General features: G+C 66.1%; 56 protein-coding genes (1 of these 56 cut by a window edge). 25 read left to right on the forward strand and 31 right to left on the reverse strand.

Annotated features, from left to right (window positions below; genetic code table 11):
• Window positions 1-1,193 (reverse strand): acyl-CoA dehydrogenase family protein (locus ACN0T5_RS04820; RefSeq protein ID WP_417767486.1); only part of this gene is annotated, 1,193 nt, incomplete at its 3' end.
• A gap of 218 nt (window positions 1,194-1,411) precedes the next feature.
• Here ACN0T5_RS04820 and ACN0T5_RS04825 point away from each other — a divergent pair.
• From ACN0T5_RS04825 to ACN0T5_RS04835, 3 genes are all read left to right on the forward strand, one after another.
• A complete protein-coding gene (locus tag ACN0T5_RS04825; RefSeq protein WP_417767487.1) occupies window positions 1,412-2,404 on the forward strand; it encodes an L-threonylcarbamoyladenylate synthase in 993 nt (330 codons plus the stop codon).
• A 432-nt stretch (window positions 2,405-2,836) separates the two neighbouring features.
• Window positions 2,837-3,766 carry a histone deacetylase family protein gene (locus ACN0T5_RS04830; protein ID WP_417767488.1) on the forward strand — a complete coding sequence of 310 codons (930 nt, stop codon included), beginning with the start codon at window positions 2,837-2,839 and terminating at the stop codon, window positions 3,764-3,766.
• Window positions 3,767-3,913: 147 nt separating this feature from the next.
• On the forward strand, window positions 3,914-4,168 hold the full coding sequence (locus ACN0T5_RS04835) for an exodeoxyribonuclease VII small subunit (protein ID WP_417767489.1): 255 nt from the start codon (window positions 3,914-3,916) through the stop codon (window positions 4,166-4,168).
• A 21-nt stretch (window positions 4,169-4,189) separates the two neighbouring features.
• Here ACN0T5_RS04835 and ACN0T5_RS04840 read toward each other — a convergent pair whose 3' ends face one another.
• The 13 genes from ACN0T5_RS04840 to ACN0T5_RS04900 form a co-directional block, all read right to left on the reverse strand.
• A complete protein-coding gene (locus tag ACN0T5_RS04840) occupies window positions 4,190-5,308 on the reverse strand; it encodes a class I SAM-dependent methyltransferase (protein WP_417767490.1) in 1,119 nt (372 codons plus the stop codon).
• A 39-nt stretch (window positions 5,309-5,347) separates the two neighbouring features.
• Entirely contained in the window at window positions 5,348-6,607 is a 1,260-nt protein-coding gene (locus tag ACN0T5_RS04845; RefSeq protein ID WP_417767491.1) for a class I SAM-dependent RNA methyltransferase, read from the reverse strand.
• Between the two features lie 51 nt (window positions 6,608-6,658).
• Window positions 6,659-7,402 (reverse strand): TlyA family RNA methyltransferase, encoded by a 744-nt coding sequence (locus tag ACN0T5_RS04850; RefSeq protein WP_417767492.1) that lies wholly within the window; start codon window positions 7,400-7,402, stop codon window positions 6,659-6,661.
• A 12-nt stretch (window positions 7,403-7,414) separates the two neighbouring features.
• Window positions 7,415-7,549, reverse strand: coding sequence for a hypothetical protein (locus ACN0T5_RS04855; protein WP_306027183.1), 135 nt, complete (start codon window positions 7,547-7,549; stop codon window positions 7,415-7,417).
• A 28-nt stretch (window positions 7,550-7,577) separates the two neighbouring features.
• A complete protein-coding gene (locus ACN0T5_RS04860; protein WP_417767493.1) occupies window positions 7,578-8,195 on the reverse strand; it encodes an SCO family protein in 618 nt (205 codons plus the stop codon).
• Window positions 8,196-8,202: 7 nt separating this feature from the next.
• Window positions 8,203-8,781, reverse strand: coding sequence for a copper chaperone PCu(A)C (locus ACN0T5_RS04865; RefSeq protein ID WP_417767494.1), 579 nt, complete (start codon window positions 8,779-8,781; stop codon window positions 8,203-8,205).
• A 49-nt stretch (window positions 8,782-8,830) separates the two neighbouring features.
• Window positions 8,831-9,223 carry a hypothetical protein gene (locus tag ACN0T5_RS04870; protein WP_417767495.1) on the reverse strand — a complete coding sequence of 131 codons (393 nt, stop codon included), beginning with the start codon at window positions 9,221-9,223 and terminating at the stop codon, window positions 8,831-8,833.
• A gap of 104 nt (window positions 9,224-9,327) precedes the next feature.
• Window positions 9,328-10,737, reverse strand: a complete 1,410-nt coding sequence (locus ACN0T5_RS04875) for an MFS transporter (RefSeq protein ID WP_417767496.1) — start codon at window positions 10,735-10,737, stop codon at window positions 9,328-9,330.
• Window positions 10,738-10,926: 189 nt separating this feature from the next.
• The gene (dxs, locus tag ACN0T5_RS04880; RefSeq protein WP_417767497.1) at window positions 10,927-12,846 is read right to left on the reverse strand and encodes a 1-deoxy-D-xylulose-5-phosphate synthase; all 1,920 of its coding nucleotides are present in this window, start codon (window positions 12,844-12,846) and stop codon (window positions 10,927-10,929) included.
• Between the two features lie 444 nt (window positions 12,847-13,290).
• The gene (ribB, locus tag ACN0T5_RS04885; protein ID WP_417767498.1) at window positions 13,291-14,610 is read right to left on the reverse strand and encodes a 3,4-dihydroxy-2-butanone-4-phosphate synthase; all 1,320 of its coding nucleotides are present in this window, start codon (window positions 14,608-14,610) and stop codon (window positions 13,291-13,293) included.
• Between the two features lie 68 nt (window positions 14,611-14,678).
• Window positions 14,679-15,764: a chorismate synthase gene (aroC, locus tag ACN0T5_RS04890; protein WP_417767499.1), complete on the reverse strand. Its 1,086-nt coding sequence runs from the start codon at window positions 15,762-15,764 to the stop codon at window positions 14,679-14,681.
• Window positions 15,765-15,860: 96 nt separating this feature from the next.
• Window positions 15,861-17,081, reverse strand: a complete 1,221-nt coding sequence (locus ACN0T5_RS04895; protein ID WP_417767500.1) for a DUF3095 family protein — start codon at window positions 17,079-17,081, stop codon at window positions 15,861-15,863.
• Between the two features lie 175 nt (window positions 17,082-17,256).
• On the reverse strand, window positions 17,257-17,706 hold the full coding sequence (locus ACN0T5_RS04900) for a MarR family winged helix-turn-helix transcriptional regulator (RefSeq protein WP_417767501.1): 450 nt from the start codon (window positions 17,704-17,706) through the stop codon (window positions 17,257-17,259).
• Between the two features lie 307 nt (window positions 17,707-18,013).
• Here ACN0T5_RS04900 and ACN0T5_RS04905 point away from each other — a divergent pair, with 307 nt between their 5' ends.
• Together ACN0T5_RS04905 and ACN0T5_RS04910 are read left to right on the forward strand one after the other, a co-directional pair.
• Window positions 18,014-18,838: an alpha/beta fold hydrolase gene (locus ACN0T5_RS04905; RefSeq protein ID WP_417767502.1), complete on the forward strand. Its 825-nt coding sequence runs from the start codon at window positions 18,014-18,016 to the stop codon at window positions 18,836-18,838.
• Between the two features lie 351 nt (window positions 18,839-19,189).
• On the forward strand, window positions 19,190-19,462 hold the full coding sequence (locus ACN0T5_RS04910) for a DUF1344 domain-containing protein (RefSeq protein WP_417767503.1): 273 nt from the start codon (window positions 19,190-19,192) through the stop codon (window positions 19,460-19,462).
• A 64-nt stretch (window positions 19,463-19,526) separates the two neighbouring features.
• Here the strand turns inward: ACN0T5_RS04910 and ACN0T5_RS04915 are convergent, their stop codons facing one another.
• Together ACN0T5_RS04915 and fabI are read right to left on the reverse strand one after the other, a co-directional pair.
• Window positions 19,527-20,153 (reverse strand): histidine phosphatase family protein, encoded by a 627-nt coding sequence (locus ACN0T5_RS04915; RefSeq protein WP_417767504.1) that lies wholly within the window; start codon window positions 20,151-20,153, stop codon window positions 19,527-19,529.
• Window positions 20,154-20,241: 88 nt separating this feature from the next.
• On the reverse strand, window positions 20,242-21,063 hold the full coding sequence (fabI, locus tag ACN0T5_RS04920) for an enoyl-ACP reductase FabI (RefSeq protein WP_417767505.1): 822 nt from the start codon (window positions 21,061-21,063) through the stop codon (window positions 20,242-20,244).
• A gap of 226 nt (window positions 21,064-21,289) precedes the next feature.
• On the opposite strand from fabI, the gene ACN0T5_RS04925 reads away from it, so the two are divergent.
• Window positions 21,290-22,714: an FAD-binding oxidoreductase gene (locus ACN0T5_RS04925; RefSeq protein ID WP_417767506.1), complete on the forward strand. Its 1,425-nt coding sequence runs from the start codon at window positions 21,290-21,292 to the stop codon at window positions 22,712-22,714.
• Window positions 22,715-22,725: 11 nt separating this feature from the next.
• On the opposite strand, the gene ACN0T5_RS04930 is transcribed toward ACN0T5_RS04925, so the two are convergent.
• The gene (locus tag ACN0T5_RS04930) at window positions 22,726-23,511 is read right to left on the reverse strand and encodes an SOS response-associated peptidase (protein ID WP_417767507.1); all 786 of its coding nucleotides are present in this window, start codon (window positions 23,509-23,511) and stop codon (window positions 22,726-22,728) included.
• 118 nt (window positions 23,512-23,629) lie between these two features.
• Between ACN0T5_RS04930 and ACN0T5_RS04935 the strand changes: the two genes are divergently transcribed.
• The 4 genes from ACN0T5_RS04935 (at window position 23,630) to ACN0T5_RS04950 (ending at window position 25,600) form a co-directional block, all read left to right on the forward strand.
• On the forward strand, window positions 23,630-24,136 hold the full coding sequence (locus ACN0T5_RS04935; RefSeq protein ID WP_417767583.1) for a hypothetical protein: 507 nt from the start codon (window positions 23,630-23,632) through the stop codon (window positions 24,134-24,136).
• Window positions 24,137-24,169: 33 nt separating this feature from the next.
• Window positions 24,170-24,667: an NUDIX hydrolase gene (locus ACN0T5_RS04940; protein WP_417767508.1), complete on the forward strand. Its 498-nt coding sequence runs from the start codon at window positions 24,170-24,172 to the stop codon at window positions 24,665-24,667.
• Window positions 24,668-24,815: 148 nt separating this feature from the next.
• Window positions 24,816-25,181 (forward strand): TIGR02301 family protein, encoded by a 366-nt coding sequence (locus ACN0T5_RS04945; RefSeq protein WP_417767509.1) that lies wholly within the window; start codon window positions 24,816-24,818, stop codon window positions 25,179-25,181.
• Between the two features lie 146 nt (window positions 25,182-25,327).
• On the forward strand, window positions 25,328-25,600 hold the full coding sequence (locus tag ACN0T5_RS04950) for a hypothetical protein (RefSeq protein WP_417767510.1): 273 nt from the start codon (window positions 25,328-25,330) through the stop codon (window positions 25,598-25,600).
• Window positions 25,601-25,728: 128 nt separating this feature from the next.
• Here the strand turns inward: ACN0T5_RS04950 and ACN0T5_RS04955 are convergent, their stop codons facing one another.
• On the reverse strand, window positions 25,729-26,358 hold the full coding sequence (locus ACN0T5_RS04955; protein ID WP_417767511.1) for a LysE family translocator: 630 nt from the start codon (window positions 26,356-26,358) through the stop codon (window positions 25,729-25,731).
• A gap of 210 nt (window positions 26,359-26,568) precedes the next feature.
• On the opposite strand from ACN0T5_RS04955, the gene ACN0T5_RS04960 reads away from it, so the two are divergent.
• Window positions 26,569-27,255: a hypothetical protein gene (locus tag ACN0T5_RS04960; RefSeq protein WP_417767512.1), complete on the forward strand. Its 687-nt coding sequence runs from the start codon at window positions 26,569-26,571 to the stop codon at window positions 27,253-27,255.
• 15 nt (window positions 27,256-27,270) lie between these two features.
• Window positions 27,271-27,645: a DUF427 domain-containing protein gene (locus tag ACN0T5_RS04965; RefSeq protein ID WP_417767513.1), complete on the forward strand. Its 375-nt coding sequence runs from the start codon at window positions 27,271-27,273 to the stop codon at window positions 27,643-27,645.
• Between the two features lie 198 nt (window positions 27,646-27,843).
• Here ACN0T5_RS04965 and ACN0T5_RS04970 read toward each other — a convergent pair whose 3' ends face one another.
• Window positions 27,844-29,112 carry a L,D-transpeptidase family protein gene (locus ACN0T5_RS04970; RefSeq protein ID WP_417767514.1) on the reverse strand — a complete coding sequence of 423 codons (1,269 nt, stop codon included), beginning with the start codon at window positions 29,110-29,112 and terminating at the stop codon, window positions 27,844-27,846.
• Window positions 29,113-29,449: 337 nt separating this feature from the next.
• Between ACN0T5_RS04970 and ACN0T5_RS04975 the strand changes: the two genes are divergently transcribed.
• Window positions 29,450-30,208, forward strand: coding sequence for a hypothetical protein (locus ACN0T5_RS04975; RefSeq protein ID WP_417767515.1), 759 nt, complete (start codon window positions 29,450-29,452; stop codon window positions 30,206-30,208).
• A 6-nt stretch (window positions 30,209-30,214) separates the two neighbouring features.
• On the opposite strand, the gene ACN0T5_RS04980 is transcribed toward ACN0T5_RS04975, so the two are convergent.
• Window positions 30,215-31,039, reverse strand: a complete 825-nt coding sequence (locus tag ACN0T5_RS04980; protein ID WP_417767584.1) for a class II glutamine amidotransferase — start codon at window positions 31,037-31,039, stop codon at window positions 30,215-30,217.
• A 333-nt stretch (window positions 31,040-31,372) separates the two neighbouring features.
• Between ACN0T5_RS04980 and ACN0T5_RS04985 the strand changes: the two genes are divergently transcribed.
• The 4 genes from ACN0T5_RS04985 (at window position 31,373) to ACN0T5_RS05000 (ending at window position 34,540) form a co-directional block, all read left to right on the forward strand.
• Window positions 31,373-32,296 (forward strand): YgfZ/GcvT domain-containing protein, encoded by a 924-nt coding sequence (locus ACN0T5_RS04985; RefSeq protein ID WP_417767516.1) that lies wholly within the window; start codon window positions 31,373-31,375, stop codon window positions 32,294-32,296.
• 13 nt (window positions 32,297-32,309) lie between these two features.
• The gene (locus tag ACN0T5_RS04990) at window positions 32,310-32,960 is read left to right on the forward strand and encodes a YfbR-like 5'-deoxynucleotidase (protein ID WP_417767517.1); all 651 of its coding nucleotides are present in this window, start codon (window positions 32,310-32,312) and stop codon (window positions 32,958-32,960) included.
• A gap of 96 nt (window positions 32,961-33,056) precedes the next feature.
• Complete coding sequence (locus ACN0T5_RS04995) at window positions 33,057-33,578, forward strand: tyrosine phosphatase family protein (RefSeq protein ID WP_417767518.1); 522 nt, start codon at window positions 33,057-33,059, stop codon at window positions 33,576-33,578.
• Complete coding sequence (locus tag ACN0T5_RS05000) at window positions 33,575-34,540, forward strand: NUDIX hydrolase (RefSeq protein ID WP_417767519.1); 966 nt, start codon at window positions 33,575-33,577, stop codon at window positions 34,538-34,540. The genes ACN0T5_RS04995 and ACN0T5_RS05000 overlap by 4 nt, the downstream gene beginning before the upstream one ends.
• Here the strand turns inward: ACN0T5_RS05000 and ACN0T5_RS05005 are convergent.
• Complete coding sequence (locus ACN0T5_RS05005; protein WP_417767520.1) at window positions 34,521-35,063, reverse strand: MarR family winged helix-turn-helix transcriptional regulator; 543 nt, start codon at window positions 35,061-35,063, stop codon at window positions 34,521-34,523. The genes ACN0T5_RS05000 and ACN0T5_RS05005 overlap by 20 nt on opposite strands.
• 129 nt (window positions 35,064-35,192) lie before the next feature.
• Here ACN0T5_RS05005 and ACN0T5_RS05010 point away from each other — a divergent pair, with 129 nt between their 5' ends.
• From ACN0T5_RS05010 to ACN0T5_RS05025, 4 genes are all read left to right on the forward strand, one after another.
• Window positions 35,193-35,681, forward strand: coding sequence for a PaaI family thioesterase (locus ACN0T5_RS05010; RefSeq protein WP_417767521.1), 489 nt, complete (start codon window positions 35,193-35,195; stop codon window positions 35,679-35,681).
• A gap of 71 nt (window positions 35,682-35,752) precedes the next feature.
• Window positions 35,753-36,439, forward strand: coding sequence for an RluA family pseudouridine synthase (locus tag ACN0T5_RS05015; RefSeq protein ID WP_417767522.1), 687 nt, complete (start codon window positions 35,753-35,755; stop codon window positions 36,437-36,439).
• Between the two features lie 218 nt (window positions 36,440-36,657).
• Entirely contained in the window at window positions 36,658-37,929 is a 1,272-nt protein-coding gene (locus ACN0T5_RS05020; RefSeq protein WP_417767523.1) for a cell wall hydrolase, read from the forward strand.
• A 327-nt stretch (window positions 37,930-38,256) separates the two neighbouring features.
• Window positions 38,257-40,119, forward strand: a complete 1,863-nt coding sequence (locus tag ACN0T5_RS05025) for a GGDEF domain-containing protein (protein ID WP_417767524.1) — start codon at window positions 38,257-38,259, stop codon at window positions 40,117-40,119.
• A gap of 73 nt (window positions 40,120-40,192) precedes the next feature.
• On the opposite strand, the gene nadC is transcribed toward ACN0T5_RS05025, so the two are convergent.
• The 4 genes from nadC to ACN0T5_RS05045 form a co-directional block, all read right to left on the reverse strand.
• Complete coding sequence (gene nadC, locus ACN0T5_RS05030; RefSeq protein WP_417767525.1) at window positions 40,193-41,059, reverse strand: carboxylating nicotinate-nucleotide diphosphorylase; 867 nt, start codon at window positions 41,057-41,059, stop codon at window positions 40,193-40,195.
• Window positions 41,056-42,690, reverse strand: a complete 1,635-nt coding sequence (locus tag ACN0T5_RS05035; RefSeq protein WP_417767526.1) for an L-aspartate oxidase — start codon at window positions 42,688-42,690, stop codon at window positions 41,056-41,058. The genes nadC and ACN0T5_RS05035 overlap by 4 nt, the downstream gene beginning before the upstream one ends.
• A 242-nt stretch (window positions 42,691-42,932) precedes the next feature.
• Window positions 42,933-44,015, reverse strand: a complete 1,083-nt coding sequence (gene nadA, locus ACN0T5_RS05040; protein WP_417767527.1) for a quinolinate synthase NadA — start codon at window positions 44,013-44,015, stop codon at window positions 42,933-42,935.
• 256 nt (window positions 44,016-44,271) lie between these two features.
• Window positions 44,272-45,162, reverse strand: coding sequence for a LysR family transcriptional regulator (locus tag ACN0T5_RS05045; RefSeq protein ID WP_417767528.1), 891 nt, complete (start codon window positions 45,160-45,162; stop codon window positions 44,272-44,274).
• 170 nt (window positions 45,163-45,332) lie between these two features.
• On the opposite strand from ACN0T5_RS05045, the gene ACN0T5_RS05050 reads away from it, so the two are divergent.
• Both ACN0T5_RS05050 and ACN0T5_RS05055 read left to right on the forward strand, forming a co-directional pair.
• The gene (locus ACN0T5_RS05050; protein WP_417767529.1) at window positions 45,333-46,574 is read left to right on the forward strand and encodes an MFS transporter; all 1,242 of its coding nucleotides are present in this window, start codon (window positions 45,333-45,335) and stop codon (window positions 46,572-46,574) included.
• A 79-nt stretch (window positions 46,575-46,653) separates the two neighbouring features.
• Window positions 46,654-46,917 carry a hypothetical protein gene (locus ACN0T5_RS05055; RefSeq protein ID WP_417767530.1) on the forward strand — a complete coding sequence of 88 codons (264 nt, stop codon included), beginning with the start codon at window positions 46,654-46,656 and terminating at the stop codon, window positions 46,915-46,917.
• A gap of 19 nt (window positions 46,918-46,936) precedes the next feature.
• On the opposite strand, the gene glyS is transcribed toward ACN0T5_RS05055, so the two are convergent.
• From glyS to ACN0T5_RS05075, 4 genes are all read right to left on the reverse strand, one after another.
• Window positions 46,937-49,012, reverse strand: a complete 2,076-nt coding sequence (gene glyS, locus ACN0T5_RS05060; protein ID WP_417767531.1) for a glycine--tRNA ligase subunit beta — start codon at window positions 49,010-49,012, stop codon at window positions 46,937-46,939.
• A 126-nt stretch (window positions 49,013-49,138) separates the two neighbouring features.
• Window positions 49,139-51,082 carry a DUF2207 domain-containing protein gene (locus ACN0T5_RS05065; RefSeq protein ID WP_417767532.1) on the reverse strand — a complete coding sequence of 648 codons (1,944 nt, stop codon included), beginning with the start codon at window positions 51,080-51,082 and terminating at the stop codon, window positions 49,139-49,141.
• An 11-nt stretch (window positions 51,083-51,093) separates the two neighbouring features.
• A complete protein-coding gene (locus ACN0T5_RS05070; protein WP_417767533.1) occupies window positions 51,094-51,651 on the reverse strand; it encodes a LemA family protein in 558 nt (185 codons plus the stop codon).
• A 113-nt stretch (window positions 51,652-51,764) separates the two neighbouring features.
• A complete protein-coding gene (locus tag ACN0T5_RS05075) occupies window positions 51,765-52,694 on the reverse strand; it encodes a glycine--tRNA ligase subunit alpha (RefSeq protein ID WP_417767585.1) in 930 nt (309 codons plus the stop codon).
• 334 nt (window positions 52,695-53,028) lie between these two features.
• Between ACN0T5_RS05075 and ACN0T5_RS05080 the strand changes: the two genes are divergently transcribed.
• Window positions 53,029-53,445 carry a hypothetical protein gene (locus ACN0T5_RS05080; RefSeq protein ID WP_417767534.1) on the forward strand — a complete coding sequence of 139 codons (417 nt, stop codon included), beginning with the start codon at window positions 53,029-53,031 and terminating at the stop codon, window positions 53,443-53,445.
• A 219-nt stretch (window positions 53,446-53,664) separates the two neighbouring features.
• A complete protein-coding gene (locus ACN0T5_RS05085; protein WP_417767535.1) occupies window positions 53,665-54,078 on the forward strand; it encodes a MerR family transcriptional regulator in 414 nt (137 codons plus the stop codon).
• A gap of 45 nt (window positions 54,079-54,123) precedes the next feature.
• On the opposite strand, the gene ACN0T5_RS05090 is transcribed toward ACN0T5_RS05085, so the two are convergent.
• Both ACN0T5_RS05090 and ACN0T5_RS05095 read right to left on the reverse strand, forming a co-directional pair.
• Window positions 54,124-54,309, reverse strand: coding sequence for a hypothetical protein (locus ACN0T5_RS05090; RefSeq protein WP_417767536.1), 186 nt, complete (start codon window positions 54,307-54,309; stop codon window positions 54,124-54,126).
• A gap of 27 nt (window positions 54,310-54,336) precedes the next feature.
• Window positions 54,337-55,027, reverse strand: partial view of a S49 family peptidase gene (locus ACN0T5_RS05095; RefSeq protein ID WP_417767537.1) — the 3' portion only. It continues 176 nt past the right edge of the window; only the last 691 of its 867 coding nucleotides appear in the window; its start codon lies off the right edge, out of view; it ends in the stop codon at window positions 54,337-54,339.

Here is a 55,027-nt window from a genome sequence, read left to right on the forward strand (position 1 = left end):
CGCAGCGCCCCGCCGATCGGCGCCAGCGCCGCCGCCCGCTCGCTCCAGCGGGTGCGGGCATCCGCATCGCCGGCGAGCCGCGCCATGTCGATGGCATGCGCGTTGGTGAAGCAGGCCGCACGGGCGACCTGCGTCCAGGCCTGCATGGCAAGCAGCGTGCGGCGAACGTCCGGATGACCGGCAATCGGGCTCATGCCCTCGCCGGTGTCGCCGGCAACGCGCCCCTGGCGACGCTCGTTCGCATAGGCAAGCGCCTGCTGGGTGGCACGCTCGGCAACGCCGAGGCCCTGGATGCCGACAGACAGGCGGGCGTTGTTCATCATCGTGAACATGCAGGCGAGGCCGCGGTTCTCCTCGCCGATCAGCCAGCCGACGGCACCGCCCTCATCGCCATAGACCATGGTGCAGGTGGGCGAGGCATGGATGCCGAGCTTGTGCTCGATGCCGGCGCAGCGCACGTCGTTGCGCGCACCCAGCGATCCGTCGGCTTCGACGAAGAACTTCGGAACGAGAAAGAGCGAGATGCCGCGCGTGCCGGCGGGTGCGTCCGGCAGGCGGGCGAGCACCAGATGGACGATGTTGTCGGTGAAGTCCTGCTCGCCGAAGGTGATGAAGATCTTCTGCCCGAAGATGCGGTAGGTGCCGTCTCCGACGGGCTCGGCGCGCGCGCGCAGCGCGTTGAGGTCGGAGCCGGCCTGCGGCTCCGTCAGGTTCATCGTCCCCATCCATTCGCCCGAAATGAGCTTCGGCAGGTAGGTCTCCTGCAATTCGCGGCTGGCGTGCTTTTCCAGCGCCTCGACCGCGCCCATGGTCAGCGTCGGGCCGATGGCGAAGGCCATGGAGCCGGAGTTCCACATCTCGAGCGCCGCCGCATGCAGCATCATCGGCAGGCCCTGGCCGCCGAATTCCGGTGAGCCGGTGAGCGAGTTCCAGCCTCCTTGCGCCCAGGCACGGTAGGCCTCGCGCCAGCCCGGCGGCATGGTGACCTCGCCGTTTTCCAGTTTGGCGCCAACACGGTCGCCGGGAGCATTGAGCGGTGCGATTTCCTCGGCCGCGAAACGCCCCGCCTCCTCAAGGATCGCGTCCACAAGATCGTCGGAAACCTCGGCGTGCTCCGCATGGGCAAGCACATCGGCAAGGCCCGCCACGTGCTTCAACGTGAAGGCGATCTCCGAAACTGGGGCACGATACATGTTTCACTCCCTGGCAGGCTCTGGCCGGCGGCTTGACGAAGAGCGGCGCAGGCCGCAGAACCGCCGGGGATTTGTGTTTGGGCGCGAGGATGGTCTGTGTTGACGTGCACGTCAATCGGTGACGTTGCGGCAATGCCTCCCGCTTTTGACGCAGGCCGGCACGGACGGCATCCGCCCGCGCCCAATGCACGACAACACGCTACGGAGTGAACGAGGCCATGCGCCGCTGGCAGATCGACCCCCGCGAGGAGAACTGGCTCGGCACGACCGCTTTCGAGGCGGCGGTGGCGGATCTCGTCGCCGGGCGGCTTGTCGCCATACCGACGGAAACGGTCTACGGGCTTGCCGCCGATGCGTCCAACGCACTTGCCTGCGCCGACATCTACGCGGCGAAGGGCCGGCCCAGTTTCAACCCGCTGATCGCCCATGTCGAATCGGTGGAAGCGGCGGAGCGTCACGCATTGTTCGACACCCGCGCGCGGGTGCTGGCCGATGCCTTCTGGCCGGGCCCGCTGACGATGGTGCTGCCGAAGCGCGCCGACAGCACGGTGTGCGACCTTGCGACGGCGGGTCTGCCAAGCCTGGCCCTGCGGGTGCCGGCAGCGGCGATCATGCGCGATCTGGCGCAGGCAAGCGGCCGGCCCATCGCGGCTCCCAGCGCCAACCGGTCGGGACGCATCAGCGGCACCACGGCGGAGGCCGTGGCCGGCGACCTGGGCGACCGGCTGGCACTGCTCATCGACGCCGGACCGACCCCGGTCGGAGTGGAATCCACCATCATCGCGCTGACCGACGAACGCCCGCGCCTGCTGCGTCCCGGCGGCATCGAGCGGCAGGCCATCGAGGCCGTGCTCGGCGAAAAGCTTGCCCCGCCCCTCGTCCGGCCCGATGACGCACCGGATGCGCCCGGCATGCTCTCCTCTCACTACGCCCCGCGCGCGGCCCTGCGGCTTGACGCCACCCATGTCGAGCCCGGCGAAGCGCTGCTCGCCTTCGGTCCCGAGCTGCCGCCTGGCGCGGACAAGGCCGGAACAATCGTGCAACTGAGCGTCCGGGGCGAATTGCGTGAGGCAGCCGCGCGGCTCTTCACCGCAATGCGGACGCTCGATGCGAGCGGCGCAGATCGCATCGCGGCAATGCCCGTGCCGGACACCGGCCTTGGCGAGGCCATCAACGACCGGCTGCGACGGGCAGCCGCGCCGCGCCCGTGACATCCGCCCCGTGGCAATTGCGCGGGCCCGCGGATCCTTGCAGATGAGCACGTCGAATACTGATATTTTTTACAGGTAATTACGCTTCACGCTGCGTAAGATAAATCACAACTCCAAGATGAAATTTCTCTTTTTTTGCAATATGCCTTCTGAAAAGCCGGCGAATCAATTAGTATTATAATTGCCTTCACAGGCGATGCAGCGGACCTCCCCTACGGGCCTTGTCATGCCCGCACCTTTCACCGGGGCCGGCAGTCGGATGCCGCCCCGGCTTTCTTTTGTCCGTCAGCTCCTCTTCCCCTGCCCCGGCCATCATGACCCGACACGGCGCTTGCCCGGCGGTTTGCGCTCGCTCATTGACAGTCGCACGGGCGGCCGGTCAGATGGGCCCGAAACGCCAGCAACGACAATGGCCCGCGCAAGGAAGCACTCTTGGGAACGCTCTACCTGCACCATTCCGCCTATCTCGACCATTTGACACCGGTCGGTCATCCCGAGCGGCCGGACCGGATCCGGGCAATTGACCGCATCCTCGAGCATGAGCGCTTCCAGACCCTGCAGCGGGACATGGCCCCGATGGGCCGGATCGCCGACATCGCCCGCGTCCACCCGTCCTCCTACATCGACATGCTGCACAACGCAGCGCCGACAGACGGGCTGGTGCGCATCGACGCGGACACAACCATGTCGCCGGGAAGCTGGGAGGCGGCGATGCGCGGCGTCGGTGCCGCCTGCCGTGCGGTCGACGAGGTGATGGAAGGCAAGGTCAGCAACGCGTTCTGCGCCTCGCGCCCGCCCGGACATCACGCCGAGACAGCCCGCGCGATGGGCTTCTGCTTCTTCAACAACGCCGCCATCGCCGCCCGGCACGCGCAGGAAACACACGGCGCGGAGCGGGTCGCGATCATCGATTTCGACGTGCATCACGGCAACGGCACCCAGGACATCTTCTGGAACGACCCGAGCGTGATGTATTGCTCGACGCACCAGATGCCGCTCTATCCGGGATCGGGCGCCGCCAGCGAACGCGGCGAAGCGGACACGATCGTCAACGCCCCGCTTGCCGCCGGCGACGGCGGCGAGGAGTTCCGCGAGGCAATGACGGTTGCGATCCTCCCCCGGCTGGAGATCTTCCGGCCGGATCTGGTGATCATCTCCGCCGGGTTCGACGCCCATCAACGCGATCCGCTCGGCGGGCTCAACCTGGTCGAGGCGGATTTCGCCTGGGCCACCTTGAGGCTGATGGACATCGCCGACCGGCACAGCGGCGGCAAGGTGGTCTCGCTGCTGGAAGGCGGGTACGACCTCGAGGGGCTCGCCCGCTCCGCCGCCGCCCATGTCATGACGCTGATGAAGGCCTGAGGCAGGCGCTTTGCCCGCCTTCCGGCGCAGGGCCTGTCCACAGGCTGTGCGCAGAAGGGCATGCGCCGCTGCTTGCCCGGGCCGGCCACCGCCTCTAGGATCGCACGCGCAACCGATGACACCAGCCACGGACCCCGGAGCCCCTGCGTGAGCCGAGACGAGATCGAACCGGAGATCGCCGCGCTTGCCTTCGAAGCAGCGCTCAAAGAGCTGGAGACCATTGTCGGCCGGCTGGAGCGTGGCGACGTGCCGCTTGAGGAAAGCATCCAGCTCTACTCGCGCGGCGATGCCCTGCGCCGTCATTGCGACACGCTGCTGAAGTCGGCCGAAGCCAAGGTGGAAAAGATCCAGCTTGCCGAGGATGGCAGCGCGTCCGGAACCGCCCCGCTCGACGTCGACTGACGGCGGCGCGGTTCGCCCCGTCTACACCTTCTCGTAAAGCGCGACGCGGGAAAGAAAGGCGGAGGACAGGTCCCGCCGGCGCAGCCTGCCCGCGGCGAAAAGCGCGTCGAGATCCTCCACCAGATAGCTGCGATAATAGGGCTCGTGGAACAGGTCGGGGAAGAGGTCCAGCAACCCGTCGTTTTCCGGCAGGTCGCCGCGCTGCAGACTGTCGATGAAGATCAGGCGCCCGCCCGGTTTCAGCACCCTGCCCAGTTCGGCGGCGACGGTGGCCCGAACCTTTGGCGGCAGTTCGTGGAAAAGATAGACGCAGCTCACCGCGTCGAGGCTGTCATCCGCAAAGGGAAGCGCCTCCGCGTTGGCATTGACAAAGCCGGCTCGGCGGCGGTGCGGCGCCGACAGCGCCTCGCGGGCATGCGCCAGATAGGGCTCCGACAGGTCGACACCGACGCCGCGCAGGCGCGGAAATGCGGCAAGCGCGGGGGCGAGCAGCCCGCCCGTGCCACAGGCAATGTCGGCATAGGCGACATGGCGCTGGTCCTTCAGCCGCAGGAGTTCCGACAGATGCACGAGCCCCTGCCGGCGCATGGCCGCCGTCGCTCCCTTGAACAGAACCTCGACCTGGAAATCGTAGATGCGGGCACTGTCGCGTGACAGCCAGCCATCCGTCTGGAAATGGAAGTTCTGCCGATAGTAGCGCGGCAGACCCCGGGCCGCCTCCCGGGTGGCGTCGAACACCTCCTGATGGGCGTCGCTGACGCGGCGCCTGGCGACCTTGGGCACATCGGCAAGAAAGCTGCGGCTGAGATCGAGAAACGCGCGCGGAGGACCGAACTCTCCTTCGGGAACCGGATAATGGCCGGCCTCGATATTGGCGAGGTCGCGGGCGAACAGCGCCGCGATCTGGGAGAAGAGCCGCCTGAGGTCGGGGGTCGACGTCTTTCGCGCCGGCTTCGGTGCCTGTGTGGAGACCGCCTCCCCGCCCCGCTCCAGGCGGGCCTTGCGGACCACCCGGCGGGAGATTGCCTGCGCCACTTCTCCGTGGGCCGCGAACCAGACGACACGCGAGCCCTGGCGCGCGACATAGCGCGCCCTGCGGGCCCAATCGAAGGCACGACCGGCAAGGCTTGCGTCACCCATCAGCTTTCCCGCCTCTTCGCTGCCGGGCGGTTGGTTTCCTCAACCGCGCGACAGAACCACCACAACCTCAATATGGGGCGAATGACGGAACTGATCCACCGGAAGGATGGAGCGCGGCCGATAGCCGCCATCGGCGAGAATGCGCAGATCGCGCGCCAGCGTCGCCGGATTGCAGGACACCGCCACGACGACGGGTACCTTCGAACGGGCGATCTCCCGGGCCTGCGCCTCGGCCCCGGCGCGCGGGGGATCGAAGACAACCGCCTCCATGCCCCTGCCGAAATCGTCGAGCTCGCCGGCGGTGAGCGGGTTGCGCATCAGGTCACGCCGTTCGGTATGAATCTGGCGCAGGGCGCCCGCGCCGCCGCGCATCGCCTTGTCGAGCGCCGCCAGGGCCGGTTTCTCGCCTTCCACCGCGCGGATGGTCGCCTTGCGGGCAAGGCGAAGCGCGAAGGTGCCCGACCCGCAGAAGAGATCGGCAACCTTGCGCGCCTTGCCGACACCGGCGACGACACGCTCGACCAGCGCCTGCTCACCGACCGATGTTGCCTGCACGAAGCTGCCCGGCGGCGGCACGACCGTCACACCGTCCATCAGAAGCTCCGGCGGGCGGGCCTCCACAAGCACCTCGCCGTTGAGCGACAGGCGGGCGATCCCGGCTGCCATCGCCTCTTCAATGAGGCCGGCCATGGCCCGCGGCTCGGTTCGCGCGGTCGAGGTCAATGCCAGGTCGGCGCCGTTCGGCGTGGCAAGCACCGTCAGCGTCACCTCGCCCTTGCGCGGCATGACGCGGGCAGAGAGCGATTTCAGCACCGGCAGCAGGCCGGACAGCTCCGGCACGAGTACCGGACAGGTTCCGATATCGACGAGACGGTGGCTAGCACGCTCGTGAAAGCCGAGGAGAATGCGGGATCCGGCGCGTGCAGCGGCGAAGACCGCGCGGCGGCGGCCCGCCCCGCCCGCGTCGACCGTCGGCTCGACCAGGGACGCCCAGTCTTCCAGCCCCCTGGAGGCAAGGGCGGCAACGACCTGCCCCCGCTTCCATTCCAGTTGCGCCGGAAGCGCCATGTGCTGGAGGGCGCAGCCCCCGCAGGTGCCGAAATGCGGACAGGCGGGCTCGACCCTGTCGGGGGATTGCGTCACCACCTCGACCATGCGGGCGCGTGTGCCCTCGCGGACCACGCGCACCGTCTCGCCAGGCAGCGCGAAGGGGACATGGACCGGGCCCTCGGATGTCTCCGCCCTGCCCTCGCCCTTGTGGGCAAGGGCGGTGATCTCAAGAAGATTGTCTTTGCTCATCGCGCCCGATTAGGCCTTTGAACCGGCAAGCGCAAGCGCGGTGAACGCGGCTCAGCCGGCCTTCGCCCCGGCAAGCAGCCATTCGGCGTTGCCGTCGCCGCCGGCAATCGGCGATGGCGCAAGGCCGACAGCGGACCAGCCGGGCTGTTCGCCGAGCCAGCCGGCCAGATCGCGGGCGACCGTCTCGCCGGTTTGCGGGTCGACCAGTCCGCCCTTGCCGACCGCCCTCCGGCCGGCCTCGAATTGCGGCTTGACCAGAAACAGCCCCAGCGCCCCGGGCGCGGCAAGCGCAAGCGCCGGCGGCAGGGCAAGGCGCAGCGAGATGAAGCTCATGTCGGAGACGACGATTTCCGGCGCATCGCCATCGAGATCGGCGGAGGTGAGCGCGCGCGCATTGATCCCGTCGCGGCGGCGCACCTGCGGCAGTGCCGCGATCCGCTCGTGAAGCTGGTCATGCCCGACATCGATGGCATGGACGCGAAGGGCACCCGCCTCGACCAGAACCTGGGTGAAACCGCCGGTCGAGGCGCCGAGGTCAAGCGCCACCTTCCCCGCCACGTCGATGGCGAAACGCTCCAGCCCCGCCTTCAGCTTGAGCGCTGAACGCGAGACATAGTTTCCGGCCGGATCGTCGACCGACAGCCCGGCATCGACGGCAACCTTCTGGCCAGGCTTTTCAACGGCAAGGCCGTCGACGCGGACATGGCCGCGCAGGATGGCGTCGCGGGCCCGCGCCCGGGTTTCGACCAGGCCGCGCGTCACCAGGAGCTGGTCAAGCCGATCCCTGTCCGCCATGAAAGCCGCCGTTCAGAAGCAGTTGGCGATGCCGGTGAGCAACCGGTCGACATAGATGCGCTCCCCGTAGACCCACCACAGCAACCCGCTGGCCGCAAAGGCGGCGGCGAAGAAAATGCCGGCAGGGAGCATCAGGTCGGAGCGCATCTCTCAGGGTCCGTGTCAGGTGCGACGGTCAGCCCGCATTATCGATCAGGCGGCGCAGTTTGGCCATGGCGTTTTCCGGGGCCTCTTCGTAGGCGATGGTGCCGACGAAGCGGTTGTCGGAATCCATGAGGAAGACCGCGGCCGAATGATCCATCGTGTAGTCCCCGTCGTCGAGCGGCACCTTGCGCGCATAGACCCGGTACGCCTTGAGCATCGCCTCGACCTGTTCGGCAGAGCCGGTCAGGGGGCGGATGCGGTCGTCGAACGCGGCAACGTAGTCGCGCATCACCTCGGGCGTGTCGCGCTCCGGATCGACGGAGACGAAGGCGAAGTTCACCTTGTCGGCGTCGGCCCCGAGCTTCTCGATCCACATCTGCGTCTCGGCAAGCGTCGTCGGGCAGACATCCGGGCAGAAGGTGAAGCCGAAGAAATAGGCCGTCGGCTTGCCCTTGAAATCCGCTTCGGTGACGGTGCGGCCGGCGGCCGCGTCAACCATCGTGAAGGGGCCGCCGATGGAGGCGACGGGCGACAGCAGTCCCCCGTCCTTGGGGCCGAGATAGTGCTGGGCAGTCACGAACCCGATGGCGCCAAGCAGGACGGCCACCGCCGCCCATGCCACATAGCGCAGGATCTTCAATCCTGACATGTTCGTCTCAATCCTTCGACTTGTCGTGTTTCATGTGGCCGGCATCAACGCCGTGGTCCATCTTGCTGTGGTCCATGTCGCCGTTCCGCATCTGGTCGCCGCCATGTTCGCCATGCTCCGGCCCCTTGGCGCCGATGCGCTCGACCTTGAAGTCGACCGTGACCTCGCCGGCCTTCTCGAAGGTCAGCGTCACCGGAACGTTCTCGCCTTCCTTCAACGGCCCGGTGAGGTCGAAGAACATGACGTGATAGCTGCCGGGCTTCAGTTCAAGCGTCCCGCCGGCGGGAACCGGAATGCCATCCGCCATCTCGCGCATCTTCATGACACCGTCTGTCACGGTCATCTCGTGAAGCTCCGTCCGCGTGGAAACATTCGCGGAAGCGGAAACGAGGCGGTCCTCGCCGCCTGCATTGACGATGGTGACGAACCCGCCGCCTGCCCTGGCGCGGGGCGGCGTCGCCCGGGTCCAGGGAGAGGAGACGGTGATGTCGCCGACGGTCTTGGTATCATGGGCAAGCGCCGGAGAGGCGACGAGAACGGACAGGGCAAGGGCCGCGCAGGTCGCGGCGGTCTTCAAGAAGGTCATGTGATTTTCCGTGTTTCGATTGCAGTCGTTCCACGCGGGTGGGCGTGGCTCAAGAGGGCAATGAAACCGGAGCGGGCGGCGCGCGGATACCGCCGGATGCCAGCAGCGTACGCGCGCGCGGCGGCATGTCCCGCACGATGAAGAGCGGTGAGCGACCTGAAGGCGCCGGGCGTACCGACGCGGCAGCGGGCGCACAGCCGCCTGCCAGACAGGTCGCGCCATGCGGACAGACGGGGCCGCAGGGGCAAAGCCCGGTGCCGTGACCGGGGGACGGCGGCACATCGCCATCGGATACCTGCCCGCTGATGCAAAGCACATCGAGCCCGCTGTCGCCGCTTGTCGCGGCCGCGGCCATGGTGCCGGCAACGAGCTGGACGACAAGCGCCAGCGCGCAGAGCACCGCCAGCGGCAGCGCCTCGCGTCTGAACAGTTGCAGGAGCATCGTGTCTCTCGTCATCGGCGGGACAATGCCCCAGCACCCGGCCAAGGTCGAGGGATGATTTGCCGCATGCGGAGGCTGGCAGGTCGTGGCCGGCCGGGTGCCGCTCAGCGGGAGGGCATGACCGCGTCGCGCTCGTCGGGTCCGGGCTCCGCTGCCGCGTCATCCTCGACGTTTTCGGGGCCGAGGGAGAAGTGCTCCTCCATCACCGCGCCGTCGTCCTGGCCTGTCTCCGCATCCCGTTCGTAGTCATAGGCCGGGAATTCCTCCGGCGGGATGACATAGGGATCCTCGAGGTCGAGCGGCTCGGGCGACAGGACCGTACCGACCTGGGCCGAGGCGGCGTAGTCGAAATCGGTCTTGTCTTCCACCGGCAGTGCGGCCCGCTGGAACAGGCGTGTGAAGATGTAAAGGGCCATGATGCCCTGGATGATGGCAACCTGCAGGAACAGCCCCCAGGGGCCGACAGACTGCATCAAGAGGGACGCCGTGAGCGGCCCGACGGACGAACCGATGCCGAAGGCAAGGTTCATGCCCGACGACGTCTCCACATAATCGTCGCGGTCGGCATGGTCGAAGGCATGCGAGGCGGCGATCGCATATGCAGGCTGTGTCGCGACGCCGGCAAGCAAGGCAAGCACCAGCGCCACGCCGACCCCTCCGATCGGGACGGTCATGAAGACGATGCTGACGAAAACGGCGCTGACGGCCAGGCCAAGCAGGATGAGGCGCCGGTCGAGCCGGTCGGACAGGCGACCGATGGGCCACTGCGAGATCGCTCCCGCGCCGACGACGGCGGCAGCGAAATAAGCGGCGTTGTTGGTGGTAAGGCCGATCTGGATCGCATAAAGCGGCGCCAGCATCCACAACGCGCCCTGCGTCACCCCGATCAGCAGCACGGCGACCAGCGCCGTCGGCGAATTGCGGTAGAGCTTGACCGGACGAAAGCGCACCACCGTGATCGGTGCCGGCTGGTTGGCCGTGGTCAACGACACCGGGATGACCGCGAGACTGACGGCAACGGAAGCGATGGCGAAGGGCACGAAGGTGGAAATGTCGGTCGCCGTCAGCGAGATCTGGCCGGCGGTCATCGCGGCATAGACCAGCACGATGTAGATCGACATGATCGTGCCGCGATTTTCGTTGGAGGCCTGCTCGTTGAGCCAGCTTTCAACGATCATGTAGAAGCCGGCGAGGCAGAACCCGGAAACGATGCGGATCAGGCTCCAGGCGAGCGGGTCGACCATCAGGGGATGGAAGATCGCCGCCGCCGACATCAGCGACACCAGCGCCGCGAAGGCGCGGATGTGGCCGGCGCGCATGATCACGTAGGGCGCGCCGAGGCAGCCCAGCACAAGACCGAAGAAATAGCTCGACGACACCAGGCCGACCGCGAGATCGGAAAAACCCGCCTGCGAGCCGGCAAGCGGCAGCAGGGTGCTCTGCAGGCCGTGCCCGGTGACGAGAAGCGCAATGGCTATGAGAAGGGCCGATACCGGGGCCAGCGTTTGCGCCATGGTCGCGCTCTTTCCTGATCTGGCTCGTCGGCGCGCTCAGACGATTTCGCGCAACCGCAAGAAGCGACGGCGGCGAGACGCCGACGCCCTGTGCATCGAGGCGACCGTTTCAACATTCGGCGGAAACTGTCAATGACGGCGAGACGCATGGCGTCCCGACCCTTGCGCATAGCTCCTGGAGCCGCCGGCTCAGGCGAGACGCGCCGCCCCGGCCGCATCCTTGCCGAGGGCGGAAAAGACCGTTGCCATGATGCCCTTCACGTCGAGCCCGGCCTCGGCATACATCCGCTCCGGCTTGTCGTGATCGAGATAGCGGTCCGGCAGGCAGACGGGCCGCACCTTCAGCCCTGCCTCGAGCAAGCCGCGCTCGGCCAGCCGGTGCAGGACATGGGAGGCGAAACCGCCGACGGAGCCTTCCTCGACGAGCACAAGAACCTCATGCTCGCGGGCGAGCCGCACGATCAATTCCTCGTCGAGCGGCTTTGCGAAACGGGCATCGGCAACGGTGGTCGGAAGCCCCGCCGCGTCGAGCTCGTCAGCCGCGGCCAGACACTCGGCCAACCGTCCGCCGAAGGACAGAAGCGCCACCTTGCCGCCCTCGCGCAGCACGCGGCCGCGACCGATCTCCAGAACCTCACCGCGCTGCGGCAGTTCGATCCCGACACCCTCGCCGCGCGGATAGCGGAAGGAGATCGGCCCCTCGTCATAGGCCGCCGCCGTTGCCACCATGTGCCGGAGTTCCGCCTCGTCGCCGGCAGCCATGACGACGAAGCCGGGCAGGCAGGCGAGATAGGCGGTATCGAAACTGCCGGCATGGGTGGGGCCGTCGGCGCCGACGAGACCGGCCCGGTCGATGGGAAAGCGCACCGGCAGGCCCTGGATCGCGACATCATGCACCACCTGGTCATAGGCGCGCTGCAGGAAGGTCGAGTAGATGGCGCAGAAGGGCTTGTAGCCTTCGCTCGCCATGCCGGCGGCAAAGGTGACGGCATGCTGCTCGGCGATGCCGACATCGAAGGCGCGGGCGGGGTAGACCTCGCCGAAGAGGTCGAGCCCGGTGCCGTCGGGCATCGCCGCCGTGATGCCGACAATGCGCTCGTCGTGGCGGGCCTCCTCGATCAGGCTCTCCGCGAAGACGCGGGTATAGCTCGGCGCGTTCGCCTTCGGCTTCGACTGCTTGCCGGTGACGACGTCGAACTTGGCAACACCGTGATACTTGTCCGCCGAATTTTCCGCCGGTTCATACCCCTTGCCCTTGCGGGTCACGACATGGATCAGGACCGGTCCCTGATGGGTGTCGCGGACATTCTTCAGCACCGGCAGGAGATGGTCGAGATTGTGGCCGTCGACCGGCCCGACATAGTAGAAGCCAAGTTCCTCGAACAGCGTGCCTCCGGTCCAGAAACCACGGGCGTATTCCTCCGCCCGGGCGGCCTTTTCCTTGAGCTGGCGCGGCAGCGCCTTGGCGAGCTGCTTGGCCGCATCGCGCAGGGTCATGTAGGTGCGACCGGAGACAAGGCGGGCGAGATAGGCACTCATCGCGCCCACCGGCGGGGCGATCGACATGTCGTTGTCGTTGAGGATGACGATCAGGCGGGAATGCTGCGCGCCTGCATTGTTCATCGCCTCGTAGGCCATGCCCGCCGACATGGCGCCGTCGCCGATAACGGCGATGATGTTGTTCTTCCGCCCCTCGAGATCACGCGCCACGGCCATGCCGAGGCCGGCGGAAATCGAGGTGGAGGAATGGGCCGCGCCGAAGGGGTCGTATTCGCTCTCGGAGCGCTTGGTAAAGCCCGACAGACCGCCGCCCTGGCGCAGGGTGCGAATGCGGTCGCGCCGGCCGGTCAGGATCTTGTGGGGATAGCACTGATGGCCAACATCCCAGATCAGCCGGTCGTCCGGCGTGTCGAAGACATAGTGGAGCGCCGTGGTCAGTTCGACGACGCCAAGACCCGCGCCCAGATGGCCGCCGGTCACCGAGACGGCATCGATCACCTCCGCGCGCAATTCATCGGCAAACTGTCGCAGGTCGCGCTCCGGCAGCCGCCGCAAATCGTGCGGGGTTGCCACTGCGTCCAGAAGCGGGGTGTCGGGGCGTTTGTACACGTGGGCAGTCCCAAAGGTTCGCGGCTCGGTTCAGGCGCCGCTCGCGCGGCTCTCGCCTAGCCGCTCAATACCACCATGACCATATAGTGCGCAAATGGACCGCTGGCAGGTGCCCGTCGCCAGGCCGCGCGAGGCGGCGGCGCCGGCGCGAAAACCGGCATCGCAACGGCTGCACGCGAGAGACTTTTCGCCATTGCCGCACAACCTTAGGTAAATCACCCCCTGTCGAAAGTGATGATATTCCGGCAAAATCTCCGCCAGCATCACCCCTGAGGGTGATGGACAGAAGAGCAAAAACTACTAAACAGAGGTTGTGGTCGATGGGGCCACGTGCACAGTGATCGACTTGAGGCCGTGCCTGCGCACGGCCTCTTTTTTTGCCGCTCACCCGCCGGGCCCGAGCCTGCCCGTCCGGCGAGACCGGACAGCGGCGACGGGCGGGGGTTAACCTTCCCGGATCTCGGTACCCTCAATGACGATGCCGAAGCCTTCCAGGCCGACATAATGCCGCTGGCGCGAGGCCAGAAGCGTGATCGAGTTGACGCCAAGATCCTTGAGTATCTGCGCGCCGAGCCCGACTTCGCGCCATTGCTCCTCGCGGGCCTGCGCCGACTGGTGCTCCTCGTCCTCCGCCGCCATCAGGTCGGTGCGCGCACGTCGCGCCTGACGCGCAACGCCAACGGACCCTTCCCGGAGGTAGACGACCACGCCCCGGCCGCGTGCGGCGAAATCGCGCATGACGTCGTCCATCACCCGCGTGTCGCCAAAAACGTCGTCGAGCACGGATTCCAGCTGCAGGCGGACCGGCACGTTGCGACCGTCGAGAATGTCGCCATAGACAACGGCGACATGATGCATCGGGTCATAGGGCGTCGAATAGGTGACCGCATAGGCGGGACCGGCGATTGTCTCGACAGGCTGCTCGGCAACCCGTTCGACCAGCCGCTCCATGCGCTGCCGCCACGAGATGAGATCGGCGACCGATACCACTTTCAGTCCGTGCTCGGCGGCGAACGCGACCACCTGGTCGCCCCGCTTGACGGTGCCGTCATCGTTGACCAGCTCCGAAATCACGCCGACTTCCGGCTGGCCGGCAAGACGGCAGAGATCGACCGCGGCCTCGGTATGGCCGGAGCGCATCAGCACCCCGCCCTCGCGGGCAACAAGCGGGAAGATGTGGCCCGGGCGGGCGAAATCAGCCGCCCCGGCATTCGGATTGGCCAGCCCGCGCACGGTGGAGCAACGCTCCTCGGCGGAGATGCCGGTGGTCAGGCCGTGGCGATAGTCGACGGAAATGGTGAAGGCCGTGGAGAGCGGCGCATCATTGTCGGCGACCATCGGATCGAGCCGCAACCGCCGCGCCGCCTCGCGCGTCATCGGCGCGCAGACAATGCCGGACGTGTGGCGGACCATGAAGGCCATCTGTTCAGGCGTGATCAGCGAGGCGGCGACAACCAGGTCGCCCTCGTTCTCACGGTCGTCATCATCGGTAACGACGAGCATCTCGCCGCGTTCGAATGCGCGGATCGCCTCCGCGACACGGGTCTGGGACATGTCCAATTCCTTGGATCCTTTCAAGCCGAGAAGGTCATTCGGGGTCACGGCACCGCCGGTTGCGGCCGCGATCCGTTCCGCGCTGTCGCGCGACACCCAGACGCCGGGATCGTTGCACAAGGCCGTCACCGCCGCCGGCGACAGGCCGGCGCGCCGGGCAAAGGCCGAGCGGGTTTCCTTGTTGATCGAAAGCCAAGCATCCAGTCGCATGCCGGCATTGTAACCGAAATGACTTCAGTGGCAATGAAAAATGATCAGAAATTCAGTAATACTGAAAATCAGCCGACCTGACCGCGATGGCGCAGATAGTGATCGGCGAGGATGCAGGCGACCATCGCCTCCCCGACCGGCACCGCGCGGATGCCGACGCAAGGGTCGTGGCGACCCTTGGTGCGCACGTCGACTTCCTCGCCCGAGCGCGTCACCGACTTGCGCGGGGTGAGGATCGAGGAGGTCGGCTTGACCGCGAAACGCGCGACCACCGGCTCGCCGGAGGAAATGCCGCCAAGCACGCCGCCGGCATTGTTGGTCAGGAACACGGGCCGGCCGTCGGCACCGATGCGCATCTCGTCCGCGTTCTCCTCGCCGGTCAGTGTCGCCGCTTCAAAGCCGTTGCCGATCTCAACACCCTTGACCGCGTTGATCGACATCAGGGCGCTCGCGATATCCTGGTCGAGCTTGCCGTAGATCGGAGCGCCGAGGCCGGCGGGGACGCCCTCGGCGACGATCTCGACGACGGCGCCGACAGAAGACCCGTCCTTGCGAATCTGGTCGAGATAGTCGGACCAGCGCGCCGCCGTGGTCGCGTCCGGGCAGAAGAAGGGGTTGTTGCCGATCTCGTCCCAGTCCCAGCGCGAGCGGTCGACCTTGTGCGGGCCGATCTGAACGAGCGCTCCGCGCAGGACAAGGCCGGGGATCACCTTGCGGGCGATGGCGCCGGCCGCCACGCGCGCGGCCGTCTCGCGGGCCGACGAACGACCGCCGCCGCGATAGTCGCGAATGCCGTATTTGGCGTCATAGGTGAAATCCGCATGCCCGGGCCGGTAGCTCTCGCGGATCTCGGAATAATCCTTGGAGCGCTGGTCGGTGTTCTCGATCATCAGCGAGATGGGCGTCCCGGTGGTGCGCAGCACGCCCTCGTCGTCGCTCATCACGCCGGACAGGATGCGCACCGCATCGGCCTCGCGGCGCTGGGTGGTGAAGCGCGACTGGCCGGGCTTGCGTTTGTCGAGAAATGCCTGGATCTCGGCTTCGGAGATCTCGATCAGCGGGGGACAGCCGTCGATGACACAGCCAAGTCCGGGACCGTGGCTTTCGCCCCAGGTCGTGACGCGAAAAAGATGACCAAAGGTGTTGTGCGACATCGGCTTCGTCCGGACAGGGTTCGCGACTGCAGGCTTGCACGGCTCTTCTAGTTCGGCCTGCGCCGCAGGGAAACCGTAAAAACGGTCTCGCGCGTTTCAGTCCGGCGACGGGATGCCGGACGAGGCCGCCGGCATCGCCGCCAGCCGGGTCTTGAAATCGGCGGCAGCGCGCGAGAAGCCGCCGCCGGAGCCGTCGATGAAATGGATGTGACGGTTCTGCTCGAGGCTGAAGACGAGACAGGTCATCAGCGCCGAATGGGAGACATGCATGCCATAGACGAGACGGCCCTCCTCCTCGCCTTTCGCCAGGTAGGCGGAGAGCGCCTCGCTCTCCCCCGCGTCAAGATCAAGCACGAGGCGGAGCGTGTCGTCGAACTTGCGGAAATCGGTATTGAGGGCAACATCGCGCAGGTAGCGGCCAGGCTCGAACGGGCCGATCCGGCGCCCGGTGCCAACACCCAGGAGGAAGGCGAGCGAGGCGAGAGCGCCCGCCAGATAGGCGCGCCAGACGCCACGCCGCCAGCCAAGCATGCGCGCCTCCATCGCAAGCCCCGAAGGAGGAAAGCGGAACTTCAGCGAGCTCCGGCGCACCGGTGCACTGGCGGGATCGGATGCGGCAAGGTCGATACCGAGCAGCGAGTGCAAGTCGGACAGAAGCATCTTCAGATCCTCCACCCGGCCACTCGCCGGACGCAGGATCAGGGTCACCATGCGGCCACGCTCGGCCGGCAGCGCCTCCCAGCGGCAGGAAAGCCCGTCGAGCGGTGCCGGGCCGACCGTTCCGGTCTCCGCGAGGCGATAGGGCGCAACACGGGTCTCGTCCTTGAGGATCGCGTCACCCAGTTCGATACCGCCGCCGGAGAACATCGCCAGATTGTTGCCCGGGCTCAGCTCGAACCTTGCAACCCGCAGGTCGGCGCCACGGGCGCGCAGGTCCCGGACGGGAATCGCGGCGACGCGCAGGTCGAGCCCGGCGGTCTCGCGCGCCATCACGCGGACGGAGACAAGCGCCTTCGACGTCGCTCCGGCAAGTGACGGCGGAACGGCAGCCATTGCCCCGTCGCCACCAAAGACGAAGGGAAGATCGGCGCGACCGGCGGCGTTGAGCACCGCCGTGACGACGGCTGCCGCCACCATGTTGACGGTCTTGTAACGCCCGGCGGCGACTGCATCGCGCGAGCGCACGATGTCCGCGACCAGCAGCGTCCAGTCGTCAGGCAGGGGAGCAAAGGCCTCCGCCTCGCTGACCCGCCCGAAATCGCTGAACACCGGCAGTCCCTCGTAGAAGCGCTCGGTGGCGCTGATCACATCCGTCATTGCAGCCTCTCCGGCAGCGCCGCCCGGCTCCCGCCGCCGATGCCTGCCCGCCTTGCATGCCCACCCTTTGCAGCCATCCGCCGGATCGGTCCGGTCGATGCACCTTACGAACCCGTTGCCCCGGACGGGACGAAAAGTTGCGCCGACGCCCTCCGGTGTCTTGGTTCCGGCGGCCTCACCCCTCCAGCAAGCGCTTGCGCAGGTCGCGCAAGCGCCGCGCCAGATCCGCCACCTCCTCCGCCCCAAGACCCACGGCGGCGGCGATACAGGCCGGCACCTCGCGCGCCGCGTCCTCGAGCTGCCTCCCGGCTTCGGTGAGCTGCACCCGCACGACCCGCTCGTCGGCGCGGTCCCTGGTGCGCCTGATCAGGCCGAGACCCTCCAGCCGCTTGAGCAGCGGCGTGAGCGTGTTGGATTCAAGATCCATGTGCCGGCCGATGTCCTTGACCGTACGGCCGTCCACCCTCCAAAGCAGCAGCATCACCAGGTACTGCGGATAGGTCAGGCCGATGCCGCTCAGTGCCTGACGGTAGAGATGGGTGAAGGCATGCGAGGCGGAGTATACGGAAAAGCAGAGCATCTCCGCCGGCAGGCCATGCAGCACCAGTTCATCTTCGTCGATCATTCCGCATCTCCTTTCATTCCGATATAGGTCGCGCACGATATTATCGCAAGCAGAGGATAAAATCGTGCACGCTTTAATCGATAGCGATTGACATGCCGCCCCGCGTTCCCTAGATGATTGATCGTCAGCGATTTAGTCGTGAACGATTTATTGGAGAAAACGCATGACCGATACGGGGCAACGCCTCCAGATCACACGTCGAAACGCCCTTGCCGGAGGCGGTGCATTCGCCCTCGGCCTCACGGTTTTTCCCAGCCTGGACCCCTCCCTTGTCGCCCGGGCAACTGCAGCAGAAGGAAACCCGAAGATGACAACTTTCACCGCCAGCGACGGCGCCGAGATCTTCTACAAGGACTGGGGAACCGGTCAGCCGATCGTGTTCTCGCACGGCTGGCCGCTGACCGCCGATGCCTGGGATGCGCAGATGCTTTTCTTCGGCCTGCAGGGTTATCGTGTCATCGCCCATGACCGGCGCAGCCACGGTCGGTCGTCCCAGACGTGGAACGGCAACAACATGGACCGCTATGCAGACGATCTGGCGGAACTGTTCGAGCGCCTCGACCTGAAGGAAGCGATCCTTGTCGGTCACTCCACCGGCGGCGGCGAAGTCGCCCGCTATATCGGGCGCCACGGCAACGCGCGGATCGCCAAGGTTGTCCTGGTCGGCGCCGTTCCGCCGCTGATGCTGCAGACAGCCGACAATCCGCACGGCACGCCGATGGAGGTGTTCGACAACATCAGGCGGGGCACCTCGCTCGACCGCTCGCAGTTCTACCGCGATCTCACCACGCCCTTTTACGGCTTCAACCGCGACGGCGTGGAAGACAACCAGGGTCTGCGCGACAGTTTCTGGCTGCAGGGCATGGCCGGCGGAATCAAGGGCCAGTACGACTGCATCCGCGAGTTTTCGGAGGTCGACTATACCGACGACCTGAAAGCCATCGACAGACCCACCCTGATTGTTCATGGCGATGACGATCAGCTCGTGCCCATCAAGGCAACCGCGCATCGCGCCGCGGAAATCGTCCGCGACGCCAGACTGAAAATCTATCCCGGTGGCAGCCACGGCCTTGCGCAGCTTCAGGCCGAGCAGTTCAACGCGGATGTTCTGGGGTTCATTCGCCAGAGCTGAGGCAGGTTCGGCATCGGCCCGAACCCCTTTGCAAGACCGATGGTCCGGGTCGCCCGAACGGCGGCCCGGACCGTTTCACGATGGCGCCACCTCATACCGGGCATCCGCCATCGAAACGCCATCCTTGGTTCTTACCAACGCTCCGTTCGACCTTGACGATCCACTCGCCGGCCGCAACCCTCAGGAGCCTGGACGGCTTCAACGGAGGGATGGTTGCGCAAAGTCTCGCCGAACACACGTTAGTGACAGCATATCCCGCCCGCGCCACGGCGCCTCTGCCTCTTGACGCCGACGCGCAGGTTTTGTTCGATCCTGCCCGATCGCCAAACGGGCGGGCCCACGGAGACGAGAATGAAGCGCATCCTTTCAATGACCCTGGCAAAGATGCTGGGTATCGTGGCGCTCGGCGCGCTGGCAACAGGCGTTGCGCTGGCCGGCGAGGTCGAGGCGACCATCGTCGAGATCCAGCCCGACACCGGCAAGCTCGTCCTGTCGGATGGCACGAGCTACGAAATTCCGGTCGACTTTTTCGTCGACGACCTGAAGTCCGGCATGCGCGTGCTGGTCTTCTTCGACGAGGGCGGCAACGCCAGGACGCTGACCGACGTCCAGATCCTCAACTGAACGCCGCTGTCCCGACCGGCGCAGCGGGCGGCGACGCCGTCCGCTCGCAATCCCGGTCGCGACCTCAGACCCAGTCGACCTCGCTGCCGGTCCACACCAGCATGCGGTCCTGCGGGATGTCCAGACCGGGAATTTCCGCGTTCGGGAGGGACCGCAGGCGCCCCTGCAAGACGCGCATGACGCCGCCATGCGAGATGACGACGGACGGGCGCGTCAGGGTGGCGAGCCAGGCATCGATGCGGCTCGACAGCATCCGGTAGCTCTCCCCCTCGGGCGGCACGAAGCCCCATTTGTCGGCCTTGCGGGCAGCCGTCAGTTCCGGCGCGCGCTCGGCAAGCTCGGGGATGGTGTAACCTTCCCAGGCGCCAAACGTGATCTCCAGCAGCCGTTCGTCGCGCTGGCACAGATCCGCATCGAGGCCGAGTTCGCCGCAAATCAGCTCCATTGTCTCCACCGCCCGCGACAGGGGGGAGACGAAATAGGAAAGCTCGTCCTTGTCGATGCCCTTGTCGGCGAAATAGTCGCGCAGGGCCGCGCCATTGCGGCGCGCCTGGGCGCGACCGGTGTCATTGAGCGGGATATCCCGCCGCCCCTGCATGCGTCCTTCCGCATTCCAGTCGGTCTGGCCGTGACGGATGAAGACCATGAAAGGGGGGACAAGACGTGCAATGCCCGTGTCGGCGCTGCTCATCGAACCTCCATCGCACAAACGGATCGCGACCCGCGTGGACGCTGCCACCCGGGTCGCGGATCGGGAAACCGGAAAAGTCGCGGTCGGATCAGTCCTTGACCACGGTGGTGATGTCGGGCGCGTCGACGGCCTTCATGCCGACGATGTGATACCCGCTGTCGACATGCTGGATCTCGCCGGTGATGCCGCGTCCGAGGTCGGACAGCAGGAACATGGCAGCATCGCCCACTTCCTCGATGGTCACCGTCCGGCGCAGGGGCGCATTGTACTCGTTCCACTTGAGGATATAGCGGAAGTCGCCGATGCCGGACGCCGCAAGCGTCTTGATCGGCCCGGCGGAGATCGCGTTGACCCGGATGCCCTGCTTGCCGAGATCAGCGGCGAGGTAACGCACGCTTGCCTCGAGCGCGGCCTTGGCGACACCCATCACGTTGTAATGCGGCATAACCTTCTCGGCACCGTAATAGGTGAGCGTCAGCATCGAGCCGCCATCGGTCATCAGCTTCTCGGCGCGCTGCGCGACCGAGGTGAACGAATAGCAGGAGATCTGCATCGTGTTGCGGAAGTTCTCCGGGGAGGTGTCGACATAGCGCCCGGTCAGTTCGTCCTTGTCGGAAAACGCCACCGCATGGACGAGAAAGTCGATCTTGCCCCAGGTTTTGGCGAGGTTGTCGAACACCGCGTCGATGGAGGCTTCGTCCATCACGTCGCAATGACCGGCGACCGTGGCGCCGAGGTCCGCCGCCAGCGGCTCGACCCGCTTGCGCAGCGCATCTCCCTGGTAAGTCAGTGCGATTTCCGCGCCCGCATCGGCAAGTGCCTTGGCAATCCCCCAAGCGATGGACCGATTGTTCGCGACGCCCAGGATAAGCCCGCGCTTTCCAGCCATCAGTCCCTGTGTAATCGCCATGCTGTGTCTCCTGCACGCCAAAACTCGCGGATGATTTTGGTCAAACCTGACCCGCGTATCCGCGCCCGAACCACAACCGCCGGCCGGGACGGGTTCGTATGGCACAGCCCCCTAGCCGCTTCAAGCCACTGACAGGCCGCCTGCACGGATCGACCAGCCGCGAAAATGTGATATGCGTGACCGTCGAATTTGCCTCCCTCACATGCCAGACGCCGGTCCCGCCGCCATGCCCGACACCGCACTCCTCGCCCCCCTCGTCGACATCGTCGGCGCCCGCAACGCGCTTGTCGCGGATTCAGACACCGCGCCATACCTGCGCGAGTGGCGCGACCTTTATGTCGGCAAGACACCTGTGGTGTTGCGACCGGGCAGCCGGGACGAGGTTGCCGCAATCCTCTCCCATGCCGATGCGAACGGCCTGAAAATCGTTCCGCAAGGGGGCAATACAGGACTTGTCGGCGGGCAGATACCCGATGATTCCGCTACGGAAATCGTCCTCAGCCTGGGCCGTCTGAACCGCATCCGCGACATCGATGCCGAGGGCTTCTCGATGACCGTCGAAGCCGGTTGCACGCTGCAGGCGATCCACGACGCGGCCGAGGCTGCCGACCGCTTCTTTCCTCTCACGCTCGGCTCACAGGGTTCGTGCCAGATCGGCGGCAACATCGCCACCAACGCCGGAGGCACCGCCGTGCTCGCCTATGGCAACACCCGCGACCTGGTTCTCGGACTGGAGGTGGTGCTGCCGGATGGGCGTGTCGTGGAGGGGCTGAGGGGGCTTCGGAAAGACAATACCGGTTACGATCTGAAACAATTGTTTATCGGTTCGGAAGGCACGCTCGGCATCGTCACGGCCGCTGTCCTGAAGCTTTTCCCCCGGCCGCGTGCCCAGGACGTCGCCTTTGCGGGAATCGCTTCGCCGCATGATGCGCTGTCGCTGTTTTCACGAGCGCGCGCCCGCGCCGGCGCGATGCTCACCGGCTTCGAACTGATGCCCCGCGTCGGGCTCGAGTTCTCCGTCCGCCATCTGGCCGGCGCTCGCGATCCCTTGCAGGCCCCCTCGCCCTGGTACGTCCTGATGGAACTGTCTTCCGGCACGGAAGAGGACGGCAACGAGGCCCCGACGCGGGCCTTGATGGAAACCATCCTCGGCGAGGCCTACGAGGCGGGGCTGGTGGAAGATGCAGCACTTGCCGAATCGGTGGCCCAGGCGGCCGCGTTCTGGCACCTGCGCCACGGCATGTCGGAGGTCCAGCGCGAGGAAGGCGGATCGATCAAGCACGACGTGTCAGTGCCCGTCGCCAGCGTTCCGGCCTTTCTCGACGAGGCGATCGCCGCAGTGGAGGCGCTGGTGCCCGGTTGCAGGCCCGTGCCCTTTGGCCACATGGGCGACGGCAACATCCATTTCAATGTCAGCCAGCCAGTGGGCGCCGACAAGGCCGCCTTCCTGGCGGGCTGGGACGAGATGAACGCGCTCGTCCACCGGATCGTTCTGAAATTCGGAGGCTCGATCTCGGCTGAACACGGCATCGGCCGGCTGAAGAAAGACCTTCTCGCCGAGGTGAAGAGCCCGGTCGAACTTGAGCTGATGCGCCGCATCAAGGCCGCCTTCGACCCGAACAACACGCTCAATCCGGGACGCATGCTCTAAAGCCCGTCCTTTCAGAAGAGATCGAGCTGGCCCGCGTCTGGCGCGACGCTGCCGGTCCGGCGCGTTGCCCGGGCCGTCCTGCCTGCCGGGGACTGCGTGGCCGGCTCGTCCGGCTCTGCCGCCGCCACCGGCACCGTCAGCGCGGCATCGTCCTCGCGCGCCGAGTTGACCCGGCCCGAGACCGGCACCGCCTCGAAAAGGTCGCCGGCGGCCGGGCGCAACAGGGCGAGCGCCTCCTTCAGCGGCGTGCCCCCGACATCGAGCCAGGCGTCGAAATCGTCTGGCGCGACAACGACCGGCATGCGGTGGTGGATCGGCGCGAGCGCCGCGTTTGCCGGAACGGTGAGAAGGGCGCCGGTCTCGATCTCGCCGCCATCGGGATCGCACCACTCCTCCCAGAGACCCGCGAAAGCGACGATGCCGCCGTCGCGCGGGCGGATGAAGTAGGGCGTCTTTTCACCCGTTTCCGGGCGATGCCACTCATAGTAGCCGGAGGCCGGTATGAGGCAGCGACGATGGCGCATGGCGGCACGAAAGGACGGCTTGTCCGCTGCGGTCTCCGCGCGTGCATTGATCAGCAGCGAGAAGGCGGCCGGGTCCTTGACCCAGCCGGGCACGAGCCCCCAGCGCACCAGCGCAAAGCGCCGCTCGCCATGGGAAAGGCGCACGGTCGCGACCGGTTGTGTCGGCGCGATGTTGTAGCGAGGGGGAAAGTCCGCACCTGGCACGTCGCCCCGATATCCGAACAGCGCGCTGACTTCGGCCGGGCTCTGCCTGAGCGCGAAACGTCCGCACATGAACCGCTCTCCCCGTGTCCCGAAACTGCCTCCGCCCGTTGGTATCGTATTCCACGAATTAGGCAAATCGAAACCCGATGGCGATAAGTTCGCCGGGAGTTGTCCGGAAAGGCGTCACATGAGCTTGGCGGAAATGACTTTGGGCCAGGGGGTTTTGTCGGCTGACAGGCTTGTCGCCGCCAATATCAATCCGCATACCGGTCTCGCCACCGATTATCTGAACCACTTCAATGAAGTGGTGATGATGCTCGAGATGCTTCCGGCCATGCCGGAATGCGCCGGAGAGGTGCTGGAATGGCAGCCGCTCAGCTACGAGCAGCATTTCGAAGCGTCCAATTTTGCCGAGAAAAACCTCGCCATCCAGGCGTTCCACGCCGCCCCGGCCGCCGTCCGACGCGCGCTGCGCGATGTGGTCGCGACGCTCAACACGGCGGTCTGCGAGAAACAGGGCCGGCTGCGCGATGCACCTGAAATCGCTCCGCTCGCCGATGCGATCGCCCGTGAGACGGCAAACGAGATCAAGCCTCTCATCGCCACCGCAAGCGGCATCATCCACGGTCACCTGGACCCTGCGGAAACTTTCGAAAGCGATTCGCAAGCCGAGATCGACGCCCTCTTCGCCTGACGGTTCTCTGGCTTCAGCTTGCCGACAAGCCGCTTGCCCCTGCCGCCCGGCGTGGCATTCTTCCCGACCATGAACGACGCGTCGCCTCCCCCGGCCCCTGCCCCTCGTCCACGCCTTGGCGTCAGCGTGCTGATCCTCGACAAGGATCGCGTGTTGCTGGTCCGCCGCGGCAAGCAGCCCTTTCTCGGCCATTGGAGCCTGCCGGGCGGCTCCGTCGAATTCGGCGAGAGCCTGCGCGAGGCGGCCCTGCGCGAACTGCGCGAGGAGACCGGGCTTGACGCCGAGATCGAGCCCCGGCCGGTCGAGCTGGTCGAGGCGATCAGCACCGCCGAAGCGGAGAACGGCGGACATCACTTCGTCATCGCGGTGTTCAGGGGAACAGCGGACGCCGGCGTCCCCAGTGCCGGCGATGACGCGGAGGCCGTCGCCTTTGTCGCTCTTGCGGACCTCGGCGGATTGACGATGACGCCGGGAACAGCGGCACGGATCCTGCGCCTGGCGCCGCTCCCCATGGGAGACCCAGAGCAGTGAGGGGTGACCGACGACACCTGCGGCGCCCGGCGCGCACCGCAATGGCTTGCGCAACCCGCCGCGCCGACGCATCTTGCCGGGCATGACGCCGCGCCTCCCAGCCCCCCTTCCGGCTTCCTGCCGCCTCGCGCCTTTCCTGTGCCGCGCGGTGCTTGCCATTGCCTTGCTGATGCCGGGGCAATCGCTGGCCCAGACGGCCGCCCGGGTGGAAGATCCCCCCTATGAGAGCGACCTGATGCGGCTCTCCGAGATCCTCGGCGCCCTGCACTACCTGCGCCCCTTGTGCGGATCGTCCGACGGGAGCCTGTGGCGCGACCAGATGCAATCGCTGCTCGATGCGGAAGTGCAGGACGACGAGCGCGAGCGGCGCTTCATCGAACGTTTCAATCAGGGTTATCGAGGCTTTTCATCGGTTTACCGGCGCTGCACGCCGGCTGCGCAAGAAGCGCTGGCCCGTTATATCGACGAGGGCGGCGCCCTGATCCGCAACGTCACCACCCGCTACAATCGCTGAGCGGATCCTTTCGTCGCGTTAACCATGTTCGCGGGAATTTAGCGAAGATTTTAAGCTTTTCTTTACGGTTCCCGCCCGACTCACGCACAGTAGCCGCCAAAGGAAATACCGGGATCCAGCTTCCGGCAGGCACAGGCGGCTCAACCATGCAAGACACAGAGAACACCGATACCGAGTTCGAAGAGGGTCCGGTCACCGACCAGGACATCCGCCGGATGGCGCTCGGTTATATCGACGATGCCTTCGCGGAAGCCGTCGCCGACGGCATCGATTCGGCTGCCGTTGCGCATGCGGCCCTGTTCACAGCGTTTGCCGACCTTGTGGCCTCGTTCGGCGAGGAGGCGGTCGCCCAACTCGCGGAAGGTCTGCCGGAGCGTGTGCGGCGCGGCGACTACACGATCTTCAAGCCGATGCACTGACCAGACAGCGGCGATCCGGATGCACCACCGGTCGCCGGGAGCCTGTGTCCCGCGGCCCTGGTGTGGCGGACGTGAAGTTCGGCATACAGGCCGCAGCAAGCTTCGAAACGAACTGCAGATCCGGGTGACTAGCCGAACACGTAGTGGTGCAGGAAGATGGCGAGGCCGAAGGCGATCAGCGCGGCTCCCGCGCCCCGGTTGATCCACAACAACCAGGTGTCGTTCATCTGCAGGCGCAGCCGAGAGACCAGCGCCGAAAGCACCACCCACCAGGAGACCGCGCCGGTCAGGACACCGGCGACGAGCATCGCCGCCCCCACGTAATCGCCCGGGTCCGGCGCCCATTTTCCGAGACTTCCGAAGATTGCCAGGAAGCCCAGCACGACGCCGGGATTCGTCGCTGTCATGACGAAACCGGTGACGATCCCCGACATGAGGCTCGGCGACGGCGCGTCGTCATTTTCCATGTGCGGACGGCTCAGCAGGATACGGATGCCGAAGACGATGACCAGCAGGCCGCCGATCGTCTGGATGACGGCACTGTTCTCATCGACGAAATCCGACACGGCGGTCACGCCGAAAGCCGCGAAGCTCGCATAGAGGCCGTCGGCGAACACGGCGCCGAGGCCGGCACAGAAGCCGGCGAGAAAGCCCGACCGCAAAGCGCGCTGGATGGCGGCGATGTTGATCGGCCCGACCGGTGCGCTGGTCGCCAGACCGACCCCAAGACCTACCAGGAAGAAGAACGGTTCCTGCAAAGACGTTCGTCCCCGTCGTCTGTTTGCGCGCCCGCATCCGGGCGCGTCCTTCCGCCATCCCTAGCGACCGCCTTGCACAAGCTCAACCGCACAATCGGACTTTTCGTCTGTTTCGGCGCCGGCTGCGTCTCTCGATCCTGTGATTTCAACGCGCCACGGCGTGGTATAGGGTCCACGCATCGCCCTGAACCGGGACCCGAAAGGATTACCATGCTACCGGTCCGCCCGCTTGCCGTCATCGTCGTGCTGCTTGCCACCGCCCTCGCACCGCCAGCCGGGGCCGCGAGCGTGCAGACCGAGAGGATCCAGGTCCAGCCGACCGAGGAGGCCGTCGAAACGCAAAAGATCCCGGTCGAGGACCTGAAGCCGCAAGAGCCCTTTGCCGAACCGGGCACGGCAGCGTCGGGCGCCTATGGCGCCCAGCCAGTCCATCTGCCCGAGGTGTTCTATGGCGATGCGGACCTGCCGAAACCGGTGGCCCGTACCCGCGCCCAGTTGCTCGAGGCTGCCCATGCCGGCGACCTGGAGCGGCTGCGCATGGTGCTCGAAGGCAACGAGATGATGCCGACCCTCACCTTCGGCGAAATGACCGATCCGATCGAGTACCTGAAGTCGGCCTCCGGCGATCCGGAAGGGCTGGAGGTTCTCGCGATCCTGACGGAAATCCTCGAAACCGGCTACGTTCATGCCGACCAGGGCACCGCTCAGGAAATGTATATCTGGCCTTATTTCGCACGCATGCCGCTGGCACGGCTATCCAAGGAGCAGAAGGTGGAGATGTATCGCATCGTCACCTCCGGCGATCTCGCCGAAATGGAAACGACCGGCGCCTGGACATTCTACCGGGTGGGCATCGGCCCGGACGGGACGCTGCATTACTTCGTTGCAGGCGACTGATCAGGAGACGGTTTCATGGCCAATCCGGCCCCCGGCTTTGCCCGCCATCCCGGCCATGCGATCACGCTGCACCGGTCCGGCGAACGCATCCGCGTTGCAATCAAGGGTATGCCGCTGGCGGACAGCCGCAACAGCGTCACCCTGCGCGAAAGCGGCTATCCGGACTTGCATTACCTGCCCAGGGCGGACATCCGCATGGACCGGCTCCTGCGCTCCACCCATACGACTCGTTGTCCGTTCAAGGGCGAGGCAACCTACTGGAACCTCGACGCGCCCGGCAGCGAGATCGCAAACGCCGGGTGGGGCTACGAGAGCCCCTATGACGAGGTGGCGGAGATCGCCGGGCATGTCGCCTTCGATACCCGCCTGGTCGACATCACGATCGGCTAGTCACCAGAATCTGAAGTTCGTCACATTTCCCGGCATGCTCCAAACGAACTTCAGATTCAAGAGGGTGACTAGCAAGTTTATGTTTCTAGTGTGGTTTTCGAATTTGAAATACGCTCTGGGCGTGCTGCCAAAGTGAGGCGTATTTCAAATTCACCACACCAGGACGACCAGGAAACGTGAACGAACCGTCCGCCGCCCTTACTGGCGGGTCATCACCACGAAGTCGGTGCCGAGCCCGGAATGCAGGCGGAACGGCCGGTCGGTGACCATCAGCGAGGAGCCGAGCGCAAGGTTGGCCTCGACGAAGGCACGGGCGTCGTCGCTCCATTCGAAGCGGTCGAGCACGCTGACCGAGCTGACGCCTTCGGCTGCGTCCGCGACAACGTTCATCCAGCGCGGCTTCTCGCCCTGTCCGACACCGCCGATGACCGTGAAGAGATGGGTTCCGAGCGGCGCATCCGGGTCCTTCAGCACCACATTGGCCGAAAACACTTCCTTGAATTTGCGCCGGACATAGAGCCGGCCGGTTGCCGGCCCCGGTTCGCCGGCCTCGGCATAGAGCGCCTTGAGAACGACGTCCGTCGGCTCTCCGGTAACGGGAAGTTCGGCCCCTTCCTGGAACAGGCGGATCGCGGCCCGTGTCTTGCGACCGATCACGCCATCTACCGGACCAGGTTCGTAGCCGAGCCGGTCAAGCACGCGCTGCAGGTCGCGCAGGCGCTCCTGCGGGCTTGTGCGGGTGACGAGAATGCGCAGCGGCTCGCGCGGAAGCTCCAGCGCCGCCTCGGAGACCCCGAGCGCCCCGATCGTGTCGGACGCGCTGTCCTCGACCGGTCCGGGAAGTCCGGGACGCAGGCCGACATCGAGGCTCGCCACCGTCGTTTCGGGCAGGCGCAGCGCCGGCAGGGACACATGGGTGATTTCATTCGGACGCGTGCGCTCGCGGGTGACGATCACATGACCGCCCCGTCCCGTCATGGCGAAGAGCTCCTTGGCGAAACCGCGCGGCAGGCGCACACAACCATGCGAGGCCGGATAGTTGGGCACGCGACCTTCATGCAAGGCAATGCCGGACCAGGTCAGGCGCTGCATGTACGGCATCGGTGCATTGTCGTAGATGTTCGAGAAATGCCGCCGGCGCTTTTCCAGGATGCTGAAGACGCCGGTGGGCGTGCCATATCCGCTCTTGCCGGAGGAAATCCTGACAGTTTCCACAAGGCGGGTGCCGCGATAGACGTCGAGTTCCTGATCGGACAGCGAAACAAGGATCTGCAGCGGTGCCTCGGACATGGCGGCCTGGTCGCCGATGCCCGCCACGTCGCCGGCCACAGGCGTCAACGCCTTGCCATCGCGCGCCTTCACCGGCAGCGCGCCCATTGCCAGCATCGCCACGACGGCACCGGCCACCACCTGTCCGGCAAAAGCGCCCTTCGACGCGCCACGCATGGTCTTCAAAATCTCGATCATCCGCCCAACCTTCACCCTTGGATTTCTACGGCGAGACCGCATTTAAGCGCAAACCCGTGAATCCGACGTTAGTTTCGACAAGGTTTGGGCTTGTTTGACTCAAATTGCCGTGATGGCGATCACAAAGAACGCGGTTGCACACTGCAACCGATTCGCCCTTGTCCACATAAAACCTCGATAAATCGCAAAATATCCTTGCTTCGGTCGGGCATTTCTCGATTGCGACTCAGGTCGCGATTCGGAATCTTTTAACCACGGTGGCCATTCCGGCCGACAACCCAGAAGACAAGACGACCAGAAACGTCGCCCGGACAACGGGCCGGCGAAGGAGATTGCCGTGTTCAAACCGCAGAATGGCATGGAGCGCAAGAGCCCGAACCTGTTCACCGACATCAACGAGATCCGCATGTCGGATTGTCCTGTCGAGGCCGATGCCCTGCCGGTGGTGAACCGCCTGCTCCAGCACCACCCCTGCTTCCGCAACATCAGCGAAACCTTCGAGGCCGGACTGTTCGACATCGTCGAAATGAACTTCATCGAATGCAACCCGGGCCAGGAGCGCGCCCTGCGCGAGCTGGTGTATCTGCTGTCACGGCGGATCCTCGACATTTTCGAGGCTTCGCTCCTGATGAAGCAACTGTCGCTGGAAGACGGTTCCGCGAAGCTGACCAGCATGCAGCTGGCCGCCTTCATCGAGACCGCCCGCGAGGAGGCACAGATCCAGTGCCTCGACATCAACGAGTTGCGCCCCGCCTCCGAGGACCTTGCCTACGCGGCCGTGCTGAGAAGCATCTTCGACGAGTTGCGCGCCTATCTCGGCCTGCCGACGCTCGACCTCGAATTCCTCATCGTGGATATCAAGGCCTGCATGGACCTCGTCGTCCAGCGCCACGTCTGGCGGCGGATCCGCATCGAGACCGAAACCCACCGGCGCGTCGGAGAGCAGGTCGAATCCCTGATGGCACTGGCACACGATGCCGGCCAGAACCGCATTCCCCGCCTCTTCACGCTCCGCCCGATTCCGGCAAGCTCCCGCATCGCCAGCATTTCCGCAGCCCTTGGCGGCTCGCGCGGTTCCCTGCCAAGCCCTGCCTGACGCAGGTCAGGACGAGATCGACCGTATCGGACGTTCGACGGGCCCTGCGCCGTGGACCGGACCGATCGCGTGAACGGCGACGCCGTCGCCGCCCAGTTCGTAGAGGGTATCGGGTTCCACGACACGCCAGCGCGCGCAAGGGCCTTCAAGCGGTTCGGACGCGAAGGCCCGCCCGCCGTGATCGAGGCAGTCGGACAGATAGAGCGATGGCGCCCGTCCGTCATCGGCGAACCGGAAGGCGAAGATGCGCTCGCCGTCACTGAAGGCGCAGGTCAGTCGGATGGGCTCGCCGCGTGTGCCGCGCCGTTCGGCGATCTCAAGCAGCCGGGCGAGCGTTGCATCGAGCGCCGCCTTCGGATCCGTATCGAGACCGTTGCTCAGCAGCAGCAGGAAGAAGAGTTCCGAATCGGTGGTGCCGCGCCGCGTGGCATAGAACTCGTCGGAAATGCAGGCTTCCATGTCGCGGCGCAGCCCGGCGAAATTGCCGATGCAGCCATTGTGCATGAAAGCCCAGCGCCCATGGGCGAAAGGGTGGCAATTGTCGCGCGAGGCGGCGCCGGTCGTCGCCGCCCGCACATGGGCGAGAAAGAGCCGGGAGCGCACCAGGCGGCAGACGCTCGGCAGATTGGTGTCGGCCCAGGCCGGCAACACGTCCTTGAACAGGCCGGGTTCGGGAAGGTGGCCGTACCAGGCAATGCCGAAGCCGTCGCCATTGACGCGCAGCTTCGCTTCCTGCGCGTCCTGGCTCTGGACGAGCAGGGAATGGCGCGGGCGGGCGATGATGTTTTCCAGCGGAATTTCGGCACCGAGATAGGCAGCCAGACGGCACATGGCGGTACGACCTGAAAGCGCCGCGCCGGAGGAACCGGCAAAGCGGACCGGAGACGCCCGCATGCTACCGCGCAACTGGTAACAAAGCGTGTCGAATTTGCGGCTGTTCACCATTTCCGCGAGTGACATGTCCCTTCTGAATGTCGATCACCTTCCCCGTCTCCGGCCGCACTAGCGACCTGCCCCCCGCCGACCGCGCCGTCACCTTCGACCCGGGGCTTGCCGGGACCTTGTTGACCCGTAAGATCCGGCCTATGTGGCCATGAGCGGAACGTGGCGGCGGCGAGTCGTCCCACGCCCCTGCCGCGAATCGCCTCGAGGACCGAAATGAACATGACCGGCATCAGCGAGCCCCCCGGGAACACCCAAGACACGACGCGGGCCGCCGCAAGGCTCGACTGGCGCGGCCTTGTCCGTGTCGGCGGGCCGGATGCGCACGACTTCCTGCAGAACCTCCTGACCTGCGATCTCGACAAGGTCGATACGGTGACGGGCGGCTATGGCGCGCTGCTGACGCCACAGGGCAAGATCCTGTTCGATTTCCTGATCCTCGGCCACGGGGACGGTTACCTGATCGAGGCGAACCGGGAGCAGATCGCGGAGTTGGTGAAGCGGCTCGGCTTCTACCGCTTGCGCGCCAAGGTGGAGATCGAGGACGTCTCCGGCGAGCGGGACGTACTTGCCGTCTGGGGCGGCAAGCCCGAGGCGGCGGACACGATCGTCATGGCCGACCCGCGCCTTGCCGGCTTCGGCTGGCGCGCCTACGCACCCGCCACAGGGCAAGACGGAGGTTTCGACGGCTTTTCCGAAGTCCCCGCCTCCGCCTACCATGCGCGGCGCGTGGCATTCGGCTTGCCGGAGGCCCCGTTCGACTTCCCCCCCGGCGACAGTTTCCCGCACGACGCGGACATGGACGACCTCAACGGCGTCGCCTTCGACAAGGGCTGTTTCGTCGGTCAGGAGGTCGTCAGCCGGATGCAGCATCGCGGCACGGCACGGCGCCGCGTCATCAAGGCAAGCGCCGAGGCATCCATGCCCCGAAGCGGAACGGAGATCCTCGCCGACGGCAAGCCGGCCGGGACGCTGGGCAGCGTCGCCGGCAGCGAAGGCCTTGCCCTGGTGCGGCTCGACCGGATCGCCGGTGCGCTCGCGCGGGGCGCCGATGTCACGGCAGACGGCGTTGCCCTCACCTTCACCCTGCCGGAATTCGCAAGTTTCGTCTGGCCGCAAACGGGCAGCGGCGAGGGCGACGCGTGAGGACGGCACTCCCATGAGCCGCACGCCAAGAAAACCGGCGAGCGAGCCGCGCGCCTGGCAACGCATGCTGTCGGGCCGCCGCCTCGACCTGCTCGATCCCTCCCCGCTCGATGTCGAGATCGAGGACATAGCCCACGGGCTGGCACGGGTGGCGCGCTGGAATGGCCAGACCGTCGGAGACCACGCCTTTTCCGTCGCCGAACACTCGCTGCTGGTGGAAAAGCTGGCACGACGGCTGCAGCCGGGCCTTTCCGCCGACGAGCGGCTCTGCGTGTTGCTGCATGATGCCCCGGAATACGTGATCGGCGACATGATCTCGCCCTTCAAGGCGGTGATGGGCGGCAACTACAAGGAGATCGAGGCGCACCTTCAGGCGGCGATCCACCTTCGCTTCGCACTGCCCGCGACCATCCCGGAGAAAACCCGCGTGCTGACCAAGAAGGCGGACACGATCGCTGCCTATTTCGAGGCGGTGGAACTGGCCGGTTTCGACGACGGCGAGGCGGCTCGGATCTTCGGCCAGCCGAACGGTCTCTTTCCCGCAAGCGGTCAGGCACCGAGGCTCGGACTGACCGCATTGCCGGCGGCGAAGGCACAGCTGCTGTTCCTGAAGCGTTTCGAGGAAATCGAAGCGGCACGGCAAACCGGCTCACAGGCGCGGTGACAGGCGCTTCCGCCTGCCCTAGAAAAGGGTAAGGGCGTGTTGCGCTTCGGGACGCAGGAGCGGAGCCGCGACAGAGGTCAAACCGCAGGAGGGGCAATGATCACCGTGTGTTCGCTGGCGCGATTGTCGGAAACCGTCGAGCGCACCGGGGCGCGACGGCTGGTGACATTGATCAGCGCGGGAACCGAAGTGCGCCGCCCAGACAGCATCGCCGCCGACGATCATCTCTTCCTCGCCTTCAACGATATCACCGCACCGGCCGAGGGCCTCACCCCGCCAGGCGAGATACATGTCCGCCAGCTTCTCGATTTCGTTGGCACATGGGACCGGGCGCAACCGATGGTCATCCATTGCTTCGCCGGCATCAGCCGGTCGACGGCGGCGGCCTATATCAGCGCCTGCGCGCTTTCCCCTCATGCCAGCGAGACCACGCTTGCAAAGGCCCTGCGCGCGGCCTCGCCATCGGCGACCCCCAATGCCCGGCTGGTGGCTCTCGCCGATACCCTGCTCGGGCGAGAGGGCCGCATGACGGCAGCGGTCAAGGCGATCGGCCGGGGAGCCGACGCCTTCGAAGGAACGCCCTTCACCCTTGATGTCGCCGCCGCGGGCCGCCCATGATCGAGATCGGCCTCAACGCCGTCATTGTCTCCGTCGCGGACCCCCAGCCGCAGGTCCTGACCATTGCCGCGAAGCCGGAGAACCCTGCCCAGTCCCTGCCCTTCGGCCCGTTCGATCCGACACGCCACAGGACGTTCGAGATCGGCCTGCGCGAATGGGTCGAGGAACAGACCGCGCTGAAGCTCGGCTATGTCGAGCAGCTCTACACATTCGGCGATCGCGGTCGTCACCACATCCACTCGGATGCGGGCCCGCATGTCGTCTCCGTCGGTTATCTGGCCCTTGCCCGGCAGACATTGCGCTCCGACGAGGCCCTGACGCTGCAAAATGCCCAATGGCGTTCGTGGTACAGCTTTTTTCCCTGGGAAGACTGGCGGTCCGGCATGCCGGCCGTGGTGCAGCAGGAAATCCTGCCCGCACTGGACGCCTGGACCTCGGCGCCGGTGCCCAGCGACAGCCCGCCGCGGGCACGCTCGCGGGGCGAGCAGGTGCATCAGGCGTTCAACATCCAGGACGGAATGTGGAACGAGGAACGGGTTCTCGACCGCTACGAGCTTCTTTACGAGGCCGGCCTTCTGGAAGAAGCCCGCCGCGACGGCCGACCGGCAGCCCTGAAGCGCGGCAACCTGCCCGGCCTCGGCCAGCCGATGCTGTACGACCACCGGCGTATCCTGGCCACGGCCATCTCCCGGTTGCGCACGAAGCTGAAATACCGGCCGCTCGTCTTCGAACTGATGCCGCACATCTTCACGCTGACCGACCTGCAGCGCTGCGTCGAGGCGATTTCCGGCCGGCACCTGCACAAGCAGAACTTCCGACGCCTGGTGGAAAAGGGCGACCTGGTCGAGCCGACCGGCGAAACGTCCACCCAGACCGGCGGCCGGCCGGCGGCGCTGTTCCGCTTTCGGCACGAGGTGCTGAAGGAGCGCCCGGCCCTGGGCCTCAGGGTCGGCGGGCGGTAGCCCCGCTTTCCGCCCCGGCCTCCTCGCCGGCTCCATCCCCGCCGTTCCCCTGCAACACCCCGGACCTGGCCTGGCGTGCGCGGCGGGCCTTTTCCGGATCGTATTGCGTGGTGGCGGCTTCGGCCTCGGACAGGAGCTCCCAGAGCAGCGCCACCCGCTCCGGCCCCATGGCATGGCGCATGGTGCCCTCCGCCCGGCGCCAGCCGGCGACGCCCTGCACAAGACGCTCGCGGCCTGCGCCGGTGAGCGCGACGCGGCGCTCGCGGCGATCGCCGGCCGGACCGGTCTCGACAAGTCCCGCAGCCTCAAGCCTGTCGATTGCCCGGGTCAGCGTGCTGCGTTCCGCCCCGACCCGCTCGGTCAGTTCCGACGCGGTCCGCGCCCCGTCATAGGCAAGGCTCGCCAACACGGCGAATTGCTGCGGCGTCAACCCGCTGTCGGCCAGCGCGTGTTCATAGAGACGGGTGACGACACGACCGGCGCGGCGCAGGCGATGACATGAGCAGAAGAGGTTGGCGTTCATGTCGCAAGGTAACACGAGTGCAGTTGCGTGCATAGACACGCAATGATAACCGAAATCGTGGCTTCAGGCGTCTTGCATGGCGGCGTCTTACGTGTATATGTGCATATGCACACAAACGAGGACGATGCGATGGATTTCGGTGGACGCGTTTTCGGGCTTGCCGACCCCGCCGAGGCCGCCACGATGAGCGGGCTCGAGCAGTTGCGCGGTATGATCGCCGGCCGCCTGCCCGCACCGCCGATCTGCCGGACAATGAATTTCGTGCTGACGGAGGTCGACACCGACTTCGCCCGCTTTGAAGGCGAACCCTCGTTCGACCATTACAATCCCCTTGGCACCGTGCATGGCGGCTGGATCGCGACACTCCTCGATTCCGCCCTTGGCTGCGCGGTGCACACGACGCTCGCTCCCGGCGAGGGCTACACGACCGTCGAATTCAAGGTGAACAACGTGCGCCCGGTGTTCGAGACGAGCGGGCGGCTTGTCTGCGACGGCAGGGTGCTGCATCGCGGCCGCCGAATGGCGACCTCGGAAGCCCGCCTGGTCGACGGCAAGGGCAAGCTCGTCGCCCATGGGGTCGAGACCTGCATGATCTTTCCCGCAGGCGAGGCGCGCTGAGAGGCGGGTCCCGCCCGCCGGGGTCGCCGCTGGCCCTTTGCACGGCGCGCGCCGACCGTTATGTGAGGGTGATGCAGGAACAATCGCCCCCAGGCTTGCCGCTTCCCGACCGCGTCTACGCGCCGCCGCGCGAGCCGCTTCTGATCGTGCTGCATCACGACCGTGACCTGCTCGTCGTCGACAAGCCGAGCGGGCTTTTGAGCGTGCCCGGCAAGCACCCGCGACTTGCCGACTGCGTCGCGGCGCGGGCTGCGCTCCTTTACCCCGAAGCGCGCATCGTTCACCGGCTCGACATGGATACGTCGGGCGTGATGGTGCTGGCGCTGAACGCGGCTGCCCACCGTCACCTGGGCCTTCAGTTCGAACGCCGTCATGTCAGCAAGGCCTATGTCGCGCGGGTTGCCGGCCATGTCGCGCAGGACCACGGCACGATCGACCTGCCGCTCTGCACGGATTGGCCGAACCGGCCGCGGCAGATGGTCGATCATGAGGCAGGCAGGGCTGCACTCACGAACTGGCGGGTGCTGACACGCGAGGAGCACGCGACACGGGTGCTGCTGGAACCGCAGACCGGTCGCTCGCACCAGTTGCGCGTTCACATGCGCGAGCTCGGCCATCCGATCCTCGGGGACCCGCTCTACGGTACGCCCGAGTCGCAAAACGGCGCATCACGCCTTCAGCTTCACGCCGAAAGCCTGACGGTCCGCCATCCCGACGGCGGTGCACCGACCACCTTCACCAGTTCCTGTCCGTTCTGAGAAAAGCGCTTTTCCAAGAGCAATTTGGGCTGTTCCAACCCGGTCGCATTAACCATGCCGGACCCAGTACAGGTCTTGGAAATCATGGAAACCGGCGGCATTTCGCCCGTATTAACTCTCTTTCAAGGTTAAACCGCGAGGATCAACTTTAGACATTGCGTCACGGCTCCTGGCCGGACGTTCCCGACCTCTTGCCGCATGGACCGGAGTTGCCGCGTATGACTGGCACGGTGCAAACGCTTGGCCACCGCCTCGCCCCCCGTCGAAGAACCGACGGTCCGACCCGCACGGGGCGGAACACGCAAGGTACGAAGAGGCCCGCTGTCTGGCGGCTCGCCGCCCTTGCTCCGGTGGTCTATCTGGCCTGGTCCGGCTCGATCGGGCAGCAGGACATCACCGCCCTGATCGAGGCCACGCGCGGCAACGCCCCGCGCTGGATGTCGGCCATCGAGGCGGCTCCGCATGCAAGCAGCATGGCCCCCTCCCTCGTGCTCGCCGATGCGTCGCAGAGCCGAAAGGGCGACACTCCCGACTACGCGATCACCAACGCGGCACCTGGCACGGACCCGGCCGTGGTGCGCGGCCTGGAGACCTTCGTCAAGGAAAGCGCCCCCAAGACGCCGCCGGCGCGCACACCCGTGAACCGCTCCGCCAAGGGCGACCGCTACGTGTCGCTCGCTCCCGACCGCGAGATGGTCGGCGTCGCCGCCGGCTCGGTCTACACGATGACCAGCATGATCGGCGGACGAACCTCGGCCGACCTGCCGCGTGTCGCCTTCGTGCGACCCAACATTCCCGCAGGTCTCGAAGGCACGGCACTCGCCAGCGCCGGCAAGACCGGCAAGGGGTCGCCGCTCGACCTGACACGGCTCGCCATGGCCCGCAACGTGGCAGCGACCAGTGTCTCCTATGCCTCCGCCTATGCTCCGCAGGGCATGGCCAATGTGCGCGCGCCCTTCGAGGCGCTGCTTGGCGGAAGCGCCCTGGCGCCGGGCACCGGGGACGAAGCGGCACTTGAAACCAACAAGGACAGCGATCCGTTCTGGTGGGCCAATCGCGCCCTGCCGGCAAGCGTGATCACCGCCAAGGAACAGCGTTGTCTCGCCGAGGCCGTCTATTTCGAAGCCCGCGGCGAACCGGTCGACGGCCAGGCGGCCGTCGCCCAGGTCGTGCTCAACCGGGTGCGCAACCCAACCTATCCCGAAACCATCTGCAAGGTCGTCTATCAGAACCGGCACCTGCGCAACCGTTGCCAGTTCTCCTTCGCCTGTGACGGGATCCGCGACCGGATCACCGAAAAGCCGGAATGGGAGGTGGCGCAGAAGGTCGCTCGCGAGACGGTGTCGGGACAGCGCTATCTGGAAAAGGTCGGCGCCTCGACGCATTACCACGCGACCTATGTGAGCCCGCGCTGGGCGCGCTACATGAAGCGCCTCGACAAGATCGGCCAGCACATCTTCTACAAGACCAGGAATGGCGGCTGGAGCTGATCCAGCCGCCCTGCCGACGTATTCCAAAGCGAGGACGACGGCTCGCTCGACGATCCGCGCAAGGTTCCCTTTACATTTAAATTATATGAGTTTTCTCGCCTGCGGCCTTACCGCGGGAACAGCCACAATGTTCTGATTCGACAAGTCATTACCGCGAGAAGGCCATTCCATGGATTTCGTGCGAAGCTCCGCGCGGTTCCCTGCATTCATACCGTCACCATTCGGCTGCAAGACTGGTGTCCGCCAGTCGCGATTCGGCCGGAGAAAGCCGGCATCGACTGCGCGCACGACCGGATGCAACAGCGCCGGCGGACGAAGGAGCCAGATGTGAGCGACAACGCCGGCCGCATTGCCGAGGCCTTGCGCGCCACCCGCAACCTGCCGCTCTTCATGACGCAGGCCGAGGCGGCGCTTGACTACGCTTTCCAGCCGATTGTCGACATCCATTCCGGAGAAGTCTTCGGCTACGAGGCGCTGCTGCGGGAATTCGAGAGACTGGGGTTCAGCACACCCCGGGACGTTCTCGACTATGCCGCGGAAAACAACCGTATCGCCGAACTGGAAAGCCTGCTCAGGCGCAAGGCGATCGCCAAGTTTGCCCGCATGGGCGTTTCGGAAAAAACCAAGCTGTTCCTGAACATCGACGCACGCAACCTGTCAGCCATGCAGGAACAGCTCGAGGCGACGCAGGCCGCCACCCGCGCCTACGGACTGTCGCCTTGGCATATTTGCTTGGAAATCCCCGAAATCCATGAGCGTTTTGCCCAGAACGACCTGCACAGCTTCGTCACCAGCGCGCGCGACCATGGCTTCGGCATCGCCCTTGACGACTTCGGGCAGGGCTACTCGCAACTGCGCCTGCTTTACCAGTACGAGCCCGGCATCCTGAAGATCGACCGGTTCTTCATCACCTCCCTGCAGAACGACGCCCGCAAGCGGCTGTTCGTGTCCAGCGTCGTGGATCTTGCCCATGTGCTTGGCATCCGTGTCGTCGCGGAAGGTGTCGAAACCCCGTCCGAGCTGCGCGCCTGCCGCGATGTCGGATGCGATCTCGTCCAGGGTTACCTGATCGCGCGTCCCTTCACCGACATCACCCAGGCCCGCCCCGTCTATTCCGTCCAGGGTGACCGGGCAGACCGCCCGGACATGCGCAAACATGCCGATCTCGACTTTCTCGAGCAGGAAATGGCGCGCATCCCGTCGATCAGCGAAAGCGGCTCCATCGCCCAGGCGCTCGACATATTCCAGGCGAACCCGCAGCAGACCATTCTTCCCGTGGTCAACGCCGCCGACGAGCCGCGGGGACTGATCCGCGAAGCAGACCTGAAAAGCTTCCTCTATCTGTCGTTCGGGCGCGACCTGCTGCTCAACCCGACCATCGACAATCACCTGAGGCGCTTCATCCGCCCCTGTGCGATCGCCGACGTCAATGCACCGCTTGCCCGGCTCGTCGACGTCAGTTCGGAGGAGCTTGCCGACGGCATCGTCATCACGCGCAACGGCCGCTACACCGGCTGCCTGCTCGCCCCCTCGCTCCTGAAAATCTCGAACGAGGCCCGCCTGCAGATCGCCCAGGACCAGAACCCGTTGACCAAACTGCCGGGCAATTCGGCAATCTCCGACCATGTCGTGCGGACCGGGGCGGGGGCGGACCGGGACCGGTCCCTGTGCTACATCGATTTCGACAACTTCAAGCCCTTCAACGATGCTTACGGGTTTCGTATCGGCGACCGGGCGCTGATCCTGTTTTCCGAGCTGCTCAAGCGGAAGCTCGACATGGGCCGCGCCTTTGTCGGCCATGTCGGGGGCGACGACTTCTTCGTCGGACTGGAAGACTGGCCGCGCGACAAGGTCGCCCGTCACATGCGCGACCTGCGTGCCGATTTCGCCCATCAGGTGGAAAGCCTCTACAGCCCGGAACATCGCCGGCAGGGCTTCATTCCAGCCGAGGACCGCACGGGGCGGATGCAGACCTATTCGCTCCTGACATGCTCGATCGCCGTGATGCACATTCCCAAGGGGGTCGTGATCGACAATCTCGACATGTTGAGCAATCACATCGCCCGGCTGAAGCAGCACGCCAAGACGCAGGCAGACGGCATCGCCATCGCCAGCATCGGCACGCCGGTCACAGATGTCGGGGCAGGCGCCAGCCTGACGGACCGCCCGCTTCTTCGCTCGACAGCCTGACGGCGGGCGTCAGCCGACACGGAGAGACGGCGAGCCAGAAGAGACCGGCTGTCGGTCCCGTCCCTGCCGGCGTTCACCCGAGAACGATATCGAGGCCGAGATCGAGAACCGGCGCGGAATGGGTGATCCAGCCGACGGAGATCAGGTCGACCCCGGTTTCGGCCACATCCGCAACCGTTTCGAGCGTGATGCCGCCGGAAGCCTCGAGCAGCACCGCGCCATCGGCGATGGACACCGCCTCGCGCAGCATTGCCGGCTCCATGTTGTCGAGCATCACCACGTCCGGACGCGCGGCGAGCGCCTCGCGCAGCTGGTCGAGCGTGTCGACCTCCACCTCGATCTTGACGAGATGACCGGCAAAGGCCCGCGCCGCATCGATCGCGGCGCGCACGCCGCCGGCAACCGCAATGTGATTGTCCTTGATCAGGATCGCGTCATCGAGGCCGAAGCGATGGTTGGCGCCACCGCCGCAACGCACCGCGTATTTCTCGAAAGCCCTCATGCCCGGCGTCGTCTTGCGGGTGCACACGATACGGGCCTTCGTATGCGATATCTTGTCAGCGAACAGGCCCGTGGCCGTCGCGACCCCCGACAGGTGGCCGAGGAAATTGAGAGCGACCCGTTCGGCCGACAACAGCCCGCGCGCCGGCCCGGAAATGCGCATCACCACGTCGCCGGGGACAAGCCGGGCACCATCACCGACAAGCGGCTCCACCCGGATCGCAGGATCACTCAGCCGGAAGGCCGTCTCGGCAAGGGCAAGACCGGCAAGGCGCCCGGGCTGGCGGGCGGCGATGACGGCGGTTGCACCGAGCTCGGGGGACAATGTCGCCTGGGCGGTGATGTCTCCGGCCCGGCCCCAGTCCTCCAGCAAGGCCGCACGAACCGCGTCCTCGACCAAAAGGCCGGGCAGGACCGGAAGGCTGGCAGCCACGCTCATGTCTCGTCTCCGCTGTCGAGCTCCAGCCGGGCCACGGCGGCGCGCCCGACATCGCTGTCACAGGCGGCCGCGACCGCCGCCTCGACATCCTTGAGGGTGACGAAGGAACGCCGGGCAAGCGCGGGATCGGTTCGGGGGAAATCCGACCGCCAGTGCCCGCCGCGGCTTTCCTCGCGCATCAGCGCGGAAGCCGTGACCACCTTGCCGGCGGTCATCATGTTGCGGATCGAGCGGCGCTTGCAACGCGCCTCGAGCGCGTCGATGACGGCCAGCGTTCCGGTCAGCCCTTCCGCGTCGCGGATCACCCCGACACCGGCGGCCATTGCCCGTCGCAACATGCCGATGGCGTCGCGCTCGACCTCGTTGCGCCGGGTCGGCTCCTGGATATGGTCGTCGATGCCCGGCCAGTGCGCGGTGCGCGGATTGGGCATCTGGTTCTGGATGTCCTCGGCGATACGGGCGGCGAAGACGACCGTCTCCAGCAGCGAGTTCGATGCCAGCCGGTTGGCGCCATGGGCGCCGGTGGAGGCAACCTCGCCCGCCGCCCAGAGATTGTCGAGCGAAGTGCGGCCGTTCGCATCGGTCAGCACACCGCCCATGTGATAGTGCTCGGCCGGCGCAACGGGGATCGGTCCGGGAGCCGGGTCGACCCCGGCCTTGAGGCAGGCGGCATACACGGTCGGGAAGCGTTCCGGAAAAGCCGCGCCGATCGCCTCCCGGCAGTCGAGGAACGCCCCGCGCCCGGAGAGCGTTTCGGCGAAAACGGCCCGCGCGACCACGTCGCGGGGAGCAAGCTCCTTGAGCGGGTCGATCTCTTCCATGAACCGGCGACCGGTCGAATCGATCAGCATCGCGCCTTCCCCGCGCAGCGCCTCGGAGGCGAGCGGCGCCGGATCCTGGCCGACATTCAGCGCGGTCGGGTGAAACTGGACGAACTCCGCATCGGCGATCACCGCCCCCGCATTGAGCGCCATGGCGATACCCTGGCCGTTCGCCTCCGGCGGGTTGGTGGTCACGGAGAAGAGATGGCCGATGCCGCCGGAGGCGAGCACCACGGCATGCGCGGGGAAGGCAAGCCGCTCGCGATCGCCGCGGCGGCGGGCGAGCACGCCTGTGACCAGGCGCCCGGCATGCAGCAGTTCCTCGCCCAGATATCCTTCCACGACCCGGATCGACGGCGTCTTGCGAACGGCGGCGACAAGGGCATCCATGATGGCCCGTCCGGCCATGTCGCCGCGCACGCGCACGATGCGGTTGACCGAGTGGGCGGCCTCGCGGGAGAGCTGCAGCCGGCCTTCCAGATCCATGTCGAACGGCACGCCATAGCCGAGCAGGTCGCGGACGCGCTCGCCCGCCTCCTCGGTCATCAGCCGCACGACCTTCTCGTCGCACAGCCCGCCGCCGACGGCCATCGTGTCGGCAGCGTGCGAGGCGGCGCTGTCCTCGTCTGAGACGGCAGCCGCGATCCCGCCCTGAGCCCAGGCCGAGGATGCGCCTTCGCCGATCGGCGATGCGGACAGGATGGTGACCGGGCGCGGCGCCAGCTTGAGCGCGCAGAACAGGCCGGTGAGGCCACCACCGAGGATGACGACATCGTCGATATGCGAAGTGGCAGGGCGGGCTGACGTCATGTTTTCACGTCCGGGGAAGGGCCAAGGGGCCATGGGCAGGGACAAGGCCGGCCGGCGACCTTGGGCAATCGGAGCACAAAGAAGACGACTGGCCGGGATCGCCGCCGCCCGCCTGCCTCATACGCAGGGCATGACGGAGCGACCCGCCTCGACCAATGCCGTCCGGCTCCGATCTTACCCCGTCAATACGGCTTGCCAAACGAATTGCGCCCGAAGCGGGAGGCTCCGGGCGCGACCAAATGTCAGCTCTTGAGGTTGATCATCCGCTCCACCGACTGGCGGGCACGGGCTGCAACAACCGGATCGACGGTCACCTCGTCGCGCATCTCGACCAGTGCGTCGAGGATTTTCGACAGGGTGATGCGCTTCATGTGCGGGCACAGGTTGCACGGCCGCACATAGTCGACGCCCGGCGTTTCCGAGGCGATATTGTCCGCCATGGAGCATTCGGTGACGAGCATCACCTTGCCCGGACGGTTCTGCTTGACCCAGTCGATCATGCCGGCGGTCGAGCCGGTGAAATCGGCCTCGTCGACCACTTCCGGCGGGCATTCCGGATGGGCGATGATCTTCACCGCCGGCTCGATCTCGCGATATTCGCGCAGTTCCGCGGCCGTGAAGCGCTCGTGCACCTCGCAGGCACCCGCCCAGGTGAGGATCTCGACATCGGTCTGGCGCGCCACGTTGGCGGCCAGATACTGGTCCGGGATCAGCAGCACCTTCGGCGCGTTGAGGCTCTCCACCACCTGAACCGCATTGGCCGAGGTGCAGCAGATATCGCATTCCGCCTTCACGTCGGCCGATGTGTTCACATAGGTGACGATCGGAACGCCCGGGTGCTTCTCGCGCAGGGCGCGCACATCGGCGGCCGTGATCGATTCGGCGAGCGAGCAGCCCGCCTTCATGTCCGGGATCAGGACCGTCTTGTCGGGGTTGAGGATCTTCGCGGTCTCGGCCATGAAGTGCACGCCGCACTGGACGATCACGTCCGCGTCGGTCTTGGCCGCTTCCTTGGCGAGCGCGAGACTGTCGCCGACGATGTCCGCCACCCCGTGGAAGATCTCCGGCGTCATGTAGTTGTGCGCCAGGATGACCGCGTTGCGCTCCTTCTTGAGCTTGTTGATCGCATGGATCACCGGCGCCAGCACCGGCCACTCGATCTGCGGAATGAAGTCCTTGACCTTCTCGTAGACCGGCGCGGTCGCCTCGGCGACTTCCGGCGTGTAGGCAAGTTCGGGCCGCTCCAGGGGCGCGAAGCCCGGGGCACGCGCCGGGACGGCGCTGGCGGCGGGACGGTGACCGATATCGAGTGCAATGGTGGCCATGATGACCTCCCTGGCTTTTCCGGACCGGCCGCGAGGCACGATCCGTCGACAAAGAGCAATGCGTCGATCCGGGCAGCACGCTTGCGCGCGGCAGTCGCGGACCTTCTTTTGCTCAATTTGAGCATAAACCGCCGTTTAAAAAACGCGGCAATAGCCGTCGGTTATGCTCGTACGGGGTATATATAGGCACCCACCCGGCGCTTGCCAATGTCTTTCTTGTCGCAGTATCGATATTTTGTAGGATGAATGAATATTTCTATTCGATTTCAAACACTTGCTCGACTGCCCGGCGCACGGCGCCGAGCGCCGGTGCCAGAGCCGGCAAATGGCCGGCCGTCATCATCCAGACCGCGAGGCGGGCGGTAAAGTCGGGGACCTCAACGATCTGAAGCCGGTCGCACTCCATGCTGGCACGCACCATGCGGCGGGGAATCAGGCCGATACCGACCCCGTCGGCAATCAATTGCAACTGCTGCGGAATGCCCCAGACGGAGGCGGCAACGGTGAGCGACTTGCCGCTACGCAGAAACCGATGCTCCAGTCCGGTTCGAAAGCCGCAGCCGTCAGGATTGATCACGAAAGGATGGTCGGCGAGATCCTCGAGTTCCATGCGCTCCGGCAAGCCGGCGGAACGCGCGGCAACCACGGAGACCTCCTCCATGCCGACGCGGATGGCCGTTTCGCGTGGATCGGGGCCCTTCTCCTCCCTCAGGAAGACGATCGCCGCATCGAGCTCGCCGCCGCGCAGGGCCGCACGCAGATCGATGCTCGGTCCGGTGCGCAGGTCGAGCCGGCCGTCCGGCACGTCACGTGAGAGCCCGCCGAAGACCGGCCGCAGCACGGCATCCATGACACCGGGCGTTACCCCGAGACGCAACACCTGGCCGGCGGACGGGCGACCGACGGCGCGGCGCAGATCCTCGGTGGCGTGCAGGATATCGACACAGGCGCGATAGGCGGATCGCCCCTGTTCCGTGGGACGGGCCGGCTTCTGGTCGCGGTCGAGCAAGGTGACGCCGAGGCTTTCCTCAAGCCGCTGGAGGCGGCGGGTGATCGCCGGCTGGGTCAGGTGCAGGCGCGCCGCCGCGTGCGCGAGCGAGCCTCCCTCGACCACCGCGACCAGGGCGCGCATATCGTCGATGTTCATGCCGTCTCCCGTTCCACCCCGTTTGCGTGACTGTCTGAAGGCATCCTTACATGCAAGATCGGAATGTCTTGGATAAATATGTTTCATTATTTTTATGTCATCAAATCCCGCATAGTCGCGGCAACTGAGACTGCCGGCCATCGCGCCGGCCCTTCGCCGGGAATTCCACGATGACAACCGCCTCCCCTTCCCCGCTGCCGCGTGTCGCGGTCAGCCTGCCGCTGATCATCGTCTGCGGCTGCCTCGTCGCATTGATCAGCTTCGGCCCGCGCTCGGCGCTCGGCCTCTTTCTTGCCCCGATGACGGAGGCACGCGGCTGGTCGCGCGAGATCTTCGCGCTGGCGCTTGCCATCCAGAATCTCGTCTGGGGCGCGGCGCAGCCGGTCGCCGGCATGATCGCCGACCGCTTCGGCACCGCGCGCACGATCGCCTTTGGCGGCGTACTCTACATGACCGGCCTTCTCATCATGGCCCAGGCGGAAAGCGCCCTGGTGCTGCATCTGTCGGGCGGCGTGCTGATCGGCCTCGGCGTCGCCTTCTCGTCCTTCTCGCTGGTGCTTGCCGCCTTCGGGCGGGCCGTCACAGCGGAGAAGCGCTCGCTCGCCTTCGGCGTCGGTACCGCTGCCGGCTCCTTCGGCCAGTTTCTCTTCGCGCCCCTCAGCCAGGGACTGCTCGATGCCTTCGGCTGGCAGGAGACGCTTTACATTCTCGGCGGGCTGATGCTCGTCGTGCCGTTCCTCGCCATCGCGCTGAGGGGCAAGCCGGCGGCCTATGTGCCCGGCTCCGGCATCGCCGACCAGAACCTTGGCCAGGCCATCGCCGAGGCATTCCGCACCCGCGGCTTCATCCTGCTCACCTTCGGCTTCTTCGTCTGCGGCTTCCACGTCGCCTTCATCACCGTGCACCTGCCGCCCTATATCGCGGATATCGGCCTCGACCCGAAATGGGGCGCCATCGCCATCGCGCTGATCGGCTTCTGCAACATCTTCGGAGCGCTGGCCTCGGGCTATATCGGCGGCCGCTACCCCAAGCCCTATTTCCTGTCGCTGATCTATGTGGGCCGGGCCATCGCGATCTCGCTGTTCCTGGTGGCCCCGGCAACGCCGCTGACCGTGCTCGTCTTCGCGGGAACGATGGGCTTCCTGTGGCTGTCCACCGTGCCACCGACATCCGGTCTCGTCGCGGTGATGTTCGGCCCGCGTTACATGGCGACGCTGTTCGGCTTCGTCTTCTTCTCGCACCAGATCGGCTCGTTCCTCGGCGTCTGGCTCGGCGGGCGGCTCTATGACCAGACCGGCTCCTATGACGTGATCTGGTATCTCGGCATCGGGCTCAGCATCTTCGCCGCGCTCATCCACTGGCCGATCCGCGAGGAGCCGGTGGCGCGGCTTGCGGCAGTGCCGGCGGAGTGATCCGCCGGCAATTTCCTTGACGTTGCGTCACGATCCCTGATTGACTTCATCCGCGTCCCCACAACCGGAGATCACGCGGATGAAATGCGGAAGCCTTGAAAACCAGGCGGTCAAGGCCGGAGGCTTGGGCCGCACGCCGTTGAAGGCCGTGCAGCACGCCTTCGCCAATGTCATGGAGGCGGGCAACGGCGGCTGCGGCTTTGCCGGCGAGTGCGAGGCCGGCAAAAGCTGCGGCTTCGTCATCACCCGGATCGTCGAGATCTCCGTCACCATGCAGGCCGACTACTACGAGGCGTCGGTGTCGACCAACGGGCGGTGCCAGTGCATCGACCCGATGCCGTAGCGGTCTTCCGTCCTTCGCCTTAGCCGGAAATCTTCGAGAAGTCGGCGACGCTGCGTGTCGCCTCTCGGATTTCCGCGAGCAGGCGCAGGCGGTTGAGGCGCAGATCCGTGTCATCCGCATTGACGAGAATGTCGTCGAAGAAGCGGTCGACGGGCGCGCGCAATCCGGCAAGCGCGGTCATCGCACCGGCGAAGTCCTCGCCCTTGAGCGCGTCGCGAATATCGGCGCGCGCCGTATCGATGGCGGCCGCAAGCTCGATCTCGGCCTTTTCGACCAGATGGTCGGCATGCGGCCGGTCGGTGACCTCGACCCCGTCCTTCTTTTCCTCCGCCTTGAGGATGTTCGCCGCCCGCTTGACACCGGCAAGCAAGTTCGTCCCGTCCTCGGTCGCCAGGAACGCGCCCAGCGCCTCGACGCGTTTCACCACCATCAGGAGGTCGTCCTGACCCTCCAGCGCGAAGACCGCGTCGATGAGGTCGTGACGGGCGCCCTGCTCGCGCAGGTGCACTTTCAGCCGGTCGGCGAAGAAGGCAAGGAGATCGGCGGCAAGCGGGCTTGCCTTCGCCGTCGCCGGATTGGCGTGGCCAAGCAATGCCGCGAGGCGGAGCCGCAAACCATTCTCCAGCACGATGCGGATGACGCCGAGCGCCGCACGGCGCAGGGCGAACGGATCCTTGGAGCCGGTCGGCTTCTCGTCGATGGCCCAGAAGCCGGTGAGAAGATCCAGCTTGTCGGCAAGCGCCACGGCAATCGCGACCGGATCGGCCGGCACCGCGTCGGACGGGCCCTGCGGCTTGTAGTGATCCTCGATGGCAAGGGCCACCGAAGGCTCCTCGCCCTGCATCTGCGCATAGGTGCGGCCCATCTGGCCCTGCAGCTCGGGGAACTCATAGACCATCTGCGTCGGCAGGTCGGCCTTGGCAAGGCGCGCGGCGCGCGCCGCCTTCTCCACGTCCGCACCGACCAGCGGGGCGATCTCGCGGGCCAGAGCCTCGAGACGGTTCACCCGCGCGCCCTGGGTGCCGAGCTTTTCGTGGAAGACGACGCTGTCGAGCTTCGGAAGGCGGCTTTCGAGCGGCGCCTTCAGGTCCGTCTCCCAGAAGAAACGGGCATCGGACAGACGCGCCCTGATCACCTTCTCGTTGCCGGCGATGATCGTCGCCCCGCCATCGGCGGCCTCGATGTTGGAGACCGCGACGAAGCGGTTTGAGAGCCTGCCCGTCGCGGGATCGCGCAACACGAAACACTTCTGGTTGGCACGGATCGTCAGCCGGATGACCTCGTCGGGGAGTTCCAGGAACGCTTCCTCGAAACTGCCCACCAGCACCACCGGCCATTCGACCAGCCCGGCGACTTCCTCAAGAAGTCCCTCGTCCTCGACCAGTTCCAGCCCGAGCGCCATGGCACGGTTGCGCGCGTCGTTGGCGATGATGTCCTTGCGCCGGTCCGCATCGAGCACGACCTTCGCCTTCTCCAGCTTGTCGGCATAGTCGTCCAGCCGGCGCACCTCGAAGGCATCGGGCGCCAGGAAGCGGTGGCCGCGCGTGATGTTGGACGAAGCAATACCGTCGACCTCGAAGGGGATCACCTCCGGCTCCTCGGTCTCCGGTCCGAAGGTGGCGACGATGGAATGGAGCGGGCGCACCCAGCGCATCTGCCCCGTGCCCCAGCGCATCGACTTCGGCCAGGGGAACCCCCGGATGATGCCCGGCATGATCTCGGCGAAGATCTCGGGCGTGGCACGCCCCGGCTTCTCGATCACCGCGACGTAGAAGTCGCCCTTCTTCGGGTCGGAGGCGACCTGCGCCTCGTCGATGGAGGCAAGCCCCGCGCCGCGCAGGAAGCCTTCAAGCGCCTTTTCCGGCGCGCCGACGCGCGGGCCTTTCCGCTCTTCCCTGGTCGGTTTCGAGCCCGCCGTCAGCCCGGCAATGTGCAGCGCCAGGCGACGCGGCGTCGCGAAGGCCTTGGCACCCTCATAGGTCACGCCCTGGTCGACCAGCGCATCAGTCACCAGCTGCTTCAGGTTTTCCGCCGCGCGGCGCTGCATGCGGGCGGGAATTTCCTCGCTGAAGAGCTCCAGGAGAAGGTCGGGCATCGCGGGATCTCGAAGTTTGGGGCCGGGATGCCCGCACCTGCGCGCGGCATCCGATTTTCGTCCCGCGTCCGTTAGCAAGTGCGGGAGGAAAAGTCACCCCCCGCACTCAGGCGGCGGGGAGCGAACCTACCAGCCGCCGCCGCCGCCGCCACCGCCGCCACCGCCGGAAAAGCCGCCCCCTCCGCCGCCGGAGCTGGAGGATTTCGGTGCCGGGAGCGAGGAGGTGAAGGTGCCCGACATGGCTCCGAGCGTGTCGCCCAGTGACCCGGAAACATCGTGGCTGTCGAAGGCCCGGCCTGAATACCAGGCCGGAGCATAGGCGGTTGCGGCAGCTGCGCCGGCCGCCGTCAGAAGCCATGTCTCGAAGGCCTTGGACCACGGCTTTTCAACGTCGAGCGCCACGGCATAGGGAAGCAGCGTCTCGAAATGGGAAGGGCTCATGCGAGGCGCGCCTTTCATGTTCATCCGGTCCTTCTCGGCGACCTCGAGATACATCTTCAGACCCTCGATCTCGTCCATGACCGTGCGGCCGAGCGCCGTCGGCGCGCCGATCAGGAAGTAGAAGAGGATATTGACCGCGAGCAGCGCGACGGCAATGAGCGCCAGCGGCGGAATGGCCCCTTGCGACTGCAACAGCGCCGCCGCACCGACGAGATGACCCATGGTGATGAAGCCGAAGATGACAAGCGTGAAGACGACCCGCAACGCGGTACTGCGCGAACGGTGGAACACCTTGCCGATCTGCACCGTGAACATGACAACGACGAACGTGACCATGAAAATCGGGATCATCACGGCGATCTGGTCGTCGCTGAGTTTGCCGAAGGCGAGCAGTGCAAAAATCGTCACGACCGACAGCGCGACACCCGGCACCAACCAGACGGTATTGGCCTTGAAAAACCGGTTGCGGTTCTCCCCCTCGATGGCGCCGCGGAAGGTGCTGCCAAGCGACTTGACCGCCGTTCCGTTCGCCTTCGACACGGTGAAGCGTCCCTCACGCCCGTCGAGCCATCGCGCGATGGCCTTTTCGCCATTCGCCAGTCCGGCGTAATCGCCTAGCGCCCCTTCTGGCCGCGTCAGCTTCAGGTCGCCCGCCAGATCCTCGAGCACCAGCCGACCCTTGACGGCAAGGCTGATGCAGGCGGCGGAAAGCGCGCGCCAGCCGCCATCGCCGAACCCCTTGCGCACGACATAGTTCGACAAGGCCGGCGAAATTCCTTCAGGCCCCTCGAAACGGGGAAAGATCACGCCTTTGGGAGGGTCCCGCCCGACCAGCCGCCAGACCCAGAGGTAGTAGCCAAGCACAAGAACGAGACCCAGACCGCCAAGGATCTCGGCGAAATGATCGGAAAGGAAATACCCCAGCTCCTGTTCGGTCGTCGGCTCGGCGACGACGCCCTTTGCCATCTCGACATTGACCGTCAGCCCTTCGCCAGGCGCAAGGACGCGTGTGGAGGCAAAGAGCACGCTGCGTCCGCCATCCTCGACGCGAGCGGTAAAATCCCGGCCGGTGGCGCCATAGGCGCCCGTGTAGGCCGAGTAGTCCTTTGCGGTGGCGCCTTCGGGCAGCACAACCCGCGCGACGGCCTTGTCGATCGGGAAGTTCCATTCGTTGCCGGTCGCGTTCCAGTAGACCTCGTCATGGCCGTCGAAGAACCGGACCTGCCGGTCGGTGCGGTAGACGATCGTGTAGGTGTAGGTGCCGGGGGAGAGGAAAACGTCCTCGCGGCCGATATAGACGCGCACGCCGCTGCCGCCCCGGTTGACGGTATAGCCGTCCTCCTCGCCGTCGCGCCGGATCGAGACAAGGTCGAAACCGGCCATCGCCCGGCTTCCGTCCGCCCTCTCGAAGGCAAGCGGAATATCGCGGTAGATGCCCCGGCGGATCTGGCTCCCCTCCGCGCGCACGCGGATCGTCTCGGTGACCGTGAACTCGCCGCCGGAGGCGACCTCGACCGTCGAGTTGAAGGCCAGGATCCGTTCGTCGGCCTGCGCTGCAGGCGGGGCGAAGCAAAGGATGAGTACAGCAAGCCAGCCGGCGACCAGCGCCGGGAGATTGCGGAGACGCATGACCTGCCTCCTCAGAACGCGACCTTGGGCACGGCCCGGTCGGCCGGGTCCTCGATCTCGAAATAGTCTTCCTGGGTGAAGCCGAAACGGCCGGCGACAAGGTTCGAGGGGAAACTCTCGACCAGCACGTTCAGCGCGCGCACCGCGCCATTGTAGTAGCGCCGGGCCATCTGCAACGCGTCCTCGGTCTTCTCGATGGACGCCTGAAGATCGCGGAAATTCTCGTTCGCCTTCAGGTCGGGATAGGCTTCGGCCACGGCGAAGAGACGGCCCAGCGCCTGGGACAGCATGCCCTCCGCCTGGGCCCGGCCGGCGACGTCGTCGCGCGGCATGCCGGCGGCCTTCGCCCGCATCTCGGTCACGGCTTCGAGCGCGGCGCGCTCGTGCGTCGCGTACCCCTTCACCGTCTCGACCAGATTGGGAATGAGGTCGGAGCGGCGCTTCAGCTGAACGTCGATGCCGCTCCAGCCCTCGCGCACCATCTGCCGCTTCCGCACGAGGTCATTGTAGAGATAGACAAGATAGAGGCCGACCAGAACGATCAACCCGAGCACGATCCAGGTAGCCATGTGGCAAGGTCCCCTTGCATCCGCGATTTGCGCTTACGCTACTGCAAGCACGGGACACTTGAAACCGCCATCGCGGCACGGACTGTGACGCACATCACCGGGCGGACGAAAACCTAACCGGTGTAGCCGACACCTCCGGCTTCCGTCTCCAGGAAGGCCGCGCCGCAGGCCTTGGCGAGCTCCCGCACGCGCAGGATGTAGCTCTGGCGCTCGGTCACCGAGATGACGCCGCGGGCATCCAACAGGTTGAACGCGTGGCTCGCCTTGATGCACTGGTCATAGGCCGGCAGCACCAGCTGGTGCACGGCGGCGCCGGCCGCATCGCGCGCCTTCGCACCGGCATCGAGCAGGCGGCGGCATTCCTCTTCCGCGTCCTTGAAGTGGCGGAACAGCATCTCCGTGTCGGCGTGCTCGAAATTGTGCCGCGAATATTCCTGCTCGGCCTGCAGGAAGACGTCGCCATAGGTGACCTTTTCCGCCCCCTCGCGGCCGTTGTAGTTGAGGTCGTAGACGTTATCGACGCCCTGGATATACATGGCGAGCCGTTCCAGCCCGTAGGTGAGCTCGCCGGAAACGGGTGCGCATTCGACGCCGGCCACCTGCTGGAAGTAGGTGAACTGCGACACTTCCATGCCATCGCACCAGCACTCCCAGCCAAGCCCCCAGGCGCCGAGTGTCGGGCTCTCCCAGTCGTCCTCGACGAAGCGGATGTCGTGCAGGGCCGGATCGAGACCGATCGCGTAAAGACTCTGCAAATAGAGGTCCTGCAGGTTCTCCGGGGACGGCTTCAGGATCGCCTGGAACTGGTAGTAATGCTGCAGCCGGTTGGGGTTCTCGCCATAGCGGCCGTCTGTCGGGCGGCGCGAGGGCTGCACATAGGCCGCCTTCCAGGGACGCGGCCCGAGCGAGCGCAGCGTCGTCGCGGGATGGAAGGTGCCGGCGCCGACCTCCATGTCATAGGGCTGGAGCACGACGCAACCCTGGTCCGCCCAGAAGCGCTGCAGCGTCAGGATCAACCCCTGGAAGGAGTTCTCGGGGCGCATGTGCGCAGGCACCGCTTCGCTCGTCATGTCTCTCGTCCTCGAATTCGGCGGGAACGCGGCCGGGAGGCACGTCCCGGCTGGCGCCGGGCGAGAGGTGCCATCAACGCATGCCTGCGTCAAGACGGGCGGACCCTCGTCAGCTCCACTCCGGTGCCGACAAGGCAGGACAGACCGTATCAACGGGATCGGCAGGACTGTGTCAGGCATCACAGCGCCAGACCTTCCGTTAGGTCATCTTGTAGATGCGATGACGAAAGAGGAGGAAATATCCCCACGCCATCGAGAAGCAAGCCGCAGGAACAGTCCGGCGGCAGGACACTCGGAGGACGATAACATGTCGAACTTTCAGAAGCTCATCCTGGCGGGCGTGACGGCCCTTTCCATGGCCCTCGCCAGCACCGGCGCCCCGGCCCAGTCCAGCGGCAAAGGCGGTGGCAACAATGGCGGAACCAGCAGCACCGACAGTTCCCCGCCGACAGGCGGCGGCGGCAGCAAGGTCTGGAGCCATCGCGGATCTGCCAACGGCGTCATTCTTTGCGCCACACGGGAATGCATGGGTTCCGAGACCGCGGCAATGGTCGTGACCCATTCGCCGAACTATCCCCGGAGGCGGTATGGCCGCGAGCGGATCGTGCAGACGCCGCCGGCGGAGAACTGCAGCAAGACCCGCTATGTCTACCCGAACGGCACGGTGATCATCCAGTCGACCTGCCCGCGCGCCGTCCTCGGGCACACCACCTCCTACCGCTGAGGGCTCACCTCGCGACCCCGGCCGGGCGCTGCGGCAACGCAGCCCCGGTCTGGTTGCATGACGGGCCACGCGCCTGCCTCCCGACCCCAGCCAGACAACTTGTCGGTCCTCATGGATGCGGCGCCCTCCTTCCCGGCCGTTCCCCTGTTTTCACCTTGCGAATGCCATGGCCCGACCCTAGTTGCTCCGGAGAGCAGAGGTTCAAGAGGCCAATCAGCGATGTATTCTATCGGGGAACTGTCCCGGCAATGCGGGGTCAAGGTGCCGACGATCCGCTATTACGAGCAACAGGGGCTGATCGAGGAACCGCCGCGCTCGGCCGGCAACCAGCGACGCTATTCGCAGGCGGCGCGCGACCGGTTGACCTTCATCCGTCACGCCCGCGATCTCGGCCTGTCGCTGGAGGCGATCCGCGAATTGCTGCATCTGAGCGAGAACCCGCAAATGCCCTGTGCCGAGGCCCATCAGATCGCGGGCAGCCACCTTGCGGGAATTCGCGAGAGGATCGCACGGCTGCAGAAACTGGAAGGGGAACTGTCGCGGGTTCTGGCGAGCTGTCACGGCGAGACCGTCGGCGAGTGCAACGTGATCCACACGCTTGCCGATCATGCCTTGTGCGAGACCGAGCATTGACAGCGCACAGTCCCATCGGCTTTCGCATCCCGGGAACCGCGTGATTCAGTCCTTCGGCCGGTAGCGGCCTGTTTCCGGATCCCGCTCAAGCGTCTTGACCGGCTGCCCGGCGGACGCCTTGCGGGCGACCCTGGAGACCTTTTTCTCGACGCGGCCCATCTCCCGGCGTACGGCGCGCACGAGCAGATAGCCCCCGATCGCCAATCCAGCCGCTGCAAACACATTTACCATTTCATCCTCCCGGCCGGCCGCCCCGCCCTACAGTCCGTAACGTGCCCACAATGCGCGGTGTTCCAGCGTCGCAACCGCATCCTCCGCCCAGCCTTCGGCCAGGGATCCGCCCGAAAGCAGGCTTGCCCCGGAGATGCCGACCCCTTGCTTGCGCGAGAAGATGGACCGCTGGCCACCCACAAGCCGCATCTTCACCTTGTCACCGAAGCGCGCACGCAGGACCGAGCGAATGCTGCCGATACCATCGACAAGACCGAGGTCGCGGGACGTGCTGCCGGTCCAGAACAGGCCGGAGAAAAGGTCCGGCGCCTCGGACAGGACATCCCCGCGCCGCGCCTTGACCAGGGCGATGAAGCTTTCGTGCATCTCCTGCTGGATCGTCTTCAGATGCAGGACATCCTCGTCACGCTCCGGACGGAAGGGATCGAGAATCGCCTTGCTCTCGCCGGCCGTGTGCACCCGTCGCTCGATGCCGAGCCGTGCGATCGCCTCGGTGAAACCGAAACTGGCGGAAACCACGCCGATGGACCCGACAATCGAACTGGCATCGACGAAGATCTCGTCGCCGGCGATTGCAAGCATGTAGCCGCCGGACGCGGCCACATCCTCGACGAAGACGAGCACCTCGCGCTTCTTCTCGGCGGCAAGTTCCCGTATCCGGTCGTGGATCAGGCGCGACTGAACCGGCGATCCGCCGGGCGAATTGACGACCAGCGCC

This window comes from Stappia sp. (assembly GCF_048261845.1).
Classification (GTDB): Bacteria; Pseudomonadota; Alphaproteobacteria; order Rhizobiales; family Stappiaceae; genus Stappia.

What these genes read in the sequence shown, in the direction of transcription:
- ACN0T5_RS04825 (WP_417767487.1), top strand. Translation starts at nt 1,412, where the DNA reads ATGCGCCGCTGGCAGATCGACCCCCGCGAGGAGAACTGGCTCGGCACG.
- ACN0T5_RS04840 (WP_417767490.1), bottom strand. Translation starts at nt 5,308, where the DNA reads ATGGGTGACGCAAGCCTTGCCGGTCGTGCCTTCGATTGGGCCCGCAGG.
- ACN0T5_RS04845 (WP_417767491.1), bottom strand. Translation starts at nt 6,607, where the DNA reads ATGAGCAAAGACAATCTTCTTGAGATCACCGCCCTTGCCCACAAGGGC.
- ACN0T5_RS04850 (WP_417767492.1), bottom strand. Translation starts at nt 7,402, where the DNA reads ATGGCGGACAGGGATCGGCTTGACCAGCTCCTGGTGACGCGCGGCCTG.
- ACN0T5_RS04855 (WP_306027183.1), bottom strand. Translation starts at nt 7,549, where the DNA reads ATGCGCTCCGACCTGATGCTCCCTGCCGGCATTTTCTTCGCCGCCGCC.
- ACN0T5_RS04860 (WP_417767493.1), bottom strand. Translation starts at nt 8,195, where the DNA reads ATGTCAGGATTGAAGATCCTGCGCTATGTGGCATGGGCGGCGGTGGCC.
- ACN0T5_RS04865 (WP_417767494.1), bottom strand. Translation starts at nt 8,781, where the DNA reads ATGACCTTCTTGAAGACCGCCGCGACCTGCGCGGCCCTTGCCCTGTCC.
- ACN0T5_RS04870 (WP_417767495.1), bottom strand. Translation starts at nt 9,223, where the DNA reads ATGCTCCTGCAACTGTTCAGACGCGAGGCGCTGCCGCTGGCGGTGCTC.
- ACN0T5_RS04875 (WP_417767496.1), bottom strand. Translation starts at nt 10,737, where the DNA reads ATGGCGCAAACGCTGGCCCCGGTATCGGCCCTTCTCATAGCCATTGCG.
- ribB (WP_417767498.1), bottom strand. Translation starts at nt 14,610, where the DNA reads ATGCGACTGGATGCTTGGCTTTCGATCAACAAGGAAACCCGCTCGGCC.
- aroC (WP_417767499.1), bottom strand. Translation starts at nt 15,764, where the DNA reads ATGTCGCACAACACCTTTGGTCATCTTTTTCGCGTCACGACCTGGGGC.
- ACN0T5_RS04895 (WP_417767500.1), bottom strand. Translation starts at nt 17,081, where the DNA reads ATGACGGATGTGATCAGCGCCACCGAGCGCTTCTACGAGGGACTGCCG.
- ACN0T5_RS04900 (WP_417767501.1), bottom strand. Translation starts at nt 17,706, where the DNA reads ATGATCGACGAAGATGAACTGGTGCTGCATGGCCTGCCGGCGGAGATG.
- ACN0T5_RS04905 (WP_417767502.1), top strand. Translation starts at nt 18,014, where the DNA reads ATGACAACTTTCACCGCCAGCGACGGCGCCGAGATCTTCTACAAGGAC.
- ACN0T5_RS04910 (WP_417767503.1), top strand. Translation starts at nt 19,190, where the DNA reads ATGAAGCGCATCCTTTCAATGACCCTGGCAAAGATGCTGGGTATCGTG.
- ACN0T5_RS04915 (WP_417767504.1), bottom strand. Translation starts at nt 20,153, where the DNA reads ATGAGCAGCGCCGACACGGGCATTGCACGTCTTGTCCCCCCTTTCATG.
- fabI (WP_417767505.1), bottom strand. Translation starts at nt 21,063, where the DNA reads ATGGCGATTACACAGGGACTGATGGCTGGAAAGCGCGGGCTTATCCTG.
- ACN0T5_RS04925 (WP_417767506.1), top strand. Translation starts at nt 21,290, where the DNA reads ATGCCCGACACCGCACTCCTCGCCCCCCTCGTCGACATCGTCGGCGCC.
- ACN0T5_RS04930 (WP_417767507.1), bottom strand. Translation starts at nt 23,511, where the DNA reads ATGTGCGGACGTTTCGCGCTCAGGCAGAGCCCGGCCGAAGTCAGCGCG.
- ACN0T5_RS04935 (WP_417767583.1), top strand. Translation starts at nt 23,630, where the DNA reads ATGAGCTTGGCGGAAATGACTTTGGGCCAGGGGGTTTTGTCGGCTGAC.
- ACN0T5_RS04950 (WP_417767510.1), top strand. Translation starts at nt 25,328, where the DNA reads ATGCAAGACACAGAGAACACCGATACCGAGTTCGAAGAGGGTCCGGTC.
- ACN0T5_RS04960 (WP_417767512.1), top strand. Translation starts at nt 26,569, where the DNA reads ATGCTACCGGTCCGCCCGCTTGCCGTCATCGTCGTGCTGCTTGCCACC.
- ACN0T5_RS04965 (WP_417767513.1), top strand. Translation starts at nt 27,271, where the DNA reads ATGGCCAATCCGGCCCCCGGCTTTGCCCGCCATCCCGGCCATGCGATC.
- ACN0T5_RS04970 (WP_417767514.1), bottom strand. Translation starts at nt 29,112, where the DNA reads ATGATCGAGATTTTGAAGACCATGCGTGGCGCGTCGAAGGGCGCTTTT.
- ACN0T5_RS04980 (WP_417767584.1), bottom strand. Translation starts at nt 31,039, where the DNA reads ATGTGCCGTCTGGCTGCCTATCTCGGTGCCGAAATTCCGCTGGAAAAC.
- ACN0T5_RS04985 (WP_417767516.1), top strand. Translation starts at nt 31,373, where the DNA reads ATGACCGGCATCAGCGAGCCCCCCGGGAACACCCAAGACACGACGCGG.
- ACN0T5_RS04990 (WP_417767517.1), top strand. Translation starts at nt 32,310, where the DNA reads ATGAGCCGCACGCCAAGAAAACCGGCGAGCGAGCCGCGCGCCTGGCAA.
- ACN0T5_RS04995 (WP_417767518.1), top strand. Translation starts at nt 33,057, where the DNA reads ATGATCACCGTGTGTTCGCTGGCGCGATTGTCGGAAACCGTCGAGCGC.
- ACN0T5_RS05000 (WP_417767519.1), top strand. Translation starts at nt 33,575, where the DNA reads ATGATCGAGATCGGCCTCAACGCCGTCATTGTCTCCGTCGCGGACCCC.
- ACN0T5_RS05005 (WP_417767520.1), bottom strand. Translation starts at nt 35,063, where the DNA reads ATGAACGCCAACCTCTTCTGCTCATGTCATCGCCTGCGCCGCGCCGGT.
- ACN0T5_RS05010 (WP_417767521.1), top strand. Translation starts at nt 35,193, where the DNA reads ATGGATTTCGGTGGACGCGTTTTCGGGCTTGCCGACCCCGCCGAGGCC.
- ACN0T5_RS05015 (WP_417767522.1), top strand. Translation starts at nt 35,753, where the DNA reads ATGCAGGAACAATCGCCCCCAGGCTTGCCGCTTCCCGACCGCGTCTAC.
- ACN0T5_RS05020 (WP_417767523.1), top strand. Translation starts at nt 36,658, where the DNA reads ATGACTGGCACGGTGCAAACGCTTGGCCACCGCCTCGCCCCCCGTCGA.
- nadC (WP_417767525.1), bottom strand. Translation starts at nt 41,059, where the DNA reads ATGAGCGTGGCTGCCAGCCTTCCGGTCCTGCCCGGCCTTTTGGTCGAG.
- ACN0T5_RS05035 (WP_417767526.1), bottom strand. Translation starts at nt 42,690, where the DNA reads ATGACGTCAGCCCGCCCTGCCACTTCGCATATCGACGATGTCGTCATC.
- nadA (WP_417767527.1), bottom strand. Translation starts at nt 44,015, where the DNA reads ATGGCCACCATTGCACTCGATATCGGTCACCGTCCCGCCGCCAGCGCC.
- ACN0T5_RS05045 (WP_417767528.1), bottom strand. Translation starts at nt 45,162, where the DNA reads ATGAACATCGACGATATGCGCGCCCTGGTCGCGGTGGTCGAGGGAGGC.
- ACN0T5_RS05050 (WP_417767529.1), top strand. Translation starts at nt 45,333, where the DNA reads ATGACAACCGCCTCCCCTTCCCCGCTGCCGCGTGTCGCGGTCAGCCTG.
- ACN0T5_RS05055 (WP_417767530.1), top strand. Translation starts at nt 46,654, where the DNA reads ATGAAATGCGGAAGCCTTGAAAACCAGGCGGTCAAGGCCGGAGGCTTG.
- glyS (WP_417767531.1), bottom strand. Translation starts at nt 49,012, where the DNA reads ATGCCCGACCTTCTCCTGGAGCTCTTCAGCGAGGAAATTCCCGCCCGC.
- ACN0T5_RS05065 (WP_417767532.1), bottom strand. Translation starts at nt 51,082, where the DNA reads ATGCGTCTCCGCAATCTCCCGGCGCTGGTCGCCGGCTGGCTTGCTGTA.
- ACN0T5_RS05070 (WP_417767533.1), bottom strand. Translation starts at nt 51,651, where the DNA reads ATGGCTACCTGGATCGTGCTCGGGTTGATCGTTCTGGTCGGCCTCTAT.
- ACN0T5_RS05075 (WP_417767585.1), bottom strand. Translation starts at nt 52,694, where the DNA reads ATGCGCCCCGAGAACTCCTTCCAGGGGTTGATCCTGACGCTGCAGCGC.
- ACN0T5_RS05080 (WP_417767534.1), top strand. Translation starts at nt 53,029, where the DNA reads ATGTCGAACTTTCAGAAGCTCATCCTGGCGGGCGTGACGGCCCTTTCC.
- ACN0T5_RS05085 (WP_417767535.1), top strand. Translation starts at nt 53,665, where the DNA reads ATGTATTCTATCGGGGAACTGTCCCGGCAATGCGGGGTCAAGGTGCCG.
- ACN0T5_RS05090 (WP_417767536.1), bottom strand. Translation starts at nt 54,309, where the DNA reads ATGGTAAATGTGTTTGCAGCGGCTGGATTGGCGATCGGGGGCTATCTG.